Origin of the sequence: Actinomadura sp. NPDC048955 (assembly GCF_040649435.1) — a bacterium.
In the GTDB taxonomy this organism is placed as follows: Bacteria; Actinomycetota; Actinomycetes; order Streptosporangiales; family Streptosporangiaceae; genus Spirillospora; species Spirillospora luteofluorescens.
In genome coordinates, this window is the sequence record NZ_JBEZJI010000060.1 from 1 (window position 1) to 53418 (window position 53418).

32 protein-coding genes are annotated in these 53418 nt (G+C 73.7%); 15 read left to right on the forward strand and 17 right to left on the reverse strand.

Annotation, left to right across the window (positions count from 1 at the left end):
- Nucleotides 1–288 precede the first annotated feature (288 nt).
- The 3 genes from AB0C84_RS37055 to AB0C84_RS37065 all read left to right on the forward strand — a co-directional run bounded on the left by AB0C84_RS37055 (nt 289) and on the right by AB0C84_RS37065 (nt 4846).
- Nucleotides 289–2109: a histidine kinase gene (locus AB0C84_RS37055; protein WP_361075326.1), complete on the forward strand. Its 1821-nt coding sequence runs from the start codon at nt 289–291 to the stop codon at nt 2107–2109.
- Nucleotides 2100–2774: a response regulator transcription factor gene (locus tag AB0C84_RS37060; RefSeq protein WP_258943080.1), complete on the forward strand. Its 675-nt coding sequence runs from the start codon at nt 2100–2102 to the stop codon at nt 2772–2774. Before AB0C84_RS37055 ends, AB0C84_RS37060 begins: the two co-directional genes overlap by 10 nt.
- A 302-nt stretch (nt 2775–3076) precedes the next feature.
- The gene (locus tag AB0C84_RS37065) at nt 3077–4846 is read left to right on the forward strand and encodes an ATP-binding protein (protein WP_361075328.1); all 1770 of its coding nucleotides are present in this window, start codon (nt 3077–3079) and stop codon (nt 4844–4846) included.
- Between the two features lie 21 nt (nt 4847–4867).
- Here the strand turns inward: AB0C84_RS37065 and AB0C84_RS37070 are convergent, their stop codons facing one another.
- The 6 genes from AB0C84_RS37070 to AB0C84_RS37095 all read right to left on the reverse strand — a co-directional run bounded on the left by AB0C84_RS37070 (nt 4868) and on the right by AB0C84_RS37095 (nt 10201).
- Nucleotides 4868–5497 (reverse strand): TetR/AcrR family transcriptional regulator, encoded by a 630-nt coding sequence (locus AB0C84_RS37070; protein WP_179848583.1) that lies wholly within the window; start codon nt 5495–5497, stop codon nt 4868–4870.
- A 13-nt stretch (nt 5498–5510) separates the two neighbouring features.
- Complete coding sequence (locus AB0C84_RS37075; RefSeq protein WP_361075330.1) at nt 5511–6398, reverse strand: oxygenase MpaB family protein; 888 nt, start codon at nt 6396–6398, stop codon at nt 5511–5513.
- A gap of 87 nt (nt 6399–6485) precedes the next feature.
- The gene (locus AB0C84_RS37080) at nt 6486–6881 is read right to left on the reverse strand and encodes an STAS domain-containing protein (RefSeq protein ID WP_179848584.1); all 396 of its coding nucleotides are present in this window, start codon (nt 6879–6881) and stop codon (nt 6486–6488) included.
- A gap of 122 nt (nt 6882–7003) precedes the next feature.
- A complete protein-coding gene (locus AB0C84_RS37085; RefSeq protein ID WP_361075332.1) occupies nt 7004–8641 on the reverse strand; it encodes an ABC transporter permease in 1638 nt (545 codons plus the stop codon).
- Nucleotides 8638–9540 (reverse strand): ABC transporter ATP-binding protein, encoded by a 903-nt coding sequence (locus AB0C84_RS37090; protein ID WP_179848586.1) that lies wholly within the window; start codon nt 9538–9540, stop codon nt 8638–8640. Before AB0C84_RS37090 ends, AB0C84_RS37085 begins: the two co-directional genes overlap by 4 nt.
- On the reverse strand, nt 9533–10201 hold the full coding sequence (locus tag AB0C84_RS37095) for a TetR family transcriptional regulator (RefSeq protein WP_361075334.1): 669 nt from the start codon (nt 10199–10201) through the stop codon (nt 9533–9535). Before AB0C84_RS37095 ends, AB0C84_RS37090 begins: the two co-directional genes overlap by 8 nt.
- A gap of 125 nt (nt 10202–10326) precedes the next feature.
- Here AB0C84_RS37095 and AB0C84_RS37100 point away from each other — a divergent pair, with 125 nt between their 5' ends.
- From AB0C84_RS37100 to AB0C84_RS37110, 3 genes are read left to right on the forward strand one after another with little or no spacing between them, the layout of a single operon-like run.
- Nucleotides 10327–11376 (forward strand): iron chelate uptake ABC transporter family permease subunit, encoded by a 1050-nt coding sequence (locus AB0C84_RS37100; RefSeq protein ID WP_361075336.1) that lies wholly within the window; start codon nt 10327–10329, stop codon nt 11374–11376.
- On the forward strand, nt 11373–12389 hold the full coding sequence (locus tag AB0C84_RS37105; RefSeq protein ID WP_361075338.1) for an iron chelate uptake ABC transporter family permease subunit: 1017 nt from the start codon (nt 11373–11375) through the stop codon (nt 12387–12389). Before AB0C84_RS37100 ends, AB0C84_RS37105 begins: the two co-directional genes overlap by 4 nt.
- A gap of 52 nt (nt 12390–12441) precedes the next feature.
- A complete protein-coding gene (locus AB0C84_RS37110) occupies nt 12442–15804 on the forward strand; it encodes an amino acid adenylation domain-containing protein (RefSeq protein WP_361075340.1) in 3363 nt (1120 codons plus the stop codon).
- Between the two features lie 7 nt (nt 15805–15811).
- Here AB0C84_RS37110 and entS read toward each other — a convergent pair whose 3' ends face one another.
- Nucleotides 15812–17059: an enterobactin transporter EntS gene (gene entS, locus AB0C84_RS37115; RefSeq protein ID WP_361075342.1), complete on the reverse strand. Its 1248-nt coding sequence runs from the start codon at nt 17057–17059 to the stop codon at nt 15812–15814.
- Between the two features lie 73 nt (nt 17060–17132).
- Between entS and panD the strand changes: the two genes are divergently transcribed.
- The 4 genes from panD (at nt 17133) to AB0C84_RS37135 (ending at nt 23703) form a co-directional block, all read left to right on the forward strand.
- Nucleotides 17133–17534, forward strand: a complete 402-nt coding sequence (gene panD / locus AB0C84_RS37120; protein ID WP_179848592.1) for an aspartate 1-decarboxylase — start codon at nt 17133–17135, stop codon at nt 17532–17534.
- 2 nt (nt 17535–17536) lie between these two features.
- Entirely contained in the window at nt 17537–19105 is a 1569-nt protein-coding gene (locus AB0C84_RS37125) for an AMP-binding protein (protein WP_361075344.1), read from the forward strand.
- Nucleotides 19106–19208: 103 nt separating this feature from the next.
- A complete protein-coding gene (locus AB0C84_RS37130) occupies nt 19209–22760 on the forward strand; it encodes a serine/threonine-protein kinase (RefSeq protein WP_361075346.1) in 3552 nt (1183 codons plus the stop codon).
- A 298-nt stretch (nt 22761–23058) separates the two neighbouring features.
- Entirely contained in the window at nt 23059–23703 is a 645-nt protein-coding gene (locus tag AB0C84_RS37135; RefSeq protein WP_361075348.1) for a dihydrofolate reductase family protein, read from the forward strand.
- Between the two features lie 246 nt (nt 23704–23949).
- Here the strand turns inward: AB0C84_RS37135 and AB0C84_RS37140 are convergent, their stop codons facing one another.
- From AB0C84_RS37140 to AB0C84_RS37155, 4 genes are all read right to left on the reverse strand, one after another.
- Complete coding sequence (locus AB0C84_RS37140) at nt 23950–25587, reverse strand: TROVE domain-containing protein (RefSeq protein ID WP_361075350.1); 1638 nt, start codon at nt 25585–25587, stop codon at nt 23950–23952.
- 491 nt (nt 25588–26078) lie between these two features.
- Nucleotides 26079–26696 (reverse strand): exonuclease, encoded by a 618-nt coding sequence (locus tag AB0C84_RS37145; RefSeq protein WP_361075352.1) that lies wholly within the window; start codon nt 26694–26696, stop codon nt 26079–26081.
- Between the two features lie 103 nt (nt 26697–26799).
- Nucleotides 26800–27099, reverse strand: coding sequence for a hypothetical protein (locus AB0C84_RS37150; RefSeq protein ID WP_361075354.1), 300 nt, complete (start codon nt 27097–27099; stop codon nt 26800–26802).
- Nucleotides 27100–27126: 27 nt separating this feature from the next.
- Nucleotides 27127–28608 (reverse strand): hypothetical protein, encoded by a 1482-nt coding sequence (locus tag AB0C84_RS37155; protein ID WP_361075356.1) that lies wholly within the window; start codon nt 28606–28608, stop codon nt 27127–27129.
- A 450-nt stretch (nt 28609–29058) separates the two neighbouring features.
- Between AB0C84_RS37155 and AB0C84_RS37160 the strand changes: the two genes are divergently transcribed.
- A complete protein-coding gene (locus AB0C84_RS37160) occupies nt 29059–29445 on the forward strand; it encodes an excalibur calcium-binding domain-containing protein (RefSeq protein WP_361075358.1) in 387 nt (128 codons plus the stop codon).
- 5 nt (nt 29446–29450) lie between these two features.
- On the opposite strand, the gene AB0C84_RS37165 is transcribed toward AB0C84_RS37160, so the two are convergent.
- Both AB0C84_RS37165 and AB0C84_RS37170 read right to left on the reverse strand, forming a co-directional pair.
- Nucleotides 29451–30227 carry a DNA-formamidopyrimidine glycosylase family protein gene (locus AB0C84_RS37165; RefSeq protein WP_361075360.1) on the reverse strand — a complete coding sequence of 259 codons (777 nt, stop codon included), beginning with the start codon at nt 30225–30227 and terminating at the stop codon, nt 29451–29453.
- Nucleotides 30228–30251: 24 nt separating this feature from the next.
- Entirely contained in the window at nt 30252–31562 is a 1311-nt protein-coding gene (locus AB0C84_RS37170; protein WP_361075361.1) for a salicylate synthase, read from the reverse strand.
- Nucleotides 31563–31678: 116 nt separating this feature from the next.
- Here AB0C84_RS37170 and AB0C84_RS37175 point away from each other — a divergent pair, with 116 nt between their 5' ends.
- The 4 genes from AB0C84_RS37175 (at nt 31679) to AB0C84_RS37190 (ending at nt 46305) form a co-directional block, all read left to right on the forward strand.
- Nucleotides 31679–43675: an amino acid adenylation domain-containing protein gene (locus AB0C84_RS37175; RefSeq protein WP_361075363.1), complete on the forward strand. Its 11997-nt coding sequence runs from the start codon at nt 31679–31681 to the stop codon at nt 43673–43675.
- A 103-nt stretch (nt 43676–43778) separates the two neighbouring features.
- Nucleotides 43779–44798 (forward strand): iron-siderophore ABC transporter substrate-binding protein, encoded by a 1020-nt coding sequence (locus tag AB0C84_RS37180; RefSeq protein WP_361075365.1) that lies wholly within the window; start codon nt 43779–43781, stop codon nt 44796–44798.
- A gap of 14 nt (nt 44799–44812) precedes the next feature.
- Nucleotides 44813–46099, forward strand: coding sequence for a lysine N(6)-hydroxylase/L-ornithine N(5)-oxygenase family protein (locus AB0C84_RS37185; protein ID WP_361075367.1), 1287 nt, complete (start codon nt 44813–44815; stop codon nt 46097–46099).
- Nucleotides 46096–46305: an MbtH family protein gene (locus AB0C84_RS37190; protein WP_361075369.1), complete on the forward strand. Its 210-nt coding sequence runs from the start codon at nt 46096–46098 to the stop codon at nt 46303–46305. The genes AB0C84_RS37185 and AB0C84_RS37190 overlap by 4 nt, the downstream gene beginning before the upstream one ends.
- A 12-nt stretch (nt 46306–46317) precedes the next feature.
- Here AB0C84_RS37190 and AB0C84_RS37195 read toward each other — a convergent pair whose 3' ends face one another.
- The 4 genes from AB0C84_RS37195 to AB0C84_RS37210 all read right to left on the reverse strand — a co-directional run bounded on the left by AB0C84_RS37195 (nt 46318) and on the right by AB0C84_RS37210 (nt 52787).
- A complete protein-coding gene (locus AB0C84_RS37195; RefSeq protein ID WP_361075371.1) occupies nt 46318–51327 on the reverse strand; it encodes a trypsin-like peptidase domain-containing protein in 5010 nt (1669 codons plus the stop codon).
- Nucleotides 51324–51623: a trypco2 family protein gene (locus AB0C84_RS37200; protein WP_179848606.1), complete on the reverse strand. Its 300-nt coding sequence runs from the start codon at nt 51621–51623 to the stop codon at nt 51324–51326. The genes AB0C84_RS37195 and AB0C84_RS37200 overlap by 4 nt, the downstream gene beginning before the upstream one ends.
- Before the next feature lie 69 nt (nt 51624–51692).
- Complete coding sequence (locus AB0C84_RS37205; RefSeq protein WP_258943053.1) at nt 51693–52556, reverse strand: alpha/beta fold hydrolase; 864 nt, start codon at nt 52554–52556, stop codon at nt 51693–51695.
- A gap of 33 nt (nt 52557–52589) precedes the next feature.
- A complete protein-coding gene (locus AB0C84_RS37210; protein ID WP_361075374.1) occupies nt 52590–52787 on the reverse strand; it encodes a hypothetical protein in 198 nt (65 codons plus the stop codon).
- Nucleotides 52788–53418: the final 631 nt, after the last annotated feature.

The following is a 53418-nucleotide window of genomic DNA, read 5'->3' on the forward strand; positions in this document are numbered from 1 at the left end:
ATTGCCGGGGGGGGGGGGGGGGGCCGGGCGGGGGGGGGGGGCCCCCCCCCCCGCCTCGTCGCGCTGCCGCCCGGCCGCCGCGCGCGATCGGGACGGCACCGCCGGAACGGCTCGCGCATCGATCGGATAACGCCCTTCGGGAGCGGGCCCGGTGTCGGGGAGGATGCCGGTGCGCCCGCCGCGGGGGCGCGCGGCCGTCGCGGCCCCCGGGAAAGCACGGACCCGCGTCCCGTGGGTTCGCGGTGGCAGGACGCCGGCCGAGGTCCCAGCATGGAAAGGATGGTCGTGGTGATTTCCGCGCCACGCAGGCGCAGGTCGCCGCCGTGGTTCGGGACGGAGACGAGGCGCGCCCTCGTCGCCGGTGCGGCGGTCGCGGGGCTGGCGCTCCTCGCGGGCTGGCCGTACTGGCGCGACCATCCGGCCGCCGCCGCGATCACGCTGGTCAGCTGCGCCGCCATCGCCGTGGTGGGCGTGCTGCTCGCGACCGGGCCGCGCACCCGCCGCACCGGGCTGCTGTTCGCGGCCGCGTCGGTGTTCTGGGCGGTCAACTGGGCCGCGAGCTGGGACGCGACCGTCGGGCCCATCATGTCGCCCTACGCCCAGGCCGACTTCTACCTCGCGCTCGCCGTCGGCGTCCTGCTCTACCCCGGCGGGCGGCTGGAGTACCTGGGTGACCGGATCTGGACGGTCATGGCGTGCGTGGTCCTGTGGGGCTGCCCCACCGCGCTGTGGGTCACGTCCGAGCCGGAGTGGGCCGCGTTCCGGGGCGAGTCGGTGTGGTGGCCCGCCCTCTACCCCGACCTGGAGGTCTTCAAGGTCGTCCTGCAGGTCTCCGCCGCGCTCTACCTCCTCCTCGCCCTCTCGTTCGCCGTCGTCCTGCTGCTGCGGCTGCCGCGGATGGGCCGGTTGCGGCGCCTCCTCGCCCTGCCCGTGACGGTCGCGATCGGGTTCGTCGGCGTCTCGGCGGCGTTCACGCAGAAGCCGATCATGGAGGCGTCGATCCCGCTGGACGACCTGCTGCACGTCTACGTGGTCCAGGGCGCGGTCGTCGTGCTCGTCCCGCTGACGCTGCTCGCGTCCGGGCTGCGGGTCCGTCTCGCGGAGCTGACCGTCGCGGGACGGATGCTCCGGCTGACCGCCCCGGTGTCGGTGGAACGGGTCCGCGACGCGCTGCGCGACGTCCTGCACGACCCGACCCTGGAGCTCTGGTTCTGGGCGCCGACGGAGGGCACCTATGTCGACACCGCCGGGCGCCCCGTCGACCTGGACCCGGACACCGGCGGCGCGGACGACGGCCCGGCGGACGACGCTCCGGCGGGCGACGGCGGGCGCTGGCGGCACCGGGTGCGCGGCGCCGCCGGGGCACCGCTCGCCGTCGTCGAGCTCGGCGGCGCGCTGCGCGACCACGGCTCCCTCGTGGAGGCCGCGCTCGTCGCGGGCGGCCGGGCACTGGAGACCGCGCAGCTCCAGGCCGGCGTGCACGCGGGCCTCGAACAGGTCAGGGCCGCCTACCGGCGCCTCGTGCGGGCCGAGACCGCCGAGCGCGCGCGGCTCGCCCGCGACCTGCACGACGGCGCGCAGCAGCGGCTGCTGGCGCTCGGCGCGATGCTCGGCACGCTGGAGGCCGTCACCGGCGACCCGGCGGTCAAGGAGCACGCCCGCGCCTGCCGCGCCGAGCTGAAGGAGGCCCTCGCGCAGCTGCGGGCGCTGGCCCGGGAGGTGCAGCCGGCGCTGCTCGTCCAGGACGGCCTCGGCCCGGCGCTGGAGGTCGTCGCCGAGCGGCTCGGCACCCGCGTCGCGCTCGACGTCACGCCGCGCCGCTTCTCCCGCGAGATCGAGTCCACGCTTTACTCCGCGCTGTGCGAGACGCTGTCGTACGCTGTCGAGCGCGCGTGTGCCACCCGGGTCTTCGTACGGGTCGGCGAGGAGGACGGGCGGGTGGTGGCCGAGGTGGGGCTCGACGGCGCCCGCCCCGGTGACCCCGCCGATGATCCCGCCGCCGACCTGGCCGGTCCCTCCGGCCGGATCAGGGCGCTGCGCGGAGAGATGGAAGTCGGCGGCGGCCCCCGCGCGGGCATGACGGTAAGGATGGACCTGCCATGCGAGTAGCCGTGGCGGAGGACAGCGGAATCTTCCGGCAGGCTCTGGTCACCCTTCTCACCACGGTCGGGATCGAGGTGGTGGTGTCCGCGGCCTCCGGCGAGGAGCTGCTGGCGCACGTCGCCGACGACCCGCCCGACGTCGCCATCGTCGACCTGCACATGCCGCCCACGTTCACCAACGAGGGCGTCGTCGCGGCGCGCCGGCTCCTGGAGCGCCATCCCGGCCTCGGCGTCCTGGTCCTGTCGGCCTTCAATGAGACCCCGCAGGCGATGGAGCTGTTCCGCGGCAGGCCGCGCGGCGTCGGATACCTGCTGAAGGACCACGTCACGGACGTGGAGAACCTGCGCTCGGCGCTGGAGCGGGTCATCCGCGGCGAGGTCGTCATCGACCCCGACGTGGTGACCAGGCTAGTCGAGGCGCGGCACCGCGAGCAGGAGCTGTCCCGGCTGTCGGGGCGCGAGCGGGAGGTCCTGGAGCTGATGGCGGAGGGGCACTCCAACGCCGGCATCGGCAGGCGGCTGCACCTGTCCGCCCGGACGGTCGAGGACCATGTGCGGGCCATCTTCGCCAAGCTCAAGATCACCACGCCGGGCGGGCCGCCCGGACCCCAGGACAGCAACAAGCGCGTGCTCGCCGTCCTGACCTGGCTGCGCGCCGCCGAGACCCGCTGACCGGAACCGGACACCCCGGCGCGTGGCCGTCGCCGCCACCCGCGTCCCGCGCATCGATCGGGTAACAGGCCCTCGCGCCGAACGACGGCGGTGGGGAAAACTGCCTGTGCGAGTCCGGTCGCGTCAGGTGACCCCGGTGGTGGCCCCCGCACGCCACCGCGAGGCACCACGGGCCCGTGCACGGGCTCGTGACGCGGCCGTTCCCGGCACGTTCCCATGCTCCCGGCGCCGCCCTGCGCGCACATCCGGGAAACCCCCCTTCCGGGGCGGTGGTTTCCCGGGACGACAACGGAAGGATCGCGGTGAGGCCCGTCCTCCGGTGGCCGCCGTGGCTCGGCGCACGGGTCCGCCGTGCCCTGGCCGCGGGCGCGGCGGTCGCGGGCGCGGCGCTGGCCTGCGGCTGGCCGCACTGGCGCGCCCAGCCCGCCGCCGCCGCGGTCACCCTGGTCTGCTGCGGCGGGTTCGCCGTCGCGGGCGGGCTGTTCGCGGCGGGGCGGACCGGCCGGCGCACCGGCGCGGCGTTCGTCGCCGCCGCCGCGGCGTGGGCCGTCACCTGGGCGGCGGCCTGGAACACCGGCGCGGCGCCGCTGGTGTCGGTGTTCGCGCAGTCGGTGTTCTTCGCCGCGATCGGCGTCGGCGTCCTGCTGTACCCGGCCGGGCGGCTGGAGGGCGCCGCCGCGAGGCTGTGGACCGCCGCCGCCGTCGTGATCATGGTCGGCGGGCAGGCGCTGCTGTGCGCGGTCTCCCGGCCGGCCTGGAACGGCTTCGCGGCGTCGGTGGCGTGGCCGGCGCTGCGTCCCGAGCACGAGGTGTTCCACGGCGTCCAGCGGGGACTGGCCGCCGCGATGACCCTGCTCGCCGGTGCCCTCGTGGTGATCCTGGTGGCCCGCCTGCCGCGCACGGGGCGGCTGGACCGCGCGCTCACCGTCCCCGTCGCGATCGCCGTGACGTTCGGCGTCTCCGGCGCCCTGGTGGTGCAGAGCACGCTCATCGGCAGCGACGCGGAGCTCGCGGACGTCCTGGACGTCTACCTCTTCCAGGGCGTCTTCGCCACGGTGCTGCCGCTGGCGTTCCTCGGCACCGCGCTGCGCGCCCGGCTGGCCGAGCTGACCGTCGCCGAGCGGATGCAGCGCCTGCTCGTCGGCCCCCTCTCGGTGGCGCGCGTCCGCGACGCGCTCCGCACCGTCCTCGGCGACGACGCCCTGGACCTGTGGATGTGGGCGGACGGCGGCTACGTCGACGTCGACGGCCGCCGCATGCGCGCCGCGCCCGCCGGAGGCGCCGCGGGACGCCGGCGGCACCGGGTCCGCACGTCCGGCGGCGAGCCCCTCGCCATCGTCGACCTCGACGCCGCGCTCGGCGACCACGAGCCGCTCGTCGAGGCGGCGCTGGTCGCGGGCGGCCGCGCGCTGGAGACCGTGCGCCTCCAGGCCGCCGCGCAGGCCAATCTGGAACGGGCGCGCGAGGCGCGCGAGCGTCTGGTGCGCATCCAGGCGGCCGAGCGCGAGCGGCTCGCCGCCGACCTGAAGCACAGCGCGCAGCAGCGGCTCCACGCCCTGGAGGAGATGCTCGCCCGGCTGGAGGACGCGGCGGCCGACCCGCGCGCCCGCGAGCATGCCCGGACCTGCCGTCGCGAGCTGGCCGAGGCGGTCGCCGAGCTGGAGGCCCTGGCCCGGGGCATGCACCCGGCGATCCTCGCCGACGCGGGGCTGGGCCCGGCGATGGAGCTGGTCGCGGCCCGCACGGCCGTCCCCGTCCATCTCGACATGCCCGCGGGCCGGTTCCCGCCCGAGATCGAGTCGACCCTCTACTTCGCGCTCTGCGAGGCCCTCACCAACGCCGTCAAGCACGCCCGGGCCGACGCGATCCACCTGGCCGTCCGCCCGGGGCCGGACGGGATCGCCGCCGAGGTGCGCGACGACGGCGTCGGCGGCGCCGCCCCGGACCCGGGCGGCGGCCTGGCGGGCCTCACCGACCGCGTCCGCGCGCTGCGCGGCCAGGTCACCGTCGAGAGCCCGCCGGGCGAGGGCACCACGGTCCGCATCGTCCTGCCGTCCGGAGGCGCCGCCTGACCCGGCGGGCGTGCCGCGCGGTCAGGCGGGGGCGTTGCGGACGATCGGCAGGAGGTAGCGGCGGGCGAAGTCGCGCGCGCCCGCGTCGTCGAGGGGGATGTGCCCGTCCGGGGTGAGGACGAGGGAGTGCGTGAGGCGGACCAGGATCTCCGCGACGACCTCGGGGTCGACGTCCGCCGGGGCGGCGCCGAGGCGCTGCGCGGTGCGCAGCCGGCCGGCGAGGTAGCCGCGGGCGGCGGCGAGCAGGGGCCCGGCCCTGACCGTGGCGTGCGGCAGGAACAGCTCGGGCTCGACGACCATGAGGCGGGTCATCAGCCGCTGCTCGCGGCTGATGCGCAGGGCGACGGCGAACCCCTCGACGAGCCGCTCCTCCAGGGTGGGCAGCGCCGCGACGGCCTCGTCCAGTTCGGCGAAGAAGCGACGCGCCTCCCGCAGCAGCACGCCGGTGAGGAGGTCGCCCTTGGTCGGGAAGCGGCGGTAGATCGTGGCGCGGCCGAGGCCGGACTCGCGCGCGACGTCGTCCATGGTGGTGCGGCGCGGCCCGTAGGTCTCGAAGGACCGCAGGGCGGCGTCCAGGATGCGGTCGGTCCGCGGCTCGCTCTGCGGGCCGCCGGTGAGCAGGCTCCGCAGGAGTTCGTCGTCGCTCGTCATCGTGCGGCCGACTCTAGCCGCCGCGCGCCCGCCCGGCCGAGCGGACGGCGCGGGCGGCGACGGGGGAGAGGCGCAGCGGGGCCGGGGCCGCGGTGTGGGCGAGCCGCACGCCGCGCGCGAAGACCTCGAAGCGGCGCTGGTCGGACGCCGTCCAGCGGAGGCCGAACCGTGCGCGGAGGACGGGTGGGAGCGCGGCGATGCCGGTCGCGCGCAGCAGCCGCGTCGGCGGGAGCGCGATCCCCGTCCAGGCGGCCTTCGGCAGCGGCCACGACGGGGGCGGCGGCAGCGGCTCGCGGTCGAGCCGCATGAGGAGCTCGACGGTCGCGTTGCGTTCGAGCCGGTCCTGGACCATGCCGTCGAAGTAGGCGCGGAAGGCGGCCGGGCCGTCCGGCAGGTGGCGTCCGGTGATGCCGAGGGCGAGCGCGAGGTCGCGCCATTCCCGGAACAGCGTCGCCTCCTCGACCGGGCCGGCGGGGCGGCCGAACAGCTCCCGCGTCCGCAGCATGCCGTGGTAGAGCGTCGCGTGGACCCAGAGGTAGGCCTCGGGGTTCAGCGCGTGGTAGCGGCGCCCGTCGGCGTCGACTCCCTTGATGTCCTTGTGGACCTCCCGGAGCCGCGCCGCCTCCTTCCGGCCGCGCTCCTCGCCCCGGTAGCCGAGGAAGTCGAACGTCGACTCCAGGGTGCGCGTGAGGCGGCCCCAGCGGTCGCCGAGGAACTCGGAGTGGTCCGCGACTCCCGCGCCCACCACGGGGTGCGCGACCTGGAGCAGCAGGGTGGATCTGCTCGTGAACACGCCGCGCCAGTCACCCGCGTACCGCCAGGTCAGCGAGGACGGGCCGGGGATCGCGCCCGCCGGTCGCGTGTCCGCGGGGGCGGGGGGCGGGGAGTCGGGGCGTCGCATGGGCCCTCGCCGGTGGTGAGACGATGATACGAATCTCGTATCACCGTATAAGGGCGGGGGCAAGGGCCCGGGGCGCGGACGGCGGGTTCAGCGTGCGGAGAGAGCGTCGAGGGCCTGCTCGGTGGTCGGGTGGGCGATGAGGTGCCGGTCCAGGCCGCTGCGTTCGATGATCGTGCGGAACCGGCGCTCCGGACGGGCCAGGACGAGCTCGCCCCCGGCCCCGTGGGCGGCCTTCCACAGGGTGATCATCGCGTTCAGTCCCGAGGAGTCGCAGAAGCTCACCTCGCCCACGTCCAGGACGATCAGCGGCGGACCGCTCATGGCCCGCATGTCGGCCAGGACGTGCTCGCGCAGCGCGTCGGCCGTCAGGATCGTGAGCTCTCCCTCCGCCTCGACCAGCAGGCAGGGCCCGCGGACGTCGCTGCGGACCCGCAACGGATCGATGGGGGTTCCCTCCGGCGTCTCGCCGGCTCCGATGGACATGACGATCACCTCCCGTAGTCACAAGATTGCGCAAGACTGCGGAGTACCCATGAAAGGGGAGGTCATGCGGGTTCCCGGGCGGACCTGCCGGCGCCCGCCCGGGAAACCCCCGAGGGCGAAGGTCAGGCGACGTCGCGGCGGCGGAACGCGGCCAGTCCGGCCGCCGCCAGGACGGCCGCCACCGCGGTCAGCGCGAGGAGCGGGAGCGGGTCGGCGCCGCCGCCGGGCAGCTTCGGGGTGTGGGTGAAGGGGGACAGGTCCATCACCGCCTGCGGGAGGCCGAGCAGCGGCCCCACCTGGCCGAGGAGCAGGAAGGCCGCGAGGACGCCCCATGCGGCGGACGCCGCGCGGGGGAGCGCCCCGAACAGCAGCATCGCGGCCGCGGCGACGACCCAGACCGACGGGAGCTGGGCCAGCGCCGCGCCGAGCTGGCGGGGGAGCTGACCGGCCAGGTCGCCCGATCGGCCGCCGTGGACCAGGCCCACGGCCAGCCCGGTGGCGGTGAGCATGACCACCGTCCCCGCGACGGTGCCGGCCAGGGCGGCGACGGCCCAGCGGGTCCGGCCGACGGCGGTCGCGAGGACGGGCTCCAGGCGCCCGCCGCTCTCCTCCGCGCGCAGCCGCAGGACGCTCTGCACCGCGTAGGCGGCGGTGAACAGCGCCATGAGACCCATGGCCGTGGCGAGGAACGCGTCCGCGACGTCCTGCTGGCCCCCCATCTTGCGGATGTCGTTCAGGACGGCGTCGCTTCCGTTGACCAGATCGCCGACGCCGTCCGCGACGCCGCCGATGGCCAGCCCGTACACCAGGAACCCGGTGGCCCAGCCGAGCAGCGTCCCGCGCTGGAGCCGCCACCACAGGGTGAACGGGCCGCGCAGGGACGGCGGGGCGTGCGCGGGGCCGAGGGACGGCGCGAGGATCCCGGCGCCGAGGTCGCGGCGCTCGGTCAGCAGGTAGGCGGCGGCGACCAGCAGCGCGAACGCGGCGAGAGGGAGCAGCAGGACGGCCCACTGCTCGTCCGCGCACGGGCGGAGGCGCTGCGCCCAGCCGATCGGCGACAGCCACGACAGCCAGTGCGCCGAGCCCGCGTCGGCCACGGCGCGCAGCAGGTAGGCCGCGCCGAGGACGGCGAGCGCCAGCCCGTTGGCCAGGCGCGAGGTCTCGGCGAGCTGGGCGGTGAGCGCCGCGACGCCCGAGAACACCAGCCCGGCGCCGAACCAGGACAGCCCGAACGCGACCGAGCCGGCCGCCGGCAACCCGAACAGGATCATGACGAGCGCGGCCGCGGCGGCCAGGGTCCCGGCGGCGGTCACGGCGGTCAGGAGCGCCGCGGTGAGCGGCGCGCGGCGCCCGACGGCGGCGGCGCCGACCAGCTCCAGCCGGCCGGCCTCCTCCTCGGCCCGCGTGTGCCGGACGACGAGCAGGACGCACATCACCGCGGTGAACGCGGCGCCGGTCGCGCCGACCCGCCACGCGCTGAGCCCCGCGACGCTGCCGTCGTTCAGGACGGGCCCGTAGAGCGCCCGCGTGGACGGGTTGTCGTTGATGCCGCGCGCGAAGCCCGCGAGCGCCGAGGGCGTGTCGTACTCGTGCTTGAGGCTGTAGACGGTGCTGGAGACGAGCGCGGTGAGCCCGTAGATCCAGGCGGGCATCATGACGCGGTCGCGGCGCAGCCAGCTCTTCAGCAGCATGCCGGTGCCGGTGAGGCCGCCGTCGCGGCCGGCGGCCCGCGCCGGGGCGCGCAGGGTCGTGGCGGTCATCTGGCGGTCTCCCTGGCGAGGTCGTCCTCGTAGTGGCGCAGGAACAGCTCTTCGAGCGTGGGCGGCCGGCTCGACAGGGTCCGCACGCCGATCCGGGTGAGCTCCTTGAGCGCGGCGTCCAGCTCGGGAGTGTCGACCTCGAACGTGATGGTGTTGCCGTCGATGCGGACGTCGTGCGCCCCCGGCAGCGGGACGCCGTCCGGGGCCGCGGCGAGTTCGGCGTGGATGGAGGTGCGCGTCAGGTGCCGCAGCTCGTCGAGCGTGCCGGTCTCGACCGTCCGGCCCTTGCGGATGATGGTGACGCGGTCGCAGAGCGCCTCGACCTCGCTGAGGATGTGGCTGGACAGCAGGACGGTGCGCCCGTCGCGCCTCTCCTCCCGCACGCACTCCTGGAAGACCTCCTCCATGAGCGGGTCGAGGCCGGAGGTCGGCTCGTCGAGGATGAGCAGCTCCGCGTCGGACGCGAACGCCGCGACGAGGGCGACCTTCTGCCGGTTGCCCTTGGAGTAGGCGCGGCCCTTCTTCTTCGGGTCGAGCTCGAAGCGGTCGAGGAGCTCGTCCCGCCGGTTCCCGTCGAGCCCGCCGCGCAGCCGCCCGAGCAGGTCGATGACCTCGCCGCCGGACAGGTTCGGCCACAGCGTGACGTCGCCCGGGACGTAGGCGATGCGGCGGTGCAGGGCGGTGGCGTCGCGCCACGGGTCGCCGCCGAGCAGGCTCGCGTCCCCGGAGTCGGCGCGCATCAGCCCGAGCAGGACGCGGATGGTCGTGGACTTCCCGGCGCCGTTGGGGCCGAGGAACCCGTGCACCTCGCCGGTCGCCACGCGCAGGTCGAGGCCGTCGAGCGCGCGCGTCGGGCCGAACGTCTTGACCAGGCCCTCGGCCCGGACCACGTCATTCATCGTCGTCTCCCTTGAGACCGGCCTCGTACTGGTCCATCGCCGCGTGGGCGCGGGCGACGGTCTCCCGTTCGAGCAGGCGGTCGTCGAAGATCTCCAGGACCGCGCGGCGCAGCCGCAGCGACCCCTCGGGGGTGAAGGTGTCGGCGCCGAGGACCCGGCTGAGGTGCTGGTGCAGCACCTCGATCCCCGTCGTCATCGCGACGATCGCGGCGGCGTAGGCCCGCGCGTCGCGGGTGGTGGGCGCGAAGGTTCCGGGCGGCGGATCCGCCATGTACCGCTCGGTCACCGCGACCAGGTCGTCGAACATGCGGGCCGCCGCCGCCGAGCCGTCGACGAGCGCGCGTGCCAGGTAGCGCCGCACGGGAAGGTCGGCCTGGACGGCCGCGGCCAGGAAACCGGGGTCGCCCATCGCCCGGCCGGCCGACGTCGAGCTGAGGTCGCGGACCGTGTCGAGCGCGTAGGCGTCGCACGCCTCGCGCAGTTCCTCCTTCGAGCCGAAGTGGTGCTGGACGAGCCCCACCGAGACCCCGGCGGCCTCGGCGATCCCGCGGAACGTCGCGCCCTTCATGCCGTGCTCGGCGAACTGCAGCAGCGCCACGTCACGGATCTTGGCCCGCGCCGTCAGGTCCTCGGGCGCCGGGCCCGCGGCGGTCCTCGCCATTCTCGTCTCCAATACAGATGTCCGGCTTCCAATATGCATGTATACCATACGTCTGTATTGGCGACGGGTGCGAGAGGGTGCGGCGGGGATTGAGGGAGTGAGTTAGCTTAGGCTAGCCTTACTTCGTGGTTTCCCCCGCGCGAGAACGCCCGCCGAAATCCCCGGAACGGCAGGGGCCGTCGCGCGGCGCGCAGCCGTGCGGGACGGCCCTGCTCGCGGCGGCGCTGCTGCTGACGGTCGCGGCCAGCCTCGCGATCGGCGCCGGTGACGTCCCGATCGCGGACGTGCTTCCCGGGGTGTTCTCCCCGGACGACGGCTCCCGGGCGCAGCTGATCGTCCACGAGCTGCGGCTGCCGCGGACCCTCCTCGGCGTCGCCGTCGGCATGGCGCTCGGGCTGGCGGGCGCGGTGATGCAGGCGCTCACCCGCAACCCGCTCGCCGAACCGGGGCTGCTCGGCGTGAACGGCGGCGCGGCCCTCGCGGTCGTCCTCGTCATCGCCGCGTTCCGCGTCGACGACCTGCTCGTCTACGTGTGGGCCGCGTTCGCCGGGGCGGCGGGCGCGGCGGTCCTCGTCCACCTGATCGGCGCCCGGGGCCGCGGCGGCGCCTCCCCGGCGCGGCTGGTGCTCGCCGGGGCGGCCGTGAACGCCGTCTTCAGCGCGATGACGGCCGGCGTGATGCTCTTCACCCCGCGCACGTTCGGCGGCTTCCGGTTCTGGCAGGTCGGTTCGCTCGGCGGCCGCGACATGCCGGTCTTCCTGCGCGTCCTGCCGTTCATCGTCGCCGGGACGCTGCTGGCGCTGGCGCTCGCCCGCCCGCTGAACGCCCTCGGCCTCGGCGACGACGCGGGCCGCGCCCTCGGCTCCAGCCCCGGCCGGACGAGGGCGCTCGGGGCCCTCGCGGTGGTGCTGCTGTGCGGGGCCGCGACGGCGGCGGCCGGGCCCGTCACCTTCCTCGGGCTGGCCGTCCCCTTCGTCGTCCGGACGGCGGTCGGCCCGGACCAGCGGCTCGTCCTGCCCTACTCGCTGCTCCTGGCGCCCGTCCTGCTGCTCGGCGCCGACATCCTCGGCCGCGTCGTCGCGCCCGGAGAGCTGGAGACCGGCATCGTCACCGCGTTCCTCGGGGCGCCGCTGTTCGCGGTGATGGTCCGCAGGGGGAGGACGCGCGACCTATGAGAGTCATCCGTGCGGCCGGGGCGTCGCTGCGATGGGAGCCGCGTACGGCGGCGGTCTGCGGCGTGCTGGCGGCGGTCGCCGCCTGCGCGGCCGTCCTCGTGGTCGGCTCCGGCGAGTTCCCCATCGCGCCGCCGGACGTGGTGCGCGTCCTGCTCGGCAGGGGCGACCAGGCCACCGAGTTCATCGTCACGACCCTGCGCCTGCCCCGCGCCGTCACCGGCCTGCTCGCCGGTCTGGCGCTCGGCCTGTCCGGGGCGATCTTCCAGAGCATCTCCCGCAACCCCCTCGGCAGCCCCGACCTCATCGGCTTCACGACCGGGTCGGCGACCGGCGCGCTGCTGCAGATCCTGGTGTTCGGCGGCGGCGCGGTCGCGATCACCGCCAGTTCGGTCGCGGGCGCGGTGCTGACCGCGCTCGCGGTGTACCTGGTGGCCTACCGCCGGGGCGGCGGCGTGCACGGCGTCCGGCTGGTGCTGATCGGCGTCGCGGCGGCGGCGATGCTGGAGGCGCTCAACTCCTACCTCATCACCCGCGCCGAACTGCGCGACGCCTACGAGGCCGCGTTCTGGCTGACCGGCAGCCTCAACGGAAGGGACTGGAGCCAGGCCGTCCCGCTCGCGCTCGCGCTGGCCGTGCTCGTCCCCGCGGCGCTGCTGCCGGCCCGGTCGCTCGGCATGGGCGAGCTCGGCGACGACGCCGCGCGGGCGCTCGGCGTGCCCGTCCAGCGGACGCGGGCGCTGCTGACGGTCGCCGGGGTGGGGCTCGTCGCGGCGGCGACCGCGGCGGCCGGGCCCGTCCCGTTCGTGGCGCTCGCCGCGCCGCAGCTCGCCCGGCGGCTGACCCGCCGCCCCGGCGCGCAGCTGCTGCCCGCCGCGCTGACCGGGGCCGCGCTGCTGGCGAGCGCGGACCTCGTCGCGCTGCACCTGCCGGTCGCGGTGCCGGTCGGCGTCGTCACCGGCGTCCTCGGCGGCGTGTACCTGGCGTGGCTGCTGTCGGTGCCCGGTCGGCGTTGACGGAGCGGATCACCGCAATTAGGTTAGCCTTACCTAATTTGAAGGGAGTTCCGTGCTGACCTGGGATGAGCTCCACGCCGCGCTGGCCGAGGTGCTGGGCGAGCGCGCGGAGGCGGACGACAACCTCATCGAGCTGGGCATGGACTCGATCCGGCTCATGCAGCTCACCGGGCGGCTCCGGCGCGAGGGCATCGAGATCCGCTTCGCCGAGCTGGCCGAACGTCCGACGCTCGCCGGGTGGTGGGACCTGCTCGCCGAGAAGGGCCAGGTGGAGGCCTCGGCCCGGCCCGCCCCGGAGGCAGGCGAGCCCGCCGCCGAATCCGGCGAGCCCTTCCCGCTGGCGCTGATGCAGCACGCGTACTGGATCGGCCGCGACTCCGGCCAGGAACTCGGCTCCGTCGCCGCCCACCTGTACGTCGAGCTGGACGGGCGCGCGATCGACCCGTCCCGTTTCGAGGCGGCCGTGGGCGCGCTCGTGCGGCGGCACCCGATGCTGCGCGCCACCATCCGCGACGACGGGACGCAGCAGATTCTGCCCGAACGTCCCGGGCCGCTCGTCACCGTCCACGACCTGTGCTCGCCGGACGACCCGGGCGCCGAGCTGGAGCGCGTCCGGGACGAGATGTCGCGGCAGCGGCTCCCCATCGAGGACGGCCGCGTCTTCGACGCCCGGCTCAGCCTCCTCCCGGGCGGCGCCGCGCGCCTCCACCTGGACGTCGACATGGTCGCCGCCGACGCGATGAGCTACCGCGTCATGCTGGCCGACCTCGCCGCGCTGTACGAGGGCGAGGCGCTCGCGCCGATCCGCTACGGCTACGCCCGGTACCTCGCCGACGACCCCCGCGCGCAGGCCCGCGCCGCCGACCGCCGCTGGTGGGCCGACCGGCTCGCCGACCTCCCCGGACCGCCCGAGCTGCCGGTCGTCCCCCGGCCGGGGAACCGTGTCGAGCGCAGGCACCACTGGCTGCCACCGGACGGCAAGGACCGCTTCATCGCGCGCGCCCACGCCGAGGGCGTCACCCCCGCCATGGCGCTCGCGGCGGTGTTCGCCGAGGTGATCGGCGCCTGGTCGGCGACGCCGCGGTTCCTGCTGAACCTGCCGCTGTTCCACCGCGAGCCCGTCCACCCCGACGTCGACAAGGTCGTCGGCGACTTCACCGGGTCCATCATGCTGGAGGCCGACCTCACCGAGGACCTTCCGTTCGTCGCCCGCGCCCGCGCCCTCCAGGCGAACCTGCACACCGCCGGCGCGCACAGCGACTACTCGGGGCTGGAGGTGCTGCGCGACCTGTCGCGGCTGCGCGGGGAGCAGGTGCTCGCCCCGATCGTCTACACGAGCGCCCTCAACCTCGGCGAGCTGTTCGGCGACCGCGTCCGCGAGCTGTTCGGCGAACCCGGCTGGATCATCTCGCAGGGCCCGCAGGTGCTGCTGGACGCGCAGGTGACCGAGGTGTCCGGCGGCCTGCTGCTGAACTGGGACGTGCGCCTGCCCGCGTTCCCGGACGGCGTCGCGGAGGCGATGTTCGACGCCTACACCGCCGCGGTCACCCGGCTCGGCGCGCCCGGCGCCGCCTGGGACACGCCCCTCGCCATCGCCGCCACGCCCGCGCAGCTCCGCGTCAGGCACGGGCTGAACGCCACGCCCGCCCCACCGGCGCGCACGCTGACCGAGGGCTTCTTCGATCACGCCGCGCGCCGTCCGGGCGCCCCGGCCCTGCACTGGGGCGACGACGGGACGATGACCTACGGCGAGCTCGCCGGCCGCGCCCTGCGCATCGCGTCGGCGCTGGCGGCCGAAGGGGTCCGCCCCGGCGACCGGGTGTCGATCGAACTGCCGAAGGGGCCCGACCAGGCCGCCGCCGTGCTCGGCGTGCTGGCGACCGGCGCCGCCTACGTCCCGATCGGCCCCGAGCAGCCGGAGGCGCGGCGCGCGAGGATCCGCGCGAGCGCGGGCGTCGCCGCCTCGCTCACCCCGGGCGGCGTCGCCGAGGCCGATCCGCTGCCCGGGCCGCTCGCGGTGCGGCCCGACCAGGTCGCCTACGTGCTGTTCACCTCCGGTTCGACCGGGGAGCCCAAGGGCGTGGAGGTCTCGCACGGCGCGGCGATGAACACGATCGGCGACCTGGTCGAGCGATTCGCGATCGGCGAGGACGACGTCACCTTCGCCGTCTCGGCGCTCGACTTCGACCTGTCGGTGTTCGACCTGTTCGCCGCCTGGCACGCGGGCGGCGCGGTCGTCGTTCCGGGCGAGGACGAGCGGCGCGACGCAGCCCGGTGGGGCGAGCTGGTGCGGCGCTGGTCGGTGACCGTCCTGAACTGCGTCCCGTCCGTCCTGGAGATGCTGCTGCGCGCGGGCCGGGCGGAGAGCCTGCGGCTCGTCCTGCTCGGCGGCGACTGGGTGGGGACGCACCTGCCCGGGCTGCTGCGGGAGAACGCGCCGGGCTGCCGCTTCGCGGCGCTCGGCGGCACGACCGAGACGGCGATCCACTCCACGGTGCAGGAGGTCGCGGGCGACGTACCGGCCGACTGGCACGCCGTCCCGTACGGGGTGCCGCTGCGCGGGGTCGCGTGCCGGGTGGTGGACGAGCTGGGCCGCGACCGCCCCGACTGGGTCACCGGCGAGCTGTGGATCGGCGGCGCCGGTGTCGCGGACGGCTACGTCGGCGACCCGTCACGGACCGCCGACCGGTTCGTTCTCCGGGAGGGCACGCGCTGGTACCGGACCGGCGACCTGGCCCGCTACCGCCCCGATGGGACCATCGAGTTCCTGGGCCGCCGCGACCACCAGGTCAAGGTGCGCGGATTCCGGATCGAGCTCGGCGAGGTCGAGGCCGCGCTCCGCGACCATCCCGCCGTGGAGCGCGCCGTCGCGCTCCTGGCCGGCGGCCGGCTCGCCGCCGCCGTGGCGGCGCCCACTGGCACCGACCGGGACGCCGTGCTCGCCCGCGTCCGCGACCTGCTGCCCCCGCACATGGTCCCGGAACTGCTCGTGCGCGTGGACGGGCTGCCGCTCACCGCGAACGGCAAGGTGGACCGCAAGGCCCTCACGGACCTCGCCGCGGCCGAGGCCGGTGAGGCGACCGTTGTTCACGCCGAGCCCGAAACGTCACTGGAGAAGGTGCTGGCCCGGATCGCCGCCGAGGTGCTGGGGAGGGAACGCGTCGGCGCGGACGCCGACTTCTTCGCCCTCGGCGGCGACTCCGTCCTCGCGACCACCGTGCTCGCGCGGCTGCGCGAGGCCCTCGACACGACGGCGCTGCCCGTCCGCGTCCTGTTCGCCGAGCGGACGGTCGCGCGGATCTGCCGCCGCTTCACCGAGCTGGAGGAGACGCCGGGACGCCTGGAATCCGTCGCCGCCATCTGGCTGGAGGTCGAGGCCATGACCGAGGAGGAGCTGACCGCGCGCCTCGGGTGAGCCGGGATCAGCCCGGCTCGGGCTCCGGCCGCAGCGTCGCGGACCGGAGCCCGGTCAGGGTCAGCGCCAGCGCCAGCGCGAGGACGGCGCTGACCGTCCCGTACAGGACGATGGCGGCGCCCGGGGCGAGGTACCGGCCGAGCGCCCCGGCGCCGAGCGATCCGATGGCGCCGCCGCCCGTCTCCTGCGCCGACCACAGCGCGTTCACCCGTCCGAGATGCGAGTCGGGCGTGTGGGACTGGATCAGCCCGTACCGCAGGATCTCCTCGATCGACTGGACGAACCCGTAGACGAACAGGATCGCGACGGCGAGCGCCGGGTGACGGGCCAGACCGAGGCACGCGAGCGCGACGAACCCGGAGACGGACGCGACCAGCAGAGCCAGGCCCGGTGCGCGGGCCTGCCCGGCCCAGCCGCTCGTCAGCGAGGCCAGCACCGCCCCGCACGCCGGCGCCGCGAACAGCAGCCCGACCGTGGTGGCGCCGCCGTCCAGGCTCCGCATCGCGAACGCCGGCATCAGGACGGGGATGCCGCCGGCGACCATGAACAGCAGCCCGAGGAGCATCAGCGACCCGACGACCCGGTGCGAGGCGACGAAGCGGAACCCGTCCCAGACGGACTTCAGCGGATGGGCGTCCGCCCCCTCCACGGCGGCGGGCTTGAGCGGCGGCAGCCCGGTCAGTAGCGCGAGGGTGCCGAGCGTCCCGGCCGCCGCGGCCGCGTAGTTCCAGCCCACTCCGAACGCCGACACGACGAGCCCGCCGAGCGCGGGGGAGGCCATCGACCCGAGCCGGACCGTCAGCGCGTTCAGCGCCCCCGCCGCGACGAGCTTGTCGGGTGCGACCAGCGCGGGCGTCGCGGCCAGCAGCGCGGTGATGCTGACGCCGGTCATCAGACCGTCCCACGCCGCCAGCGCGTACAGGGCGGCCAGCGAGGGGGAGGGCAGGAACGCGTTGAGCGCCAGCAGGACGAACCCGATCCCGGCCGCCGCGCGCGCCCGCAGCATCAGGCGCCGCCGGTCATGCCGGTCGGCCAGCACCCCGCCCCACAGGAAGCCCGCGAGGAGCGCGAACCCCTCGGCGGCGGAGACCCCGCCCACATGCACGGTGGACCCGGTGAGGTCGTACACCTGCACCGGAAGGGCCACCGCCAGCATGCCGATCCCGAAGACCGAGACGGTGCGGGCGATGAACACGTTGCGGAACGGCACGCTGTCGCGCAGCGGCCCGACGTCGATGACCAGTCGCCGGAGCATCCTCGGGGTTCTCCTCTGCCGATCGAGTAGCTAAGGTTAGCCTAGCCTTAGTTGATCGTGAGAAAGAGGAGCCGTGCAGCGGACGCTGATGAACGGGAAGATCCACCGGGCGACCGTCACCCAGGCGGACCTGCACTATGTGGGCTCGCTGACGATCGACGCCGACCTGATGGCCGCCGCCGACATCGTGGAGGGCGAGCAGGTCCACCTCGTCGACATCGACAACGGCGCCCGGCTCGTCACCTACGCCATCACCGGCGAGGCGGGCAGCGGGGTCATTGGGATCAACGGCGCGGCCGCCCGCCTCGTCCAGCCCGGCGACCTGGTGATCATCATCACCTACGCGGGCGTGCAGGACCCGTCCCGGCACGAGCCCCGCGTCGTCCACGTCGACGCCGCGAACCGCATCGTCGCCCTCGGCTCCGACCCGTCCGAGCCGGTCCCCGGCGCCCCCGCCCAGCTCGCGGGGCGGTGACCGTGGACGGCGTCACCCCCTGGCCCGCCGGCCTCGAAGCCCGCTACAAGGCCGAGGGCTACTGGACCGACCGCCTCCTCGGGGACGTCCTGCGCGGCGATCCCGCCGCGCTCGCCCTGGTCGCGGGCGACGACCGCCTCACCTACGCCGACCTGGACGCCCGCGCCGCCCGCACCGCCGCCGGCCTCCTCGCGCTCGGCCTGCGCCGCGGTGATCGCGTGGTCGTCCAGCTTCCGAACACCACGGGCTTCGTCGTCGCCTTCCTCGCCCTCGTCCGCATCGGCGCCGCGCCCGTGCTCGCGCTCCCCGCGCACCGCGAGAGCGAGATCCGCTACCTCTGCGAGCTCTCCGAGGCCCGCGCCTACCTCTGCGCCGACCGCGACGGCGACTTCGACTACCGCGAGCTGGCCCGCACGCTCCCCGTGCACCACGTGATCGTCGAAGGCGAAGCCGAGGAGTTCACCTCCCTGGCCTCCGTCGACGCCGAGCCGGTAGTGGCCCCCGCCCCCGACCCGTCCGACGTCGGCGTCTTCCTTCTCTCCGGCGGCACCACCGGCCTGCCGAAGCTGATCCCCCGGACGCACCGCGACTACGTCTACAACCTGGAGGCCAGCGCCGAACTGTGCGGCTTCGACCGTGGCACGGTCTACCTGGTCGTCCTCCCGGCCGCGCACAACTTCGCCCTGGCCTGCCCCGGAATCCTCGGCGTCTTCGCCACGGGCGGCACGGTCGTCCTCGCACCCTCCGGCGCCCCGGACGAGGCGTTCCCTCTCATCGAGCGCGAGCGAGCCACCGTCTGCGCGGTCGTCCCCCCGATCGCCCTCCTCTGGCTGGACGCGGTGACCTGGTCGGACGAGGACCTCTCGTCCCTGGATCTGCTCCAGGTCGGCGGCGCCAAGCTCGCCGCCGGACGCGCCGCGGAGATCCCGGACGCCCTGGGCTGCCAGGTCCAGCAGGTCTTCGGCATGGCCGAGGGCCTCCTCAACTACACCCGTCTGGACGACCCCCGCGACCTGATCGAGCGGACCCAGGGGCGGCCGCTCTCCCCGGGCGACGAGGTCCGCGTCGTCGACGAAGACGGCAAGCAGGTGTCCCCGGGCGAAGTGGGCGAGCTCCTCACCCGAGGCCCGTACACTCTCCGCGGCTACTATCGCGCCCCCGAGCACAACGCCCGTTCCTTCACCCCGGACGGCTTCTACCGCACAGGCGACCTCGTCAGGGAGTTGCCGTCCGGCCACCTCATCGTCGAGGGCCGCGAGAAGGACCAGATCAACCGGGGCGGCGACAAGATCTCCGCCGAGGAGCTGGAGAACCACCTCCTGGCCCACCCGGCGGTCCACGACGCGGCCGTGGTCGGCGTCCCCGACCCGGTGATGGGTGAGCGCACCTGCGCCTTCCTGATCATCAGGGAGGGCGGGGAGGCGCCCGGCCTGCGCGAGCTCAAGGACTTCCTTCGCACCCGGGGCGTCGCCGCCTACAAGCACCCCGACCGCCTGGAGACGGCCCCCGCGTTCCCCCGGACCCCGGTCGGGAAGATCAGCAAGAAGGCGCTCGCCGCCCGCCTCCGATAAGACCGCCACCGGTTCGTCGCCCGGTGTTCACCGTTTCGCGCGAACGCCGCGGGCCGAGTCGGCATCCTAATAGACAATCATGTCTATTAGGTGGGAGAGGTCTGTGGCACCCGATCCGCTGGGTCCCGGTGATCCGTCCAAGCTCGGCGACTACCTTCTCGCGGGGCGGCTCGGCGCCGGCGGGCAGGGGGTCGTCTACGAGGGCTACGGCCCGGACGGCGTGCGGGTCGCGGTCAAGACGCTCCACGGCGACTACTCCGCCGCGCACCGCGACCTGTTCGTCCGCGAGGTCGAGGCGGTGCGGCGCGTCTCGCAGTTCTGCACGGCGCGCGTCCTCGCCGTCGACCTCGACGACGCCGTCCCGTACGTCGTCAGCGAGTACGTCGCGGGCCCGACCCTCCAGCAGGCGGTCGACGAGGACGGCCCGTACAAGCCGGACGACCTGTACCGGCTGGCGGTCGGGATCGCGACCGCGCTGATCACCGTCCACCGTGCGGGCGTCGTCCACCGCGACCTGAAGCCCGCCAACGTGCTGCTCGGACCGGACGGCCCCCGCGTCATCGACTTCGGGATCGCCCGCACCGAGGACATGTCCCAGAGCGCGACCGGGATGAAGGGGACGCCCCGGTACATGGCGCCCGAGGTGTTCCAGGGTGAGAGCCCCGGACCCGCCGTCGACGTCTGGGCCTGGGGCGCCACGATCCTGTTCGCCGCGTCCGGCCGCACCCCGTTCAGCGGCGAGTCCCTGCCCAAGCTGATGCACTCCGTGCTGAACACCGAACCGGACACCGCGACGGTCCCCGAGCGGCTGCGGCCCATGGTCGAAGCCGCGCTGGCCAAGGACCCCGAACGGCGTCCCGACGCCCCGGACCTGCTCCTCGACCTGCTCGGCGGGGGGCCCGACGCGGACCTTCTGGAGCAGGGCGAGCGGGAGGCCCGCGCCGTCCGCGCGCCGAAGCCCGCGTCCCTGCCGCTGGGCGAGCGCGCCGAAGAGGCGATGCGCAGCCTCGGCCCGGAGGCCCAGCAGGCCGTCCCGCAGATCCTGCTGCGGATGGTGTCGGCCGAAGACGACCTCGTCCGCCCGGCGGCGCGCGCCGAGTTCAGCGACGGCCGCACGCCGGAACCGGTCGTCGACGCCGTCCTCACGGCGTTCACGCGGGCTGGGCTGCTCACCTGGGACGGGCAGCGCATCACCCTCGCCTCCCCGGCGCTCCTGCGCGCGTGGCCGCGGCTGCGCGACTGGGCCGCCGCCGAACGGCCGGGCCTGGACGTCCACCAGGAACTCGCCGAGGGAGCGCGGCTGTGGGACGCGCACGGCCGCAAACCCGGCGACCTCCTCCAGGGGACCCGGCTCGAACGCGCGATGACCTGGGCCGTCGGCGGCAGCCGCGCGCTGCGGCCGAACGCGCTGGAACAGGCGTTCCTGGACGCCGGGCGCGCGTCCGTCCGCCGCCGGTCCACCCTGCGGACGGCGGTCTCCGGAGTCCTCGCCGTCCTGCTGCTGGTGACGCTCGTCGCGGGCGTCCTCGTCTTCCAGCAGAGCCGCACCGTCGCCCGCCAGCGCGACGACGCGGAGGCCCGCCGCCTGGCGGCCGTGGCGATGGCCACCCGCAAGAGCGACCCGAGGACCGCCCGCCGCCTGGCCATCGCCGCCGGCGCCCTCTCGAACACCAAGGAGACCCGGGAGGCGCTGGTCGCGCTCCGCTACCAGTGGGAGAGCGACGTCTTCATCCCGCCCGGCGTGAGCGCCACGACCCGGCGGCAGCCGTCGCCGGGCGGCCGCGTCCTCGCCGTCGTGGACGGCGGAAAGGCCAGTGTCTGGAACATCGACTCCCACGCCAGACTGCACCAGTTCACCATCACCGGCACCGACACCCTCGATCTCGTCGTCACCGACGACGCGCGCACCATGGTCACCTGGGCGGATGACGGGACGGCCCGCGTCTGGGACACCTCGTCCGGCAGGGAACGCGGCAGGCTCCCCATCGGCAGGGCCGGCACCAACGCGAAGATCTTCGACGGGATCGACCTGAGCCCCTCCGGGCACCTCCTGCTCGCCGGCAACCGCGACGCCCGCACCGTCTGGGACCTGCGGACCCTCCGGCGGGTACCGCTGAGCTGGACGCGCCCGAAGGACGGCGCCGAGATCCTCGCGGCCGACGCCGGCGACCAGCTCATCGCGGGCGTCACCCCGCAGGGCGCGGTGCACGTCGACCAACTCGCGGCCAGGGCGACGATCGCGCTGCCCCGCCTCGACAAGGCGCTCAAGGGGAGGTACGTCAGCGCGGCCAGACTGAGCCCGGACGGATCGCTGCTCGCCGTCGCGGCCACCCCGGCCGCGGGCAAGAAGACAGAGATCCTCCTCTGGAAGCTCGGCGCGGACGAGCAGTACCTGAGGCTCGGACCCGCGAACTCCTACTCGTCCCTGGCCTTCAGCGACGACGGCGGCTACCTGGCGCAGGCCAGGACCATGTGGCGGCTCAAGGACGGCGGCGCCACCCAGTCCACCCCCGACGAACCCATGATCCGCTACGCGCCGACCGCGGACTGCGCCCTGGTCCGCTTCGTGGAGAAACGCGCGCTGCGCTGCGTCGAACCGGCGACCGGCCAGGTCTCGTCCCTCGACATCAGCACCTTCCTGAGCACCCAGGTCGTCCAGGGAAGCGGCCTGTTCCAGGACACGGCCATCTCCGCTGACGCGTCGACCATGGTGTACCGCGGCGGAGGCTCCGTGCACTTCTGGGACGTCCGACGAAAGCAGGCCGTCAACCGAGGGTTCAACCTTTCGTCCGACTACGAGTACTCAGGCAACGGCAACGACCTCGCCCTCAGCGCGGACGGCGGGCGGCTCGCCATCTACAAGAACGCCCGCACGGTCACCGTCACCGACGCCAAGAAGTTCGCCAAGCTCGGCGACGTGACGCTGCCCCGGCCCACCGACAGGATCCAGGCCATGGCCATGTCCCCGGACGGCCGCGGCCTGGCCCTCCTGGTCCGCCGCGGCACCGCGGGAGAACTCCAGTTCTGGGACGCGAAGAAACTCCGGCTGACTCGCGCGGTGCCGTCCTCAGCCGACACATTCGTCAAACGCATCGTCTTCCGCCCGGACGGCAAGGCCCTCATGACGGACGGCAAGTCCGGCATGATCGAGTACCCTTCCGGCCGCGTCCTGGCCAGAAGCGACGACACCTTCCTCAACACCCTTCTCACTATGAGCCGCGACGGCCGGACGATCGTGAGCGCCGAGGGAACCGAGGCGGACCAGAAAGTCCTCCTCACCGACGGCAGGACGCTCCGCTCGCGCGGCCTGATCCTGCGCGGCCACAAGAGCTACGTCAGGGCCGCCGCACTCTCCCCGGACGGCACCCTCCTCGCCACCGGCGACGAACTGGGTCAGATCCGCCTGTGGGAAGTCGAATCCGGCCGCCCCTACGCCCTGCCCCTGACCGGCCACCAATCCGAGATCGGCGCCCTGGCGTTCTCCTCGGACGGACGAACCCTCACCAGCACCGCCGAAGCCGGCACCCTCCTCACCCACGACCTGGCCCCCGCCCTCACCAGAGCGGCCCTCTGCCAGAACACCACCGGCGGCCTGACCAGAAAGGAATGGCGAGAAGCCCTCCCCACCCTCGACTACCGCCCCACCTGCCCTTGACGTCGCCCAGCGCGCGGGTCTCGACAAGACCGGCCAGCCATCCGATGAATGCGTGCCTGGAGCCTTCTGGTCAGTCCTTCGTCAACCTATTCAGGCGGTTTCACGCTCCCACCACCGAATCGGCTTGCCCGTCCCGCCCCGAACCCGCCGAAAGGATCACCTCGAGGGGCAGGTGCTGTTCCGGGAAGCGGACGTAGGGGTAGGAGACCGAGTGCCGTCGCGGCGTTGAGTCCGATGGTGCCCGCGGGGTCTACCTCCCGACCCGTACAACCGATCGACCGAGCTTCGGGAGCAGGACATGGGCCTCATTGACATAGAGCTGTTCGCAACCCTCGACCTCGTCGCGCAGTCGCCCGGCGGCCCCGACGAGGACCCGGCCGGGTTCCCGTTCGGCGGTTGGCAGGCGCCGCTGATGGACGAGGTCACCGGCGCGCAGATCGGTGCCGCGTACGAGGGCACGGACGCCCTGCTGCTCGGCCGGCGGACCTACGACATCTTCGCCGCCTACTGGCCGCACCAGGAAGGCGGCGAGGACAACGAGATCGCCGCTCTCTTCAACACCGTCCCGAAGTACGTGGCCTCCCGAGGCAGGCCCGACCTCTCATGGGCCGGTTCCACCCAGCTCGGCCCGGACCTGGCCGCAGCGGTCCGCGAGATCCGCGACCGCCACGAGCACATAAAGGTCGTCGGAAGCCTGAACCTGGTGCAGACCCTCCTGCGCGAGAAGCTCTTCGACCGCCTCGACCTCTGGGTCTACCCGATAGTGCTCGGCGTCGGAAAGAAGGTCTTCGACGGCGGCGAGGTCCCCACGAACCTCACCCTCCAAGAACCACCGTCAGCCGCCCCGAACGGCACCGTCCACCTACGCTACGCCCTGGCCGAAGGCACCCCCGAGACAGGCGACATGAGTGCCCTCGACCGCGGTGCCGCCCCCAACGACTGACCCCGCCCGTGAGATCTGGTGGCCACAGCCCGGCTGCGCCCGGCGTCCAGAGACGCTCGAACGACGGCGAGGCGGGCCTCCCCGCCGCCACGTCACGCAGAGCCGGACTTCCGGCTCTGGATCCAGGGCGCAGCGGAGGGGCCGCGTGGTGGCGCCGGCGCGCGGCCGAAACAGCCGAGACCGATTCGACCTGACCGGCACAGGGATCGAACACTCCCGGGGCAGATCGTCGTCTGCCCCGGGAGTTCAACGGATGTAGCCGTTCACGACCATCGGCAGCGACGCGTCCAGACCCGCCATGTTCAGCACGCCTTCATCGCGGGGATCGCCGATGGTGTGCCCGTTCGCGGCCATCGCCGCGAGCACGACCCGGACGTTGCCGTTGACGGTCTGGCGGTAGGCGTCGAGAGCCTGCGACGCGTGCTGCCGTCCAGCCCACGTCTCGTTGTCGGTGAACACCACCATCCCGTCCACTCCAAGACGCTGACGCAGCGCCCACTGGAATGGCAGCGACAGATCCGTGCCGCCGCCCGAGGGCCGCCACCGGGAGATCTCCCGCAGGTTCGTGCGCGCCGTCACCTTGGATGCGTGGACCTGGGTGTCGACGTCGATGACGTGGCAGTTGCCGCGCTCGACCCGGTTCAGGATTACCGCCATCGCGTTCGCGACCTCGTAGCAGGACCCGAGCGGCGCACCACCCGAGGTGATGTGGCGGAAGCTCATGGACCCGGAGGAGTCCACCGCCACCAGCAGGCGCCGACCGGACGGCTCCATGTGCCCGAACGACTTCTCGTACGCCTCTTCGAGCGCGTCGGCGATGGCCGGGACCGGCGACCAGTGCTGCACTTCGGCGCGCGGGTGCGGCTGCGCGCGACCGGCCCCGTACACGCGCAGCGCGAGGAACAGGTCCATCGGGTGGATCCGGGCCTTCGCGAGCGCGCCGGCGGCGGTGAGCCGGTCCGCGGCGCGGCGGGTCGCGTCACCCATCGGCGTCAGCGTCCCTATCCGAGTCATCCGGGACAGGTTCCGAAGCAGCGCGGTCATCCCGATGGTGTCGACGAGCTCGTCCCACACATCCGGCTCGGTGAGAACCGCGTCCGGGAGGAACTCCCACGGCACGCCCCGGGACCGCACCACCTCGATCGCGTCGACCGGGCCGGTGACGGCCTGCGCGGTGAGGAACGCGTCCACTGCGGGCACGTGCGCGCGGACGTCGTCGTCGGAGACGTTCCCGGCGATCCACCCGAACAGCGCACGCCGCGCCGGGGAGTCGGCCTTGGGGTGCGCGATGCGGAGCGCGTCCCGCAGCGCGAACGCCTCCCCGGCCGGGGTCCTGCGCTGCCGAGCCTTGCACACTCGCCACGCGACCTGGTCGACGTCACCGTTGAGGAACCACGACGCGAGCGCGGTCCGCATCGCCCGCCCGATCACAGGCGCGGTGCCGCTACCGCTGGCCTTGCCGCCGAGGTTCTTCCAGTACCCGAAGAACGACGCGAGGTGGTCCGTGGTCCGCGCGACCTGCGCCAGCGATGCCTTTACGGCCTGCCGGGTGCCGGCGTCGCCACGTGCCGCCGCGGCGGCCAGGACGAACAGCGCGGGACGGTTCTTCGGAGCACGCGGCGGGCGTGCCGTGGAGACCTCCGTCGCGAGGTTGACGGCCCGGACACCGTCCGCGGCGACCGCGTCGAACACGACCTGCGCGTTGTCCGCGGTGAGCCTGTCTTCACCGACGTAGTAGGTGCCGCCGGTGGTGCCGAGGATGAGGAAGTCCTCCAGTCGCGTCCACAGGTCCTTGGCGAAGCCGTAGCCGCCCGCGTTGTTGCGGACCTGCTCGGCCTCCCGGCCGGGAATCGGCCGGCTCTGCGCCGTCTGAAAGGTGGACACCGAAGCAAGAGGATCACGGGCCATCAATGGCCTCCAAGGAATTCGACCCGCCTCAGGGGCGGATGGGGGGGCGGAGCAAGCACACGGGGGAGGGCGGATGTGGTGGCGCCCACCGGGTTTTTAGTCCAATGCTCTTCCTGACTGAGCTACCACCCGACATTGCCGGGTGGGCAGGATTCGAACCTGCGACCGTTGGATCCGATAACCGACGGACTTCGACCCGCCCTTCCCCTGTGCTTTCAGCTCGACCCGTAGGGCCGGGTACACGCACGGATGTGGGAACGACCACCGGGCTGCATCTTTTCGAAAGAGATAACCGATGGTCTTCGACCCGTGCACGCACCGGACCCGACGCGCTGATCAGAAGGTAGCCCGCTTCTAAACCGCTCGCATCTGAATATCGGCAGGACTTGTCCGCAGCGGCGGTGAGGCGGTCACGGTCCTGGCCGTGGCCGCCAATGCCGGGGGCGTAGTCGCCCCCTGACCGCCCGTCACTCCCCGAAGCCCTCGCTTGGCCGACGCGGGGGCCCGGCCCAGCGGACCAAGTTGTGGAACAGCTCCGCCTGCTCGACAGCGTCGTCCAGCGCGTTGTGCGTGTGCGGTCGGTCGGACAGCAGCTCGGAGGGCATCTGGCGTTTGGTCGAACGGCTGATCGGAGTGCCCGCCTTGGTGGCGTACATGCTCTTGAGGTCCAGGTGCCGGGAGTGGCCGAACGGAGACCCAGCCCCGGTGAACCGCGTCCAGTACCAGTACAGGAACATCCAGTCGAAGCCGAGCGGGTAGGCCACCAGCACTGCCGTGGCGTCAGCCGAGGCCGCCGCCGCCCTCACCCAGCCGGCGGCTGCGCTCATCGCCTCACCCGGCTCACGGCCCTCGACGGCGAGCCGGCCGCGGTCCAGACCACTGATGGCCAAAGCCTCCGGCACGTAGTCGTCGCTGATCGGTTTCAGCTCCGCGTAGAACGTGGTCTCAACCGGATCAACCGGCCTGAACCCGACCCCATCAAAAGTCCCGCACACGCTCATGCCAAAACTCAGCATGGAATACGGTCCCGGAATCGGCCCATCGGCCTCCACATCAACCGAAATGTATGCCTCGCGCTTACCCATAAATGATCAGCGATCTTCCTCAAAGAGCTGTGAGCGGATTGAGATCCGGGAGCAGGTCTCATCTGCCGCTGAAAAGGTGTTCGGCTGTGCGTCGGGGAGTTGACTATGTCAGTGTGAACGTTGGGTTGGGATTTGGTGTGGTTCGAATAGAAGGATCTTGGACGAGGAGCACGGATGGCCGGCCCCCCACTCGGCCGTCCTCCTTGAAGACGATGGGAACGCCGCCCGGGGCGGCATAAGAGCTGTCGTTGTCCACGATGAATTCGCGGGCGCCGACGTTGAAGACATAGAATTCGTCGTTCTCGGTGATCAAGCGATCATCCAGGCAGAAGGTTCCCATCGTCCAGCCGGGCTCGAAATGTTCGCGGATTATCTCGCGAGCCTGCTCGTAGGTCACGGCCATGCCTTGCCTCCGATCGGTAGGTTCAGATCAGGGTTCGAAGAGAGGATCTGTCTGATTCTTGGGTGGTGTTGGGCGGTCGTCAACCCGAAGATACTCGGGGGAGTGTCCCATGGTGAAGTAGTACTCGGCGTCCTGGACGGGAGGTTTGGGTTGACCGTCAACAAAGCGAACTTTTCCTCCCACGTTCTCCACGCTGAAGACGTGCGAGCCGAAGTAAGGGGCGTTCCAGGCGATGTGGATGATGCCCCGCGCCCCTGGCTCTTTGAACGCCTCCTCGATTTCAGCCTTGGTTCCACGGGTGAACGTGCCGCCCCACGCCTGCTCGATGGTGCTCAAGGGTCGGCCGCCTGGCCCGCCCTCGTCAGATCGCAGGGGCTTCTCCAGTGGACCGGCCGCTACTTCGTGTCCGCGTCGTCGCAACTCGTTAGCCTGTACGACACCGGTGCAGTTCTCAGAATAGGCCGTGCTGGCCGCGTCATAATTAGGGTTGATTTTGCTCAGGGTCTGGTCGATCTCGGTGTCAACCTTCTCGTCGGCAAGTTGAGCTAGTTCAGCGCCGAGGTCCAGTTGCTGGTCGATCTCGCTCTTGCTGCCCGCGACGGCGGCCGGGGACTCTGAACTCGCCTCGGATTTGCTCAGGCGGTTCTCGCCTTGAGGGTCGACTTCGATTTCGCCAATTTGGGGCGAAGGCCTCCGGGCGGAGTCTCCTTCTTCTGACTCCATGGCTTGGTTGGCGGCAGGTGCGTCTTGAACAACCTGCTCCATGGCGGTTTCCGGCCCGGAAGCATCAATGCCGGGGGCTTGACCTTCTTCCTGGGGGGTGCCGACTTCCAGCGGGGCAAGTGCGTCCGATGATTGCGGGGTTGCCTCAGGCCGACTGCCTTCCGAGCCTTCGCCGCCCCGTTCGCCGGCGGTTTTGCTGGAGGCCGCGGTGGCAGGCTGGTGTCCAGCGTCCCCCGGCCGTGACGTCTCGGTGGTCTCAGCCTCGCCGGTCTTGGCCCACGTGCCACTGGTCTGATCTGTCGCTTCAGGTTTTGCTTCACTCTGGGTCTTCTGCTGCCCTACAGAGGAAGGGTCGATGTCCTTGGCGGCCTCTGTCTCGGCCGGTGGTGCTGGATCCTCGGCGGTGACCTCGGTCTTCTCGACCACGTGGCCTTCCGTCTGCCCGGTGTCCGGGTCTCCACAGGGTTCGCCGTTCTCGACCTCGGGCTCGGTGCTTTCCTCCGCCGTCTTGGTTACCTCTGCCCCCCGCCCTTCGATGGGAGACGACTTCGTCTCTTTGTCTTTAGGCTGTTCTGTGCCCGTTTCAGGCGGGGCCGGCTGTCGGCTCTCCAACTCGGCTGCGCGTGCTAGTTGGGCTTCGCGGGCCGCGCGGAGGCTTTCCAGACGGGACGGAGTGCCGGGCTGTCCGGGACGGTCGGGCGGTGGTGCCGGAGGCTGGTCCTGGGCGGAGGGTTTGTCAGTGCCCGCAACGCGGGTGTCGATTCCGCCGGACTGCTCGATGCCCACGCTGTCGATCCTCTCCGCCGGGGGGACGGAGACCTGCTCCGCCGTCGACCTGACAGCGGACGTACCGTCCTTTTTGTCTCACCTTGGACAGGTTCCGGCGGGCGTGCGGGGGCGGCCTCCGGAGACGCCACAGCCCATGTAAGCGCGAACGTTCCGTATTTGCACGTTCAGATTTCACACATGCGCGGCTGCCTCATCCGTTTCGGTGGAGTAGTCGAAGGGAGACCGGTCGTGCGGCGGAGGGGCGAGGATTCGGAGGACGATCAGCGCTTGAATGTCGGGCTATCCAACGAATCCGCATGCCGGGGACGCGACTGTTGGTGACCTACGTATGGAGTGCTGTCTACTTCGCGCTGGGTCCACCCGCAGAACCAGGGGCAAGGAACTCCCTCCGGTAGTACGTCCGGATCGTCAGATGAGTCTCCGACTGGGGTTGCGCCGAGTGGTGGGGTGACACGGCCGAACCCGAAAGCGACGGTTCCTGGCACTGGTTCGGCGTCGACCGCTCCCGAGGAGGGACGTACGTCCCGGAAGGCGGCTTCACCAAGTCCCACGACTGAGGAGCCGCCGGTCACCGAGGAGCCGAGTTCAACTGGAGAGCCATCCGCAGAAGGACCGCCGGAAGAGAAGACGTCGGGTGAGGGGACGCCCAGTGACGAGTTGCGGCCGGGCGGGCGGCGTGGCTCGGATCTCGATCCCCGGTTCGGCACGTGCAAGGAGGCCAACGCCCACGGTTACGGCCCCTACGTGAAGGGCACCGATCCTGAGTACCGCTGGTACACCGATCGCGATCAGGACGGTATCGATTGCGAACCGGCCCACAGTCGGACGCCCTGAAGAGATCAGTTGGCCTGGCAGGTGGGGCACCAGACCGTTCTGCGGCCGGAGAGGCGGCGGTTTTCCAGAGGGGTGCCGCAGCGGGGGCAGGTGGGGGTCTGGGTGTCTCGGGCTCCGGTCAGCCAGGTTTTTCTGGGTGGGACGCGTTCGGCCTTGAGGGAGTCGCGGAGGACGCGGTGCAGTGCTCGGTGGAGGGTGGTGACTTCGGGGGCGGTCAGGTCGCGGGCGGGGCGTAGGGGGTTGATGCGGGCTTGCCAGCAGATCTCGTCGGCCAGGAGGTTGCCCAGGCCCGCGATGATCGTCTGGTCCGTGAGGGTTGTCTTGAGGCGGCCTCGGTGGGCGCCGAGGGTGGCGGTCAGGTCGTCGCGGGAGAGGTCCAAGGCGTCCGGGCCCAGGTTCTCGACGGTTTCGTCGGCCTCCTCGCTGTTGGCGGCCAGGTGGACGCCCTGGAGTTTGCGCATGTCGCGGAAGCGGAGTTCGCCGTCGGGAAGTGCCCAGATGACGCGGTCGTGGCGGTGGCGCGGGTCGTCCGAGGGGTGCCAGGTGAGGGAGCCCGTCATGCCGAAGTGGAGCAGGACGACGGGGCCCTGCGCCGGGGCTAGCAGCCACTTGCCGTGGCGGTGCGGTTCTTCGAAGCGGTGGCCGCGCAGTGACGTGCTCAGGCGCCGGGCGGTGACTCCGCGGAGGACGCCGGGGTCGAGCACCGACACCGAGGCGATCGGCTCGCCGGTGTGTTCGGCGAGCACCCGGCGGAACCCTTCGACGTCAGGAAGTTCCGGCATGGCGGGTTCCTACCCGCCGGCGGCTCAGATCCGCGGGACGACGTGCGGTGCGATGCTGGAGAGCTTCTCGCAGGTCTCCTCGTATTCGCGGTCGGGGGTCGATGCGCTGACGATGCCCGCGCCGGCGCGCAGCCATGCCCGGCCGTTCTCGGCGTAGAGGGCGCGGAGGACGAGGGCGGAGTCCAGCGCGCCGTCGTGGGAGACGGTGACGACGGCGCCCGAGTACAGGCCGCGGTGCTCCTCCAGGCGGGTGATGGCCTCGATCGCCTCGGGCTTCGGGATGCCGGACGCGGTGACGCCGGGGAAGAGGGCGTCCAGGGCGTCCCACGCGGTGCGGCCGGGGGAGAGGGTGCCGCTGACGCTGGAGCCCAGGTGCTGGACGCTGCCGCGCTCCTTCACCGTCATGAAGCCGGTGACGTGGACGGAATCCTGGTCGCAGATCCGGTAGAGCTCCTCCTGGGACGTGCGGACGGAGACGGCGTGCTCGTAGATCTCCTTGGGGTCGGTCTCCAGGTCGTGGCGGGTGCGGGCGTCGGTGTCGGCGCCGAGGCCGAAGGCGCGGGTGCCGGCCAGGGGCTGGGTCATGACGTGCCCCGAGGCGTCGACGCTCGCGAGTACCTCGGGGCTGAATCCGGTGGCCTGGAAACCGTCCAGGTCGAGCAGGAACGAGCGGGCCGGGGTGTTGGCCTCGCGGCCTCGGACGTAGGTCGAGACGACGTCGACCGGGTGGGGGATGTCCAGGCGGCGCGACACGATGACCTTCTGGTAGCGGCCCGCGTGGATTTCGCCCACGGCCTCGGCGACGCGCTCGCGGTAGGGGGCACCGTCGGCCCTGACGTCGACGGGGGAGGGCTCGCCGACGGAATGGCCGTCCGGCTTGGCCAGCAGTTCGGTGAGCTGCTCGACGTCCGCTTCGTCCACGCCGGTGACGGTGACGCGGCCGTTCTCGGCCCGTACTTCGGCGCGGGGGACGATCAGGTGCGCGAGTCTTCCGGCGGGACGAGGCGCGGCGAACTCGAACGCGATCCAGCCGTAGGCGTTCCAGACGGGCAGGGGCGCGTCGGCGAACGTGTCGCGGAGCGCGTCGGAGGGGCGCCCCGCCCAGGAACGGGTGGTCGGGGCCTGGCCCGGCCAGTGGGCGCGGACGGTGCCGGAGTCGAGGACGACCTCGGCGAGCATGCCGCCCGCGAACGTCCATGAGCCGGGACGCTCGTAGACGACGTAGTCGTCGAACAGGCCCGATCCGGCCAGGCGGGCCATGAGGGCGAGCGGCGCCGAGGCATGCTCGACGGCCGGCTCGGCGGGGTTGGCGTCGGTGCGCAGACCAGTGGACAAGGCAGCTCCCTTTCGCGGCCGGAAGGTCAAACTTAGGTAAGGCTAACCTTGCATGATTTTTATAGGCAAGGCTAACCTAACCCGCGGTGGCGAAGCCGACGACGAAAGAGTTGAGCGTGGAGCAGACGACGGCGGCGCGGCGGCGCGAACTGATGCGGCGGATGATGGCCGAGGCCGGGCTGGGCGCGGACACCGCCCGGCTCGCCCCCCGAAGATCGGACGGACCCGCCCCCCTGTCCTACGCGCAGCAGAGCATGTGGCTGCACCACCGCGCCTTCCCGGACAGCCCCGCCTACAACGTCTGCCTGCTCGTCCGCATGGCCGGCCCGCTCGACGCCGAGGCCCTGCGCGAGGCGTTGCGGGCGCTGATCCGGCGGCACGCCGTCCTGCGCACCGTCTACGCGGACGATCCCGAGCAGCGGCCCATGCAGATCGTCACAGAGGACGACTCGCTCGACCTGCCGCCTGTGGGGTGTGCGGACGCCGAGGCGCGGGCGGCGGAGATGGCCGCGCTCCCGTTCGACCTGCGGGCCGAGCGGCCGATCCGGCTGGAACTGCTCCGGCTGGGGGAAGACGAGCACGCGCTGGTGCTCGTCGTGCATCACATCGCCTGGGACGGCATGACCTGGGGTTCGCTCTCCCGCGACCTCTCCGCGCTCTACCGCGCGGCCGTCACCGGCGCCCCGGACGGGCTGCCTTCGCTGGACGTCCAGTACGCCGACCACGCCGACTGGGAGCAGCGGCGGCCCGTCGCCGAGGACGACCTCGCGTACTGGCGGAAACGGCTCGATCCGCCTCCGGCTCCGCTCGACCTGCCCGCGGACCGTCCGCGCGGCGCGGTCGTGTCCGAGCGCGGGGGGCGTCGGGCGCGCCGTTTCGACGACGCCGTCACCGAGGGCATGCGGAAGCTCGCCGCCGAGGAGAACCTCACCCCCTACATGCTCATGACGGCCGCGTACGCAGTCCTGCTGCACCGCTACACCGGTGCGGAGGACGTGGCGATCGGGTCGTCGGTGATGAACCGCGAGCACGCCGAGGTGGAGCGGCTCGTCGGAAACTTCGGCAACACGCTCGTGCTGCGCACCGACCTGTCCGGGACGCCGACGTTCCGGGAGGCGCTGCACCGGGTGGGCCGCACCGTCACCGAGGCCTTCGCGCACCAGGCGCTGCCGTACGACCGGCTCGTCCAGGAACTGCGGCCCGCGCGCGGACGGGGGCGCTCGGCGTTCTTCGACACGATGCTGCTGTTCCTCGCCCAGGAGATCGGCGAGCTGGACCTGCCCGGCATCACGTCGAGCTGGACGCACGTCCACAACGGCACCACGCACTTCGACCTGTCGCTGGAGGCGTTCGTCCGGCCGCAGGGCATGACGGTCGAGGCGACCTTCCGGCGCGAGCTGTTCGAGGACGAGCGCATCGACGCGCTGCTCGTCCACCTGGAGGCGCTGCTCCGCGACGCGCTGGCCGACCCCGACCGGCCCATCGGCGCGCTGGAGATCATGAGCGCGGACGAGCGCGCACTGATCGGTGAGGCGAACGCCACCGACCGCGCCCTGCCCGCGACCGACGTGGTCGCGCTGTTCGAGGAGCAAGCGGCCCGTACTCCGGACGCCGCGGCGGTCGAGGCGGGTGACACCGCGCTCACCTACGCCGAGCTGGACGAGCGGGCGTCTGCGCTCGCCGCCGAGCTGCGCGCCCGGGGCGCGGGCCCGGAGAGCGTCGTCGCGCTCGCGCTTCCGCGCACGACCGAGCTCGTCGTCGCCCTCCTCGGTGTCCTGAAGGCGGGGTCCGCCTACCTGCCGCTGGACCTCGACCACCCCGCCGACCGGCTCGCCTACATGCTGAACGACGCCGGGCCGCTCTGCGCGATCGTCACCCGCGACACCGCGCCGCTGCTCCCCGAAGCCACCGAGCTCCTGGTGCTCGGCACCGATCTCCACAAAGGCGGAAACACCCGCACCACGTCCCCTCGCCCGGACGACCTCGCCTACGTCATCTACACCTCCGGCTCGACCGGCCGCCCCAAGGGCGTGGCGATCCCGCACGGCGCGCTCACGAACTTCCTGCTCACCACCCGCGCCCGGCTGAACCTCGGCACCGGTGACCGGCTCGTCGCGGTCACGACCATCGCGTTCGACATCGCCGCCCTGGAGCTGTTCGTCCCGCTGATCAGCGGCGCGACGGTCGTCCTCGCCGACCGCGCGACCGTCCGCGACCCGGCCGCCCTCGCCGGGCTCCTGGCGGACGCGACGATCGTCCAGGGAACCCCGTCGCTGCTCGGCACGCTCGACCCGCAGGCGGTGAAGGGCCTGCGCGTCCTGGTCGGCGGCGAGGCGCTGCCGCCCGCGCTCGCCGCGTCGCTGGCGGAGTCCGCGACGCTCGCCACCAACATGTACGGGCCGACCGAGGCGACGATCTGGGCGACGTCGGCGGACCTGCCCGCGGAGGGCATCGGCACCCCCTTCTGGAACACCCGCGCCCACATCCTGGACGCCGCCCTCCGCCCGGTCCCGCCGGGCGTCCCGGGCGAGCTGTACCTGGCGGGCGCGCAGCTGGCCCGCGGCTACGTCGGCCGCCCCGACCTCACCGCGGAGCGCTTCGTCGCGGACCCGTTCGGCCCGCCCGGGTCCCGCATGTACCGGACGGGCGACCTAGCCCGGCGCGCCCGCGACGGGGCCGTGGAGTACCTCGGCCGCACCGACGACCAGGTGAAGATCCGCGGGTTCCGGATCGAGCCCGCCGAGGCCCAGGCCGTGCTCGCCGCGCAGCCCGGCGTCGCGCAGGCCGCGGTCGTCGTCCGGGAGGACCGCCCCGGCGACCCCGGGCTCGTCGGCTACTACGTCCCCGCCGGGGGCCTGGACGAAGCGGTCCTGCGCGGCGCGCTCGCCGAGGCGCTGCCCGAGTACATGGTGCCGTCCGCGCTCGTCGCCCTGGAGGAACTGCCCCGGACGGTCAACGGCAAGCTCGACCGCGCCGCGCTGCCCGCGCCCGAGGCCGAGGTGTCGGGACGGGCACCGCGCGGCGCCCGCGAGGCCGCCCTCTGCGCGATCTTCGCCGAGCTGCTCGGCGTCGAGGGCGTCGGCATCGACGACGACTTCTTCGCGCTCGGCGGGCACTCGCTGCTGGCGGCGCGCCTCGCGGCCAGGGCCCGGACCGTCCTCGGCGCGGAGCCGACCATCGCGGACGTGTTCGAGGCGCCGACCGTCGCCGCGCTCGCGCCCCGCCTGGTCGCGACCGGCGCCGTCCGCGTCCGCGACGTCGCGCGGCCCGAGACCGTCCCGGCGTCGGCGGCGCAGCGCGGCCTCTGGCTGGAGGAGCGGCTGCGCGGCCCGTCGGCCTCCTACTCGCTGCCGCTCGGGATCCGGCTGCACGGCCCGGTCGACGAGGACGCCCTCGACCGGGCGTTCGCCGATGTCGTCGCCCGGCACGAGGCGCTGCGCACCCTCCTCGTCGAGGGACCGGACGGCCTGCCCGTCCAGCGCGTCCTCGACGTCCCCGTCCGCCTCGCCGTCATCGACGCGCGGGACGAGACACCGGAAGGGCGCGCGGCCATCGAGAAGGCGGCCACCGCGCACGTCTTCGACATCGGACGCGATCTCCCCGTCCGCGGCACCCTCGTCCGGACGGGCGACGCCGACTGGTCGCTGATCCTGCTCCTGCACCACGCCGCCGCCGACGAATGGTCCTTCACGCCGCTGCTGGCCGACCTCGCCCGCGCCTACGAGGCCCGCCGGGACGGACGGGCCCCCGGCTGGGACCCGCTGCCCGTCCAGTACGCCGACTACGCGGCCTGGCAGGTCGAAGCGGCCCCCGGCACGGCACCGCAGCTCGACTTCTGGGAGGAGACGCTCGCCGGCCTGCCCGAGGAGACCGCCCTGCCCTTCGACCGGCCCCGCCCGGCCGAGGCGAGCCGGCGCGGCGGGCTGGTGCCGTTCCGGTTTCCGGCGGCGGGGGCGCGGCGCCTGGCCCGCGAGACCGGCGCCAGCGTGTTCATGGTGCTGCACGCCGCCGTGGCCGCGCTGCTCCAGCGGTCCGGCGCGGGCGACGACATCGCGCTCGGCTCCCCGATCGCGGGACGCGCCGACGACGATCTCGCCGGCCTGGTCGGCGTCTTCGTCAACCCGCTGGTGCTGCGCACCGACCTGTCCGGCGACCCGACGTTCGCCGAACTGCTCCAGCGCGTCCGGTCCGCCGACCTCGCCGCGTTCTCCCACGCCGACGTCCCGTTCGAGCGGGTCGTCGACCGGCTCGCGCCCGAACGCTCCCTGGCCCGCGGCCCGCTGTTCCAGGTGATGATCGTCCACCAGCGGCTGGACGACGTGCGGCTCGCGCTGCCCGGCGTGCGCGCGGAGCCGTTCCTGCCGGAGACCGGCGGCGTGAAGTTCGACCTCGACCTGTACTTCGCGGAAGGCGACGACGAGGTCGAGGGGTTCGCGGCGTTCGCCGCCGACCTGTTCGACGCGCCGACCGTCGAGCGCCTGACGCGCGAGCTCGGCGCGCTGCTCGCCCAGGTCACCGCCGATCCCGGCCGCCGGCTGTCCTCCCTCGGCGCGCCAGTCGAGCACCCCGACACGGCGCGGGCGTGGCCCGGCAGGACGGCCGCCGAGCTCATCGAGGCGCAGGTCGCGCGGACCCCGCACAGGACCGCCGTGGTCTTCGGCGACACCGCGCTCACCTACGCCGAGCTCGACCGCCGCGCCGAGGCGCTCGCCGACCGTCTCGCCGCCGCCGGGGCGGGCCCCGAGCAGGTCGTGGCGCTCGCGCTGCCCCGCTCGGACGCGTTCGCCGTCGCGCTGTACGCGGTGCTCAAGACGGGCGCCGCCTACCTGCCGATCGACGTGTCGTACCCGCCCGCCCGCATCGCCGCGATGCTCGACGCCGTCCGGCCGCTCCTGGTTCTCGGGCGCGACGAGCCGCCGCTGGACGCGCCCCGCCGCGAACGCCCGGACGTCCGGCCCGACCACACCTCCTACGTCGTCTTCACCTCCGGTTCCACCGGGGCGCCCAAGGCCGTCGCCGGCACCCAGCGCGCCCTCGCCAACCGGCTCGCCTGGGGCGCCGGCCTCGCCGCGCCCGGAATCCGCGCCGCCAAGAGCTCGCCCGCGTTCATCGACGGGACGACCGAACTGCTCGGCGGCCTCGTCGCGGGCGACACGGTCGTCATCGCCGACGCCGAGACCGCCGCCGACGCCGTCGCGCTCGCCGGCTTCATCGACCGCCACGACATCGGCCTCGTCACGCTCGTCCCGAGCCTGCTGGCGGTCCTCGCGGACAACGGCCCGCCGCCCTCGGTGACCACGTGGATCAGCAGCGGGGAGGCGCTGCCCGGCGCGCTCGCCGACCGGGTCCCGGCGCGGCTGGTCGACCTGTACGGATGCTCGGAGGCCGCCGGGGACAGCCTCATCGCCGAGGGCGGCGGACTGCGGCCCATCGCCAACACCCGCGCCCACGTCCTGGACGCGGCGCTCCGCGAGGTCCCCGCCGGGGAGCTGTACCTCGCGGGGGACGGGCTGGCGCGCGGGTATCTCGGCGACCCCGCCCGCACCGCCGAGCGGTTCGTCGCGAACCCGTTCGGCCCGCCCGGTTCCCGGCTCTACCGCACCGGGGACCGCGTCCGGCGCCGCCCGGACGGCGGGCTGGACTTCCTCGGCCGCGCCGACGAGCAGCTCAAGCTCCGCGGCTTCCGGATCGAGCCGGGGGAGGTGGAGGCCGCGCTCGCCGCCCAGCCCGGGGTGCGGCGCGCCGCCGTCGCCGCGCACGGATCCCGCCTCGTCGGCTACGTCGCGGGCGACGTCGAACCCGAGGCGCTCGACGCCGCGCTGCGCGCCCTGCTGCCCGACTACCTCGTCCCCGCCGAACTGGTCGTCCTGGACGAGCTTCCCCGCAATCCCAACGGGAAGGTCGACAGGCGCGCCCTCCCCGCCCCCGGGCGCCTGGACGGCGGGCGGGCCCCGGCCACCGAGCCCGAACGCGTCCTCGCCCGCCTCGCCGCGAGCGTCCTCGGCCGCGACGCCGTGGGGGCCGACGACGACTTCTTCCGCACCGGAGGCGACAGCATCAGCGCGGCGCTCCTCGTCGCCCGCGCCCGCCGCGCAGGCCTGTCGTTCACCGTCCGGGACGTCTTCCGGCTCCGGACCGTCGAAGCCCTCGCCCGGACCGCCGCGCCCTCCGAAGGGAGGGGAACCGCCCAGGCGGCGGACCCGGCCGGTGAGCTTCCGCTCTCGCCGCTCCAGGAAGGGCTGCTCTACCACCTGATGCTGGCCGGCGAGGCTCGCGACATCTATGTGCAGCAGGCCGTGGTGACGCTGTCCGGTCCGGTCGACCCCGGGCGGATGGCGGACGCGGTGCGCGCCACGCTGGAGAAGTACCCCAACCTCCGCGCCGGGTTCCGGACGGACGGCGACCGCGCGGTCCAGTTCGTCCCGGACGACTTCGACACCCCCTGGACGCACGCGGACGTGGCCCCGCGGGACCTGGAGGCGTTCGTCGACGCCCAGCGCGCCGAGCCGTTCGATCCCGCCGCGCCGCCGCTGATCCGGTTCGCCCTCGCCCGCCTTGCCGACGACGACCACCGGCTGGTCCTCACCTCCGAGCTGATCCTGCTGGACGGCTGGTCCGGCGGGCTGCTCGTCACCTCGCTGCTCGGCGCCTACACCGACGCCGCCGCCGAGGCCCGCCGCCCGGTCCCGGCCTTCCGCGCGTTCCTCGACTGGGTGAACGGCCGCGACCGGGACGCCGCGTCGGACGCCTGGCGCCGCGCACTGGACGGCTTCGACGAACCCGCTCTCGTCAGGCCGGGTCTGGTCGACGCGCCCGCCGACCTCGCGGGCGCCGGCGAGGTCCACCGCGCGCTGCCCGCCGGGCTCGCCGAGCGCCTGGAGGAGGTCGCGCGGGAGCGGGGCGTCACCCCCGGGACCCTGTTCCAGACCGCGTGGGGCCTGGTCCTGATGGGCCTGACCGGCCGCGACGACGTCGTCTTCGGTGCCTCCGTCTCCGGACGCCACCCCGACGTGGACGGCGTCGAGTCGATGGTCGGCCTGCTGTTCAACACCGTCCCCGTACGCGTGCAGGCGGGCCCGGCGGACGCGCTCGCCACGGTCCTCGACCGGGTCCAGGCCGCGCAGTCCGAGCTGTTCGACCACTCCTTCGTCGCGCTCGCCGACGTCCAGCGCGCGACCGGGCTCGGCACCCTGTTCGACACGCTGTTCGTCTTCCAGAACTTCCCGGGCATGCCGACCGACCGCGCCTTCGGGCCGGACGGCGACCTGCGGGTCCTCGGGCGCGAGGTCCGCGACGCCACCCACTACCCGATCACGATGGTCGTCGAGCCGGACGCCGGGCTGCGCGTCATGTACCGGGGCGACGCGTTCACCGGGGCCGAGGCCGAGCGCGTCACCGACCGCTACGTCCAGGTTCTGCGGCGGCTCGCCGAGGCGCCCGGAACCCCGTGCCACCGCCTCGACCTGCTCGTCCCGCGGGAGCACGACCGGCTCCGGTCCGACTGGGACGAGGCGCGGCGTCCCGTACCCGAGCTGACGGTCGCGGAGCTGCTCGCCGAGCGCGCCGCCGAACGGCCCGGCGACCCCGCGCTCGTGTCGCTCCCGGACGTCCGGCTCACCTACGGCGACCTGAACGCCGAGGTCAACCGGCTCGCGCGGCTCCTGCTCGCGCACGGCGCGGGCCCCGAGAAGGTGGTCGCGCTCGCGCTGCCGCGCTCGGCGCAGATGGTCGTCGCTCTGTTCGCCGTCCTGCGCACGGGCGCCGCCTACCTGCCGCTGGAACTCGACTACCCGGCCGACCGGCTCGACTTCATGCTCCAGGACGCGGCGCCCGTCTGCCTGGTCTCGCACCGCGACATCGCTGCCGGCCTCACCCACTCCGGAGCCACCCTCGCGCTGGACGACCCGGCGACAGCGCAGCACCTCGCCGCGCAGCCCGGCCACGACCTGGCACCGGGCGAGGTCCCCGGGTTCGCGCCCGGCACGCCCGGCAGGCTCGACCACCCGGCCTACGTCATCTACACGTCGGGTTCGACCGGACGGCCCAAGGGCGTGGTGACGCCGTACCGGGGCCTCACCAACATGCAGTTCAACCACCGCGCCAACATCTTCGACCCGGTGGTGGCGTCGGCGGGGCGCCGCCTCCGCATCGCCCACACCGTCTCCTTCTCCTTCGACATGTCGTGGGAGGAGCTGCTCTGGCTCATCGAGGGCCACGAGGTGCACGTCTGCGACGAGGACCTCCGCCGCGACGCCCAAGCCCTCACCGCCTACCTGCGGCGGCACGAGATCGACGTCATCAACGTCACGCCGACCTACGCCCAGCAGCTCCTGGAGGAGGGCCTCCTCGACGGCGGGCACCGGCCGCCGCTCGTCCTCCTCGGCGGCGAGGCCGTCCCGACGACCGTGTGGGAGCGGCTCGCGCGCGCCGACGGCGTCCTCGGCTACAACCTCTACGGGCCGACCGAGTACACGATCAACACGCTCGGCGGCGGCACCGAGGACAGCGCCACCCCCACCGTCGGCAAGCCGATCTGGAACACCCGCGGGTACGTCCTGGACGCCTGGCTGCGGCCCGTCCCACCGGGCGCGCCCGGCGAGCTGTACATCGCCGGCGCCGGGCTGGCGCGCGGCTACCTCGGCCGCCCCGACCTGACCGCCGAGCGCTTCGTCGCCGACCCGTCCGGACCGCCCGGATCCCGCATGTACCGGACGGGCGACCTCGTGCGCGTCCGCGACGACGGCAACCTCGACTTCCTCGGCCGCACCGACGACCAGGTGAAGATCCGCGGCTACCGGGTCGAGCTGGAGGAGATCGAGACCGCCCTCTCCGCCGAGCCCGGCGTCGGCCAGGCCGCCGTCGTCGCCACCGAGACGGACGTCCCCGGTGTGAAGCGCCTCGTCGGCTACGTCGTCCCGGACGGCTCCCGCGAGGGTGCGGCCGACGAGCAGCTCGCCGAGTGGCGGCAGATCTACGACACCGAGTACACCGAGGTCGGCACGGTCGTCCACGCGGAGGAGTTCGCGGGCTGGGACAGCAGCTACGACGGCGCTCCCATCCCGCTCGACGACATGCGCGAATGGCGGGAGACCACCGTCGAGCGCATCCGCGCGCTCGGCCCCCGGCGCGTCCTGGAGATCGGGGTCGGCGCGGGCCTCCTCCTCACCCGGCTCGCGCCCGGCAGCGAGGAGTACTGGGGGAGCGACTTCTCCGAGCCGGTCATCGCCAAACTCGGCGCGGACCTTGGCGGCGCCGGAGGGCCCGCGTCCAGGGACTGGAGGCCCGTGGGCCCCGGCTCGCCCGTCCGCCTCAGCTGCCGGCCCGCCCACGACACCGGCGGCCTGCCCGAAGGCCACTTCGACACCATCGTGATCAACTCGGTGGCGCAGTACTTCCCCGGCGCCGCCTACCTGGAGGACGTCGTCGCCAGGGCGATGCGCCTGCTCGCCCCCGGCGGGGCCCTGTTCGTCGGGGACGTCCGCGACCTGCGCACGGTCCGCTGCCTGCACGCCGCGGTCCAGCTCGGACGCGGCGCGGGCGATCTGGAGGCGATCGAGCGCGCCGTCCGCATGGAGAAGGAACTCCTGGTAGATCCCGCCTTCTTCTCCGCTCTGGACGTCCCCGCCCGCGTGGACGTCCTCATCAAACGCGGCACCCACCACAACGAACTGACCCGCCACCGGTACGACGTCGTCCTGCGCAAGGACGCGGCGCCCGCCCCGGCGACCCCGGCCGTCGACTGGACCACTCTCGACGACCTCAGGAACAGGCCTGCGGGACCGCTGCGGGTCCGGGGCATTCCCGACCCGAGGTCGGCGGGCGAGGTCGCGGCACTGCGGGCGCTGCGCGAGGGGTCCTCGCCCGACGAGGCGCGGGCCACACTGGCTGCGGCCCCCGAGGGGATCGAGCCCGAGACCCTTCACGCGATGTTCCCGGACGTCGTGCTCACGCCGTCCGACCAGACCGGCCGCTACGACGCCGTGTTCGGCGGGGGAGCGGCGTGCCCGCCCGCCGAGCCCGGACGCGCGCCCGCCTCGTACGCGAACGACCCGGTCGCCGCGCGCGACCACGGCGTGCTGGCCGCGCGGGTCCGCGAGAGCCTCAAGGCGCGCCTGCCCGGATACATGGTGCCGAGCGCGATCATGACGCTGGACGCGCTGCCGCTCACGGTGAACGGCAAGCTCGACCGGCGCGCCCTCCCCGAGCCCGGGCGGGACGGCCCGCGCCGCACGGGACGGGCCCCGCGCACCCCCGTCGAGCGCCTGCTCTGCACCCTGTTCGCCGAGGTGCTGGACGCGCCCGGCGCCGGGATCGACGACGGCTTCTTCGACCTAGGCGGCCACTCGCTGCTCGCGACGAGGCTCGTCGGCAGGGCGCGGGCGGTGCTCGGTGCGGAGCTGGCCATCCGCGACCTGTTCGAGGCGCCGACCGTCGCGGAGCTGGCCGGGCGCCTGCACCGCGGCGCCGAGGCGCGGCCTAGGCCCGTCCTGGAGCCGGGGGAGCGGCCCGAGCGCGTGCCGCTGTCGTCGGCCCAGCGGCGCCTGTGGATGCTCGACCAGCTGCTCCGCGAGGACGACGGGCCCCGCGACGCCTACCACCTGCCGCTCGCGGTCCGGCTGCGGGGCGAGCTCGACCTCGCGGCCCTGGAGGCGGCGGTCGGCGACGTCACCGCCCGGCACGAGAGCCTCCGGACGGTCTTCGCCGAGCACGACGGCGTGCCCTACCAGCGGATCCTCGACCCCGGCGAGGCGCGTCCCGTCCTGGAGGTGGCGACCTGCGCGCCCGAGGACGTCATCGCCAGGCCGTTCGACCTCGCCGAAGAGATCCCCCTGCGGGTCGCGGTCTTCCCGGAGGGCGAGCGGGAGCACCTGCTGCTCGCCGTCTTCCACCACATCGCGTTCGACGAGTGGTCGTTCGGACCGTTCGCCCGCGACGTGGCCGAGGCGTACGCGGCGCGGCTGGACGGAGGCGAGCCCGCCTGGGAGCCGCCGCCCGTCCAGTACGCCGACCACGCCCTGTGGCAGCGGGAGCTGCTCGGCGACCCGGCCGACCCCGGCAGCGTCCACGCCCGGCAGCTCGACCACTGGGCGCGGGCGCTCGCGGACCTGCCCGAGGAGATCCCGCTGCCGGTGGACCGGCCGCGCCCCGGCACCGTCGGGCAGCGCGGCGGCACCCTCGCCACCGCCCTGCCGCCGGGCCTCACGGGCCGGCTCGGGCGCCTCGCGCGGGACGCGAACGCCAGCATGTTCATGGTCTGCCAGGCGGCCGTCGCGGCGCTGCTGCACCGCACGGGCGCGGGCGACGACATCCCCCTCGGCAGCCCCGTCGCGGGACGCACCGAGGAGGCCGCGCGGGACCTCGTCGGCTTCTTCGTGAACACGCTCGTCCTGCGCGCCGACGTGTCCGGCGACCCGGCGTTCACCGAGCTGCTCGCCCGCGTCCGGGAGGCCGACCTCGCCGGGCTCGCCCACCAGGACCTGCCGTTCGAGGCGGTCGTGGAGGCGCTGCGCCCGCGCCGCGTGCCGGGCCGCAACCCGCTGTTCCAGGTGATGGTCGGGTACGAGAACCAGGGCGTCGGCGACGTGCGGTTCCCCGGTCTGGAGCAGCGGGAGGCGCTGTTCGGGCCGGGCTCGGCGAAGTTCGACCTGGACTTCATCTTCCGGGAGGGCCCGGACGGGCTCCGGCTCGTCGTCGACTACTCCGCCGACCTGTTCGACGGCGCCACGGCCGCCGCGCTGGCGGACGGCCTCGTCGCGCTGCTCACGGCCGTGGCCGACGACCCCGGCGTCAGGGTCGGCGCGCTGCCGGCCGTCCTGACCGCCCGCGCCGTGACCGCCGAGGCGGCCCCGCGGGCGGCGCGCCGGCACGACGACCGGGAGGCGGCCCTGTGCCGGATCTTCGCCGCGGAGCTCGGCGTCCCCGAGGTCGGCCCGGACGACGACTTCTTCGACCTCGGCGGGCACTCGCTGCTCGCGATGACGCTGGTGCGGCGCCTCCGCCGCGAGCCGGGCTGCGCGGACCTGAAGATCGCGACGCTGATGGCGGCGCCCACCGTGGCGGGGCTGCTGGCCCGGCTGGCTCCCGCCGATGGGAGCGAGGCCCCGCAGGAGTGAGGCGGCTCATACCCGCCCGGCCATTGCCCAGTTAGGTAAGGCTAACCTAATATCCCTGATCAACACCCTCCGGCTTCTCCGCCCCCAACATGGAAGGTCCGCCATGCGCACCACGATGCGGCGCCTGACCGTCGCCGCCGCGCTCGTCCTCGGACTCGGATCGGCCGCCGCCTGCGGCGACGACGAGCCCACCGGCGGAGCCGGCGGCTCCGGCGGCGCGGCCGGGGCGTTCCCGGTCACCGTCGCCCACAAGCTCGGCTCCGCGCAGGTGAAGTCCGCGCCCAAGCGGATCGTCGCGCTCGGCGAGGTCGACCAGGACGCGCTGCTCGCCCTCGGCGTCACGCCCGTCGGCATGGCCGAGCTCACCGGCGTCCAGCCCGACGGCCTGACCCCCTGGAGCGCGCCGAAGCTGACCGGGGGCAGGCCCAAGCTGCTCAAGGAGAACGAGGCGGGCTTCAACCTGGAGGAGATCGCCGCGCTGCGGCCCGACCTGATCCTGGCCGCCGGCGACTTCGCCATCGACAAGGAGTACGGCAAGCTCTCCAAGCTCGCGCCGACGCTCGCCTACCAGAACGGCCCCGCCGAGGACTCCTGGCAGCAGATCACACAGCAGGTCGCCACCGCGATCGGCCGTCCCGAGGACGGCCGCAGGCTCGTCGCCGGCGTCGAGGCGAAGATCGCCGAGGTGAGGACGAAGCACCCGGAGCTGGCCGGCAAGGAGTTCGCCTTCACCAGCGTCTTCCCCAACGGGAACGTCGCCGTGATGAAGTCCGGCGACGACACGAGCGTGAAGCTGCTCCAGCAGTTCGGCATGACGCTGCCCGAGTCGCTGAAGAAGCTGCCCGGCGACGGGTTCGCCGCCGAGCTGAGCATGGAGAAGGTCTCCGTCCTGGACGTCGACGTCCTGCTCGGCCACTACAACGACGACCCCGCCACCCAGAAGAAGATCGAGGGCAACAAGCTGTTCGCCGGGCTCGGCGCCGTGAAGCGCGGCTCCTACGTGGCGCTGGACCTGAAGTCGTTCTGGCCGCTGCGCACCCCCACCCCGCTCGCCGTCCCCTACGTGATCGACCAGGTCGTCCCGCAGATCGCCAAGGCCGCGAGCGCGGCCGGGCCCGCCTGATGCCGGAGGAGCGCATGCACACCCCCGTCCGCGACGTCGTCGGCATCGGGTTCGGCCCGTCCAACCTGGCGCTCGCCGTCGCGCTGGAGGAGGAGCACGGCGGCGCGGACGCGGTGTTCTTCGAGAAGCAGCCCGCGTTCGGCTGGCACCGCGGCATGCTGATCGACGGCGCCACCATGCAGGTCCACTTCCTCAAGGACCTGGTGTCGCTGCGCAACCCCGCCAGCCCGTACTCGTTCCTGGCCTACCTGCACGCCCGGGGCCGGCTCGTCGACTTCGTCAACCACAAGACGATGTTCCCGACGCGGCTGGAGTTCCACGACTACCTCGAATGGGCCGCCGCCGCGTTCGAGGGCCGCGTCCGCTACGGGACGGAGGTCGTCGCGCTCCGCCCGCACGACGACGAGGCCCTGGAGGTCGTCGTGCGGCGCGGCGACGAACTGGAGACGCACCTCGCCCGCAACGTCGTCATCGGCGCGGGGCTCGAACCCGTCCTGCCGGAGGGCGTCCGGGCGGGGGAGCGGATCTGGCACACCGAGGACCTGCTCACCCGGCTCGGCGAGCGCCGGGACTGGGCCCCGAACCGGATCGTCGTGGTCGGCGCCGGGCAGAGCGCCGCCGAGGCCGTCGAGTACCTGCACCGCACGTTCACCGGCACCGAGGTGTGCGCGGTCTTCGCGCGGTACGGGTACTCGCCCGCCGACGACAGCGCGTTCGCCAACCGCATCTTCGACCCCGAGGCCGTCGACCACTACTACGCCGCGCCCGGCGACGTGAAGCGCATGCTGTTCGAGTACTCCCGCAACACCAACTACTCCGTCGTGGACCTCGACCTCATCGACGAGCTGTACCGGCGCGCCTACGCCGAGAAGGTCGCGGGCGCCGAGCGGCTGCGCATCCTCAACGTCTCCCGCCTCCTGGACGTCGCGGACCGCGGCGCCGGCGGGGCGCGGGTCCGGGTCGCGTTCCTGCCGACCGGCGAGGTCGCCGACCTGGACGCCGACGCCGTGGTCTACGCCACCGGGTACCGCGAACGCGACCCGTTCGACCTGCTCGGCGAGGCGGGCGCGCACTGCCGCACCGGCCCGGACGGGCGCCCGGTCGTCGAGCGCGACTACCGCATCGCCACCGAGCCCGGCCCCGAGTGGGGCGTCTACCTGCAGGGGGCCACCGAGCACAGCCACGGGATCGCCTCCTCGCTGCTGTCCATGACCGCCGTGCGCACCGGGGAGATCGTCCGGTCCGTGGCGCGGCGGTCCGCCCGCGTCACCCCCGGCGTCCAGAGGAAGGCACGAGCATGACCACCAACCCGTTCGACGACCCCGACGGCGCGTTCCTCGTCCTCGCCAACGCCGAAGGCCAGCACTCGCTCTGGCCGGCGTTCGCCGACGTCCCCGCCGGGTGGACGACCGTGCACGGCCCCGCGTCCCGGTCCGACTGCATCGGGTACGTCATGGACAACTGGAAGGACATCCGCCCGCGGAGCCTGGCCGCCGAGACGCCGTGAGCCCGCCGCCGGTCACGACCGCTCGGCCCTGGCCGCCTCCTCGAAGGCGGCCATGCGGGGCAGGACGTTGCCGAGCGGCGGGACCACCTCCGGCAGCGCCGCCATCATGACGGCGGGGGGCGGCAGCCAGCCGTCCTCCCGGATGCCCTGGACGATGAGGCGCTCGGCCTCGGCGCGGTCGCCGTCCTCCACCAGGCGGGCGATGACGCCCTCGAACGCCTCCCGGCGGCGGGCCGGCGACCGGATCTGGGCGACCATCCGCTCGGCCTCCGGCAGCCGCCCCGCCGCGGCGACCGCCAGCGCGATGTCCCGCAGGATCGGGCCCTGCCGGTGGTGGTGCTGCGGCTCCTCGCCGAGGATGCCCTGCGCCTGCTCGGGCAGCCCCGCCCGCAGCGCGGCGGCGGCGATCCCCGCGAACGTCGCCCCGCGGACCTTGGGGTCGCGCACGCTCCGGGCGATCCGCAGCGCCTCCTCGATGAGCCGCACGGCGCGGCCGGCGTCGCCGAGGGCGGCGGCCCGCTCCGCGACCGTGGTCATGGTGCTCCACGCGGGGAACGGCAGCCGCGACGCCCGCATGATCTCCGTCACCCGCTCCGCCTCGTCCAGCAGCCCGAGCTGCGCGGCGGCGTGCGCGATGTGCGACAGGGCCCGCTGGTGGCGCTGCTCGTCCACGTAGGTGGCGGCGAGCTGCTCGGCCTCGCGCAGCAGCCGCCGCGCGCGCTCGGGGTCGCCGATCGCGTCGGCGAGCAGGGCCAGCTCCACGAGCCCCCGGCACCGGGGCTCCGGATTGGTGATCGCGATGGTGCGGACGGCCGTCTCGGCGTCGTCCATCGTCCGGCCCGCCAGGTTCGCGTTGCCGGTGGCCGCGATGGCGGCGGCCAGGGATCCGAGCAGCTCGCCGCGGATCCGCATGTTGCGCACCCCGCGCGCCTCGCGGACCACCCGGCGGCGCAGGGCCCGCAGCCGCTCGGTGCTCGCCCGGCAGACCGCCAGCAGGACCTCCACCCGCAGCCGCGGGTCGGCCAGCCCGGTCGCGAGCCGCTCCGCCAGGTCCAGGTCGCCGGTCTCCACGGCCGCCGCCGCGAGCTCGGTCGCCGCCCCCTCGCTGGAGTCGGCGTCGAACCCGGCCAGCCGCTTCTCCCCGTCGGCCAGCAGCCGCCCGGCCGCGGCGGCGTTCCCGAAGCCGTGGGCGGCGCGCGCGACCTCGGTCAGCGCGGACAGGCCCATGGCCGGATCCGACACGAGCGCGACCAGCCGCCGCGCCGTGTCGAGGTCGGTGACCCGGGCCGCGGCCGCCGCCAGCTCCGTCGCGACGGCGTCGCGGGAGTCCTCGTCCAGACCGCCGAGCAGCTCCTCGGCGGCGGTCAGGAAACGCGCCACCCGGGGGTAGGCCCCGGCGGCGTAGGCGGTCTCGGCGAGCTCGGCCAGCGCGGAGACCCGCCGCCGGGGGCTGTCGACGACGGCGGCGATCCGCTCCGCCTCCCCGAAGCGGCCCCGGCGGGCGGCGACCACCGCGGCGGCCGTGATCTCGGACTGGGTCAGGTGCCGCACCGAGCCCGCGGGAGCCAGCTGCTCGGCCGCCAGGAGGTAGGCGACGGCCCGGTCGCGGTCGCCCCGGGCCGCGACGATCCGGGCGAGCCGGGCCAGGCCCGTGGCCCGGCGAAAGCCGTTCTCCACCCGGTCGACCAGCTGTTCGGCGTCGCCGAGACGGCCCGCCTCGGCCAGCTCACCGGCGGCGTTGACGCTCGCGAACAGCTGCTTGCGGGTGCGGCTCATGCCGGCCAGCGCGCGGTGGACGACGTCCAGGCGGCCGTCCCGCGCGGCCCGCTCCGCGATCGTCCCGAGCAGGGTGTTGCGCTCGTGCACGTCGATGACGAAGACCGCCGCCCGGACGGCCAGCCCGGTCAGGCCGAGCTCGGTCGCGGTCCTCGCCGTCTCCGACGGCAGATCCTGCTGGGACGGGAGGCGCAGCGCCGCGTCGACGCCCGCCTCCAGCACGCCGGAAGCGCCCCGCAGCTCGGCGACATGGGTCTTGATCAGCAGGTTGACCGCCCGCGCCGCCTTGGGGGACGTCCCCTCGGCCACGGTCAGCGCGAGGGCCAGCAGGCCGCGCGCCGCGTCCAGGTCGCCTTCCGCCGCGACATCCGGGGCCGCCTCGACCAGCGGCGCCCACTGCCGCCGCGGCTGGAGCGAGACCAGGTCGGCGGCCGTCCTCATCAGCCGGATCGCGGTGTCCGGCAGGCCGGCGTCGAGCGCGCCGACGGCGGTACGGGCCCCGCCGAGCACCCTGCGATGGCCCTCCAGCAGCGCCGTGAGCCTTTCGGCCTCGTCGAGCAGCCCGGCGTCCACGACGCAGGTGAGCAGCTCGCCGAGCGCCGCCTGCCGGGACGCGCCGCCCTTGGCCGTCACGGCGTCGATCGCGGTCGCGAGCATCGCCTCCGCGGCGGCCCGCTCGCCGCGCAGCGCCCGCGCCCGCACGATGCCGCCGAGCGCCCGGGAGAGCGCCCGGGCCCCGTTGACCGACGTCCCCGCCAGCTCCTGCGCCGCCGCGAACTCGCCCCGGTCGGCCAGCTGCCGCACGAGCTCGGCGAACGTCTCCCACCGCAGGTCGTCGGGGGTCAGGAGGCCCGCCAGGCGCTCGGCGTCCTCCCGCAGGCCCTGCTCGGCGGCGGCGCGGGCGGCGGCCACGATGATCGGCCACTGGTGCTTGCGGTCGGCGAACGACCGCGCGATGCGCTCCACCGAGTCGCACAGCCCGGCGCGGGCCGCGTCGCAGGCCATGTCCGTCATCAGCTCCCTGCGCCGGACCCGGGACGGGACGACGGAGGTGAAGAGCCGGGTGGCCTCGTCCAGGAGGGTCTCGGCGCGGGTGAAGCCGGGGCCGAGGGCCAGCGCGATCCGGGCCAGCGTCCGGGCCCTGCGCACCCCGCTCAGGATGCCCCCGGCCAGCAGCTCCGCCTCCTGGAGCCACAGCGCCGCCTCGGTCTCGGCGCCCGCCCGGTTCGCCGCCTCCGCCATGGAGATCAGGATGTTGGCCTTGATCGAGGCGACCGGGATGTCGCGGGCCATCCGCTCGGCGCGCTCCAGCTCCCCGAGCTCGGTCCAGGCCACCGCGATGACCTCGGGATGGACGCGGACCGGCAGGCGCAGCTGGTCGCGCCACAGCGCCAGGACGTAGATCACGGCGAGGTCGGGGGTGCCCGCCGCGAGGAGCAGCCGGATCGAGTCGGTCAGCGTCAGCACGGCCGGCTCCACCGTGCCGGTCCGCTCCAGCAGGCGGCTCCACCGGTCGGGCTCGTTGAGCCGCAGCAGGCGGTCCAGGTCCCCGTCGTCGGCCAGCGCCTGCGGGAACCGGTCCAGCAGGTACAGGGGGGTGTCGGCGGGCCAGCCGCCGGTCCGGTAGGTCTCGGCCCAGTCGAGCAGCCGACCCCAGAAGCCCGCCATCGCCTCGGCGCCGAGACGCTCGGTCGTGGTCTCCCGGATCAGGTCGTGGGCGAAGGAGTAGCGGCCACGGCCGTCGTCCTCCCGGCGCTCGACCAGCCGGGCGATCGTCTGCTCGACCAGTTCCCGGACGTCGTAGAGGTCCAGGCCGGTGAGCCGGGCGATGTCCTCGTCGGCCAGCCCGCCGCCGGAGGCCGCGAGCAGCCCGAGCAGCTCGCGGCTCGTCCGGTCGCTCAGGTGCTGCTGCAGGTCGCGCTCGGCGGCGTTGCGCGAGGCGCGCGAGGCCTCGTTCGCGGCGAGCGTGCGGCGCTCGCACCCGCGCAGCGGATGCCCGTCCGGGACGTCGGCGGGCACCTCGGGGAAGTGCCTGCTGGTCACCAGCACGTGGCTGCCCGGCGGCACGTACTCGGGGAGCTGCGCCGCGACGCTGCTCTCGCGGTGCCGCAGGTGGTCGTCCTCGTCGAGCCCGTCCACGATGAGCATGAGATGGCGCCCGTCGGCGGTGACCCGCTCGACCGCGCGTTGCCACAGGTCGTCCAGGTCGAACGCGGCCGGCACGACCCCGGGCGTCGGCGTCTCGCCGACCAGCGGGGCCAGCTGGTCGGCCAGCGCGGCCCGGTAGTCGGCCAGCCGCGAGCCGGCCGACCGGGACACGAAGAACGCGACCGTGACGACGTCGGGGGCGGGGTCCCCGGCGAAGGCGGCGGCGAGCGTCGTCTTGCCGGCCCAGGGCTCGCCCACCAGCCACAGGTAGGGCGTGCCGCTCGTGGCGAACTCCTGGAGCCGGCCGAGCTCGGCGTCCCGGTCGGCGGGGTCGGGACAGCGGGCCCGCAGCTTGGTGATGGTCGACCAGTACCGCGACCGGCGCAGCGGCGCGGACGGCCCCGCGCCCCCCGCGTCCAGCCGCACGCCCGCGCCGTCGAGGAGCGCGTTCAGCCGCTCCCGGCTCGGCCGGGGCTCGACGAACTCGCCGGCGATCCGCGGCCGGTGCGGTCCGGCGGCGCTGAAGACGCGGGAGGCGGTCAGCGGCCCGTCGGGCTCGGCCCAGCGCACGACGCCGACCAGCTTGCCGCCTACCAGGACGGGACCGCCGGACAGGCCCCGGTACCGGCGGCCGGCGCGCTGCGGGGCGTCGTCGCGGTGCAGGTCGAGCAGGCCCGTCTTGACGTTGGCGCCGAGGAGGACGTCGCCGTCGACCTGGTCGACGTCGCGGACGCCGCCGAGCTCGCTCTCGCGGTCGTGTGAGGCGGGGAACCCCCACGAGACGAAACGGGCGCGCCCGGTGCTCCAGGGGTCGACGTCCGCCAGCACCGCCGGGGCCACCGCGGGCAGCGAGCCGTCCGCCACCCGCAGCAGCGCAAGGTCGACCTCGGCGCCCTCGGCCGTCCAGACCCGCTCGGCGGCGACGGAGACCGACTCGTCCGGCGTGGCGAGCCGGACCGTCACCGCGCCGGAGGCGGCCAGGACGTGCCGGCAGGTGAGCACCAGCCCGGCGGAGATCCGGTAGCCGGTGCCGTAGCCCTCCTCACCGTCCCCGACGAGCACCTCGACGGTGCGCCAGCGTGGTTCGTCAGGGATCACCGGCCGGGCTTGCGGAGCCGGTCACCCACCTCGATCGGCTTGCCGTCCACCTGCGGATTCAGCGTGACCGCCACCCGGTGCGTGGTGGTCTGAGCGAGCTTGCCCGACGCGCCGACCTCGACCACCCAGACCTTCACCTTGCCGTTGGCGCCGCCCTCCCTGACCACGGCGACCTCGAACTCGACCTCGACCGGCCCCACGCTGAAGCGGATCTCCTCGTCGGCACCCTCGAGCTGAGCCCGCGCCAGGTCGTCGCGGATCGCTTTGACTGCCTCTGCCAAGCCGATTTCCTGCATTGCTCCCCATTACTCGTAAGTGGGGAGAGTTTAGCGCTTTGTAGCGGGCCGGATTGAATTGAACGGAGGTCATGTCTTCGGCAGGGACGGCCTGTCCGCGAAGAACCTGGCCATGAGCTCGCTGGCATAATCCGGCCATTCGTGCCCTCCGCGCTGCCGGGTGCAGAGCGCGACGACGACGGGGCCCGGGCCCGTGCCGACGCAGTCGTCCGGCGCGTCCGGCACCGGCCACGAGAGCGCGGGCAGCTTGTCCACCCATCTCCAGAACTCCATGAGGACCTGGACGGGGATGAACGGGAAATGGACGTCCGCGTCCATGTTCCCGCCGCCCGTATAGGGGACCGACGGGTCCCACGTCCCATGGAAGGCCAGCACCGACACCGGTTTGCGGGGCGTGCAGCCGATCGCGAGGGCGCCCGACACCACGGCGATCCCGGCGATCCTGTCCGACCGTTCGCACGCGTACCGGTACGCCATGCCGCCGCCGTTGGAGAAACCGGTCACGAAGACGCGGCGCGGGTCGGCGACGCCCTGCCGCACCAGCGTGTCGATCAGCTTGTCGAGGAACGCGACGTCGTCGACCCCGGTCCACCGGGCGAACCAGCAGCAGGCCCCGGCGTTCCAGGTGCCGAGGAGCCCGTCGGGGTAGGCGACGGCGTAGCCGTGGCGGTCGGCGACCTCGTCGAGCCCGCTCTGCTCGCGGACGTACTCGGAGTCGTTGAGACCGCCGTGCAGGGCCACGATGAGCGGCACCGGCGCGCCGTCATCGCGCTGGGGCGGGACGTGAAGGAGGTAGGGGCGGTTCCAGTCGCCCATGGGAATGGTGTGCTTCGACGTTCCCGGGGCGTCCTCGGACGCTCCGGCGGGCAGGGGGTGGGCGATGAGCGTCGCGAGGAGCGCCACGATCATCGCCGCCCGCACGGCGATCTTCATAGCGCGATCTAACGCCCGCCGCGCCCCGCCGGGCTACGCACCGGCGCGCAGAAAAGCCCGGACCTTTTTGGCACGCCGGCGCGCGTCGCGCGACGAGGCGCCCCCGAGGGGCCACGAACCCGGCCCCGAACCGGCCTCCGCCGCCTCGATGAAGCTGAGTACCGCGAACAGCACGGGGAAGGTGGTCTTGTCCGGCGCGTGCGGCAGCCCGAGGACCAGCAGGCCGTACACCACGAGGTTCGCGCGGCCCCGCCGACAGCAGGATGAAGAAGCCGAATGACATCCCGTAGTGGGACATCATCGATGTCGCGACGGCGCCGTCATGGCGGCGGCGCGCGCTCGCCGCCATCGTCCGGTCGACGTAGACCCGCAAAGCCGAAATGGCAATAAGTTCGATTGCTAAAACCGACCGGTCGGTATGGCGCGTCCACATGCGGTTACCCCCTCGGTGATGGCCGCCGCTATGCCGCCGCGGTGTCCTGACCGCATGCGATGCTCGCCATCCTGCGCCATGCCGAACGGACGGTCCACGACAGATCGGGGCGGCCTCCGGCGGAGCCCGGAGTGGTCCATCGAAGGTGTTCGTGCCGTTTTGGGCCAGGTGGACCAGCGCGCCGCTGACGTGTGTGACATGCCACGGGGCCCGGGCGCTGTGGAGAGTGGAAACCGGATCACGGCGGCGCCGGCGGGCTGCGAGGAGGGGAGCCCGCGCGTCGACGGCGCGGACCGGTGGCAGGCCGGGGCCGGACGGTTCCGCGGCGCCGGGGCTCCTCGGTCTCCTGAGCCCACGACGCGCCTCCGCCCCGGGCGGGACGTCCAGATGCGGCACGGCGGTTCTTCCGGGGGCTCATGCCCTCAAGCA

Coding starts and splice junctions, on each gene's coding strand:
- AB0C84_RS37060 (WP_258943080.1), top strand. CDS start 2,100: ATGCGAGTAGCCGTGGCGGAGGACAGCGGAATCTTCCGGCAGGCTCTG.
- AB0C84_RS37070 (WP_179848583.1), bottom strand. CDS start 5,497: ATGACGAGCGACGACGAACTCCTGCGGAGCCTGCTCACCGGCGGCCCG.
- AB0C84_RS37075 (WP_361075330.1), bottom strand. CDS start 6,398: ATGCGACGCCCCGACTCCCCGCCCCCCGCCCCCGCGGACACGCGACCG.
- AB0C84_RS37080 (WP_179848584.1), bottom strand. CDS start 6,881: ATGTCCATCGGAGCCGGCGAGACGCCGGAGGGAACCCCCATCGATCCG.
- AB0C84_RS37085 (WP_361075332.1), bottom strand. CDS start 8,641: ATGACCGCCACGACCCTGCGCGCCCCGGCGCGGGCCGCCGGCCGCGAC.
- AB0C84_RS37090 (WP_179848586.1), bottom strand. CDS start 9,540: ATGAATGACGTGGTCCGGGCCGAGGGCCTGGTCAAGACGTTCGGCCCG.
- AB0C84_RS37095 (WP_361075334.1), bottom strand. CDS start 10,201: ATGGCGAGGACCGCCGCGGGCCCGGCGCCCGAGGACCTGACGGCGCGG.
- AB0C84_RS37105 (WP_361075338.1), top strand. CDS start 11,373: ATGAGAGTCATCCGTGCGGCCGGGGCGTCGCTGCGATGGGAGCCGCGT.
- entS (WP_361075342.1), bottom strand. CDS start 17,059: ATGCTCCGGCGACTGGTCATCGACGTCGGGCCGCTGCGCGACAGCGTG.
- AB0C84_RS37135 (WP_361075348.1), top strand. CDS start 23,059: ATGGGCCTCATTGACATAGAGCTGTTCGCAACCCTCGACCTCGTCGCG.
- AB0C84_RS37145 (WP_361075352.1), bottom strand. CDS start 26,696: ATGGGTAAGCGCGAGGCATACATTTCGGTTGATGTGGAGGCCGATGGG.
- AB0C84_RS37150 (WP_361075354.1), bottom strand. CDS start 27,099: ATGGCCGTGACCTACGAGCAGGCTCGCGAGATAATCCGCGAACATTTC.
- AB0C84_RS37165 (WP_361075360.1), bottom strand. CDS start 30,227: ATGCCGGAACTTCCTGACGTCGAAGGGTTCCGCCGGGTGCTCGCCGAA.
- AB0C84_RS37180 (WP_361075365.1), top strand. CDS start 43,779: ATGCGCACCACGATGCGGCGCCTGACCGTCGCCGCCGCGCTCGTCCTC.
- AB0C84_RS37185 (WP_361075367.1), top strand. CDS start 44,813: ATGCACACCCCCGTCCGCGACGTCGTCGGCATCGGGTTCGGCCCGTCC.
- AB0C84_RS37190 (WP_361075369.1), top strand. CDS start 46,096: ATGACCACCAACCCGTTCGACGACCCCGACGGCGCGTTCCTCGTCCTC.
- AB0C84_RS37200 (WP_179848606.1), bottom strand. CDS start 51,623: ATGCAGGAAATCGGCTTGGCAGAGGCAGTCAAAGCGATCCGCGACGAC.
- AB0C84_RS37205 (WP_258943053.1), bottom strand. CDS start 52,556: ATGAAGATCGCCGTGCGGGCGGCGATGATCGTGGCGCTCCTCGCGACG.